The 56346-nt window shown below is 64.2% G+C and carries 56 protein-coding genes, 1 tRNA gene, 1 other RNA gene and 1 pseudogene (1 of these 59 only partly in view); 39 read left to right on the top strand and 20 right to left on the bottom strand.

Annotation, left to right across the window (positions count from 1 at the left end):
• From AC1ROC_RS10415 to AC1ROC_RS10430, 4 genes are all read left to right on the top strand, one after another.
• Nucleotides 1-903, top strand: a 903-nt coding sequence (locus tag AC1ROC_RS10415; protein WP_493000033.1) for a type IV secretory system conjugative DNA transfer family protein, incomplete at its 5' end; no start/stop codon positions are given.
• Nucleotides 903-1304, top strand: coding sequence for a hypothetical protein (locus tag AC1ROC_RS10420; protein ID WP_168688742.1), 402 nt, complete (start codon nt 903-905; stop codon nt 1302-1304). The genes AC1ROC_RS10415 and AC1ROC_RS10420, both read left to right, overlap by 1 nt.
• Nucleotides 1301-1771: a hypothetical protein gene (locus AC1ROC_RS10425; protein WP_168688743.1), complete on the top strand. Its 471-nt coding sequence runs from the start codon at nt 1301-1303 to the stop codon at nt 1769-1771. The genes AC1ROC_RS10420 and AC1ROC_RS10425 overlap by 4 nt, the downstream gene beginning before the upstream one ends.
• Before the next feature lie 111 nt (nt 1772-1882).
• Nucleotides 1883-2323, top strand: a complete 441-nt coding sequence (locus AC1ROC_RS10430; protein WP_168688744.1) for a single-stranded DNA-binding protein — start codon at nt 1883-1885, stop codon at nt 2321-2323.
• Nucleotides 2324-2469: 146 nt separating this feature from the next.
• Here the strand turns inward: AC1ROC_RS10430 and AC1ROC_RS10435 are convergent, their stop codons facing one another.
• Complete coding sequence (locus AC1ROC_RS10435; protein ID WP_168688745.1) at nt 2470-3336, bottom strand: DUF6338 family protein; 867 nt, start codon at nt 3334-3336, stop codon at nt 2470-2472.
• A gap of 448 nt (nt 3337-3784) precedes the next feature.
• Here AC1ROC_RS10435 and AC1ROC_RS10440 point away from each other — a divergent pair, with 448 nt between their 5' ends.
• Nucleotides 3785-4411, top strand: a complete 627-nt coding sequence (locus AC1ROC_RS10440; protein WP_168688746.1) for a hypothetical protein — start codon at nt 3785-3787, stop codon at nt 4409-4411.
• Between the two features lie 106 nt (nt 4412-4517).
• On the opposite strand, the gene AC1ROC_RS10445 is transcribed toward AC1ROC_RS10440, so the two are convergent.
• From AC1ROC_RS10445 to AC1ROC_RS10460, 4 genes are all read right to left on the bottom strand, one after another.
• Nucleotides 4518-4967, bottom strand: coding sequence for a hypothetical protein (locus AC1ROC_RS10445; protein ID WP_168688747.1), 450 nt, complete (start codon nt 4965-4967; stop codon nt 4518-4520).
• The gene (locus AC1ROC_RS10450; protein WP_210724021.1) at nt 4964-5914 is read right to left on the bottom strand and encodes a hypothetical protein; all 951 of its coding nucleotides are present in this window, start codon (nt 5912-5914) and stop codon (nt 4964-4966) included. The genes AC1ROC_RS10445 and AC1ROC_RS10450 overlap by 4 nt, the downstream gene beginning before the upstream one ends.
• 859 nt (nt 5915-6773) lie before the next feature.
• Entirely contained in the window at nt 6774-9443 is a 2670-nt protein-coding gene (locus AC1ROC_RS10455; RefSeq protein WP_493000037.1) for an AAA family ATPase, read from the bottom strand.
• A 587-nt stretch (nt 9444-10030) separates the two neighbouring features.
• A complete protein-coding gene (locus AC1ROC_RS10460) occupies nt 10031-10675 on the bottom strand; it encodes a TetR/AcrR family transcriptional regulator (RefSeq protein ID WP_168688750.1) in 645 nt (214 codons plus the stop codon).
• Between the two features lie 163 nt (nt 10676-10838).
• On the opposite strand from AC1ROC_RS10460, the gene AC1ROC_RS10465 reads away from it, so the two are divergent.
• The 7 genes from AC1ROC_RS10465 to AC1ROC_RS10495 all read left to right on the top strand — a co-directional run bounded on the left by AC1ROC_RS10465 (nt 10839) and on the right by AC1ROC_RS10495 (nt 16888).
• Complete coding sequence (locus AC1ROC_RS10465; protein ID WP_168688751.1) at nt 10839-11162, top strand: putative quinol monooxygenase; 324 nt, start codon at nt 10839-10841, stop codon at nt 11160-11162.
• Between the two features lie 37 nt (nt 11163-11199).
• Nucleotides 11200-11892: an SDR family NAD(P)-dependent oxidoreductase gene (locus tag AC1ROC_RS10470; protein ID WP_168688752.1), complete on the top strand. Its 693-nt coding sequence runs from the start codon at nt 11200-11202 to the stop codon at nt 11890-11892.
• Nucleotides 11889-12044, top strand: coding sequence for a hypothetical protein (locus tag AC1ROC_RS10475; protein ID WP_168688753.1), 156 nt, complete (start codon nt 11889-11891; stop codon nt 12042-12044). The genes AC1ROC_RS10470 and AC1ROC_RS10475 overlap by 4 nt, the downstream gene beginning before the upstream one ends.
• Before the next feature lie 67 nt (nt 12045-12111).
• Nucleotides 12112-13077: an alpha/beta hydrolase gene (locus AC1ROC_RS10480; protein ID WP_493000040.1), complete on the top strand. Its 966-nt coding sequence runs from the start codon at nt 12112-12114 to the stop codon at nt 13075-13077.
• Nucleotides 13078-13154: 77 nt separating this feature from the next.
• Nucleotides 13155-13349, top strand: a complete 195-nt coding sequence (locus AC1ROC_RS10485) for a hypothetical protein (protein WP_168688755.1) — start codon at nt 13155-13157, stop codon at nt 13347-13349.
• Nucleotides 13343-14557 (top strand): low temperature requirement protein A, encoded by a 1215-nt coding sequence (locus AC1ROC_RS10490; protein ID WP_210724022.1) that lies wholly within the window; start codon nt 13343-13345, stop codon nt 14555-14557. The genes AC1ROC_RS10485 and AC1ROC_RS10490 overlap by 7 nt, the downstream gene beginning before the upstream one ends.
• Nucleotides 14558-15715: 1158 nt before the next feature.
• Entirely contained in the window at nt 15716-16888 is a 1173-nt protein-coding gene (locus AC1ROC_RS10495) for a N(5)-(carboxyethyl)ornithine synthase (protein ID WP_168688756.1), read from the top strand.
• A 625-nt stretch (nt 16889-17513) separates the two neighbouring features.
• On the opposite strand, the gene AC1ROC_RS10500 is transcribed toward AC1ROC_RS10495, so the two are convergent.
• The 4 genes from AC1ROC_RS10500 to AC1ROC_RS10515 form a co-directional block, all read right to left on the bottom strand.
• Nucleotides 17514-18254 (bottom strand): GAF and ANTAR domain-containing protein, encoded by a 741-nt coding sequence (locus tag AC1ROC_RS10500; RefSeq protein ID WP_168688757.1) that lies wholly within the window; start codon nt 18252-18254, stop codon nt 17514-17516.
• A 9-nt stretch (nt 18255-18263) separates the two neighbouring features.
• Entirely contained in the window at nt 18264-18974 is a 711-nt protein-coding gene (locus AC1ROC_RS10505; RefSeq protein ID WP_168688758.1) for a GAF and ANTAR domain-containing protein, read from the bottom strand.
• A gap of 145 nt (nt 18975-19119) precedes the next feature.
• The gene (locus tag AC1ROC_RS10510; protein WP_168688227.1) at nt 19120-19296 is read right to left on the bottom strand and encodes a hypothetical protein; all 177 of its coding nucleotides are present in this window, start codon (nt 19294-19296) and stop codon (nt 19120-19122) included.
• A 195-nt stretch (nt 19297-19491) separates the two neighbouring features.
• The gene (locus tag AC1ROC_RS10515; protein ID WP_168688759.1) at nt 19492-20247 is read right to left on the bottom strand and encodes a diacylglycerol/lipid kinase family protein; all 756 of its coding nucleotides are present in this window, start codon (nt 20245-20247) and stop codon (nt 19492-19494) included.
• Nucleotides 20248-20455: 208 nt separating this feature from the next.
• On the opposite strand from AC1ROC_RS10515, the gene AC1ROC_RS10520 reads away from it, so the two are divergent.
• The 4 genes and pseudogenes from AC1ROC_RS10520 to AC1ROC_RS10535 all read left to right on the top strand — a co-directional run bounded on the left by AC1ROC_RS10520 (nt 20456) and on the right by AC1ROC_RS10535 (nt 24136).
• The gene (locus AC1ROC_RS10520) at nt 20456-21556 is read left to right on the top strand and encodes a fatty acid desaturase family protein (RefSeq protein ID WP_210724064.1); all 1101 of its coding nucleotides are present in this window, start codon (nt 20456-20458) and stop codon (nt 21554-21556) included.
• A gap of 58 nt (nt 21557-21614) precedes the next feature.
• Complete coding sequence (locus AC1ROC_RS10525) at nt 21615-21932, top strand: hypothetical protein (RefSeq protein ID WP_168688761.1); 318 nt, start codon at nt 21615-21617, stop codon at nt 21930-21932.
• A gap of 422 nt (nt 21933-22354) precedes the next feature.
• Nucleotides 22355-23400 (top strand): annotated as a pseudogene (locus tag AC1ROC_RS10530) (IS110 family RNA-guided transposase).
• Between the two features lie 433 nt (nt 23401-23833).
• Nucleotides 23834-24136, top strand: coding sequence for a hypothetical protein (locus tag AC1ROC_RS10535; RefSeq protein ID WP_168688762.1), 303 nt, complete (start codon nt 23834-23836; stop codon nt 24134-24136).
• A 53-nt stretch (nt 24137-24189) separates the two neighbouring features.
• Here AC1ROC_RS10535 and AC1ROC_RS10540 read toward each other — a convergent pair whose 3' ends face one another.
• Nucleotides 24190-25593, bottom strand: a complete 1404-nt coding sequence (locus AC1ROC_RS10540; RefSeq protein ID WP_493000045.1) for a ParB/RepB/Spo0J family partition protein — start codon at nt 25591-25593, stop codon at nt 24190-24192.
• Between the two features lie 258 nt (nt 25594-25851).
• On the opposite strand from AC1ROC_RS10540, the gene AC1ROC_RS10545 reads away from it, so the two are divergent.
• Nucleotides 25852-25998 carry a hypothetical protein gene (locus tag AC1ROC_RS10545; protein ID WP_168688764.1) on the top strand — a complete coding sequence of 49 codons (147 nt, stop codon included), beginning with the start codon at nt 25852-25854 and terminating at the stop codon, nt 25996-25998.
• Between the two features lie 249 nt (nt 25999-26247).
• The gene (locus AC1ROC_RS10550) at nt 26248-26877 is read left to right on the top strand and encodes an FAD-dependent oxidoreductase (RefSeq protein WP_168688765.1); all 630 of its coding nucleotides are present in this window, start codon (nt 26248-26250) and stop codon (nt 26875-26877) included.
• Here AC1ROC_RS10550 and AC1ROC_RS10555 read toward each other — a convergent pair.
• On the bottom strand, nt 26866-27192 hold the full coding sequence (locus tag AC1ROC_RS10555) for a TetR family transcriptional regulator (RefSeq protein WP_247597297.1): 327 nt from the start codon (nt 27190-27192) through the stop codon (nt 26866-26868). The genes AC1ROC_RS10550 and AC1ROC_RS10555 overlap by 12 nt on opposite strands.
• Nucleotides 27193-27737: 545 nt before the next feature.
• Here AC1ROC_RS10555 and AC1ROC_RS10560 point away from each other — a divergent pair.
• Nucleotides 27738-28775 carry an MIP/aquaporin family protein gene (locus AC1ROC_RS10560; RefSeq protein WP_168688766.1) on the top strand — a complete coding sequence of 346 codons (1038 nt, stop codon included), beginning with the start codon at nt 27738-27740 and terminating at the stop codon, nt 28773-28775.
• An 87-nt stretch (nt 28776-28862) separates the two neighbouring features.
• Nucleotides 28863-29732: an SDR family oxidoreductase gene (locus AC1ROC_RS10565; RefSeq protein WP_493000048.1), complete on the top strand. Its 870-nt coding sequence runs from the start codon at nt 28863-28865 to the stop codon at nt 29730-29732.
• 8 nt (nt 29733-29740) lie between these two features.
• On the opposite strand, the gene atpB is transcribed toward AC1ROC_RS10565, so the two are convergent.
• Nucleotides 29741-30520 carry a F0F1 ATP synthase subunit A gene (gene atpB / locus AC1ROC_RS10570; protein WP_247597298.1) on the bottom strand — a complete coding sequence of 260 codons (780 nt, stop codon included), beginning with the start codon at nt 30518-30520 and terminating at the stop codon, nt 29741-29743.
• A 174-nt stretch (nt 30521-30694) separates the two neighbouring features.
• Here atpB and AC1ROC_RS10575 point away from each other — a divergent pair, with 174 nt between their 5' ends.
• Nucleotides 30695-31234 carry an SRPBCC domain-containing protein gene (locus tag AC1ROC_RS10575; protein WP_493000050.1) on the top strand — a complete coding sequence of 180 codons (540 nt, stop codon included), beginning with the start codon at nt 30695-30697 and terminating at the stop codon, nt 31232-31234.
• Between the two features lie 90 nt (nt 31235-31324).
• On the opposite strand, the gene AC1ROC_RS10580 is transcribed toward AC1ROC_RS10575, so the two are convergent.
• Nucleotides 31325-31975, bottom strand: coding sequence for a TetR/AcrR family transcriptional regulator (locus AC1ROC_RS10580; RefSeq protein ID WP_168688769.1), 651 nt, complete (start codon nt 31973-31975; stop codon nt 31325-31327).
• Nucleotides 31976-32030: 55 nt separating this feature from the next.
• On the opposite strand from AC1ROC_RS10580, the gene AC1ROC_RS10585 reads away from it, so the two are divergent.
• Together AC1ROC_RS10585 and AC1ROC_RS10590 are read left to right on the top strand one after the other, a co-directional pair.
• Nucleotides 32031-32864 (top strand): oxidoreductase, encoded by an 834-nt coding sequence (locus AC1ROC_RS10585; protein WP_168688770.1) that lies wholly within the window; start codon nt 32031-32033, stop codon nt 32862-32864.
• Between the two features lie 27 nt (nt 32865-32891).
• Entirely contained in the window at nt 32892-33365 is a 474-nt protein-coding gene (locus AC1ROC_RS10590; RefSeq protein WP_493000053.1) for an anthrone oxygenase family protein, read from the top strand.
• Nucleotides 33366-33442: 77 nt separating this feature from the next.
• Here AC1ROC_RS10590 and AC1ROC_RS10595 read toward each other — a convergent pair whose 3' ends face one another.
• Both AC1ROC_RS10595 and AC1ROC_RS10600 read right to left on the bottom strand, forming a co-directional pair.
• Nucleotides 33443-34792 carry an NAD(P)/FAD-dependent oxidoreductase gene (locus tag AC1ROC_RS10595; protein WP_085369567.1) on the bottom strand — a complete coding sequence of 450 codons (1350 nt, stop codon included), beginning with the start codon at nt 34790-34792 and terminating at the stop codon, nt 33443-33445.
• On the bottom strand, nt 34789-35622 hold the full coding sequence (locus AC1ROC_RS10600; protein WP_493000055.1) for a glucose 1-dehydrogenase: 834 nt from the start codon (nt 35620-35622) through the stop codon (nt 34789-34791). The genes AC1ROC_RS10595 and AC1ROC_RS10600 overlap by 4 nt, the downstream gene beginning before the upstream one ends.
• A 161-nt stretch (nt 35623-35783) precedes the next feature.
• On the opposite strand from AC1ROC_RS10600, the gene AC1ROC_RS10605 reads away from it, so the two are divergent.
• From AC1ROC_RS10605 to AC1ROC_RS10635, 7 genes are all read left to right on the top strand, one after another.
• Nucleotides 35784-36017, top strand: coding sequence for a hypothetical protein (locus tag AC1ROC_RS10605; protein WP_085369565.1), 234 nt, complete (start codon nt 35784-35786; stop codon nt 36015-36017).
• A gap of 46 nt (nt 36018-36063) precedes the next feature.
• Complete coding sequence (locus AC1ROC_RS10610) at nt 36064-36849, top strand: alpha/beta fold hydrolase (RefSeq protein WP_143465795.1); 786 nt, start codon at nt 36064-36066, stop codon at nt 36847-36849.
• Nucleotides 36850-36954: 105 nt separating this feature from the next.
• The gene (locus AC1ROC_RS10615; protein ID WP_168688771.1) at nt 36955-37422 is read left to right on the top strand and encodes a hypothetical protein; all 468 of its coding nucleotides are present in this window, start codon (nt 36955-36957) and stop codon (nt 37420-37422) included.
• Complete coding sequence (locus tag AC1ROC_RS10620; RefSeq protein WP_168688772.1) at nt 37419-38063, top strand: gluconate 2-dehydrogenase subunit 3 family protein; 645 nt, start codon at nt 37419-37421, stop codon at nt 38061-38063. Before AC1ROC_RS10615 ends, AC1ROC_RS10620 begins: the two co-directional genes overlap by 4 nt.
• On the top strand, nt 38053-39705 hold the full coding sequence (locus tag AC1ROC_RS10625; protein ID WP_085369561.1) for a GMC family oxidoreductase: 1653 nt from the start codon (nt 38053-38055) through the stop codon (nt 39703-39705). The genes AC1ROC_RS10620 and AC1ROC_RS10625 overlap by 11 nt, the downstream gene beginning before the upstream one ends.
• Nucleotides 39702-41537 carry a thiamine pyrophosphate-requiring protein gene (locus AC1ROC_RS10630; protein WP_168688773.1) on the top strand — a complete coding sequence of 612 codons (1836 nt, stop codon included), beginning with the start codon at nt 39702-39704 and terminating at the stop codon, nt 41535-41537. Before AC1ROC_RS10625 ends, AC1ROC_RS10630 begins: the two co-directional genes overlap by 4 nt.
• Entirely contained in the window at nt 41538-42731 is a 1194-nt protein-coding gene (locus AC1ROC_RS10635; protein ID WP_168688774.1) for an enolase C-terminal domain-like protein, read from the top strand.
• Here the strand turns inward: AC1ROC_RS10635 and AC1ROC_RS10640 are convergent.
• The gene (locus AC1ROC_RS10640) at nt 42691-43173 is read right to left on the bottom strand and encodes a MarR family winged helix-turn-helix transcriptional regulator (RefSeq protein WP_085369558.1); all 483 of its coding nucleotides are present in this window, start codon (nt 43171-43173) and stop codon (nt 42691-42693) included. The two genes, AC1ROC_RS10635 and AC1ROC_RS10640, sit on opposite strands and share 41 nt — an antisense overlap.
• A 147-nt stretch (nt 43174-43320) precedes the next feature.
• On the opposite strand from AC1ROC_RS10640, the gene AC1ROC_RS10645 reads away from it, so the two are divergent.
• Genes AC1ROC_RS10645 through AC1ROC_RS10655 form a run of 3 tightly spaced genes read left to right on the top strand, consistent with a single transcriptional unit; the run spans nt 43321 to nt 45223 of the window.
• A complete protein-coding gene (locus tag AC1ROC_RS10645) occupies nt 43321-43965 on the top strand; it encodes a carbonic anhydrase (RefSeq protein WP_085369557.1) in 645 nt (214 codons plus the stop codon).
• Nucleotides 43962-44663: a flavin reductase family protein gene (locus tag AC1ROC_RS10650; RefSeq protein WP_085369556.1), complete on the top strand. Its 702-nt coding sequence runs from the start codon at nt 43962-43964 to the stop codon at nt 44661-44663. The genes AC1ROC_RS10645 and AC1ROC_RS10650 overlap by 4 nt, the downstream gene beginning before the upstream one ends.
• Entirely contained in the window at nt 44660-45223 is a 564-nt protein-coding gene (locus AC1ROC_RS10655; RefSeq protein WP_247597300.1) for a DUF488 domain-containing protein, read from the top strand. Before AC1ROC_RS10650 ends, AC1ROC_RS10655 begins: the two co-directional genes overlap by 4 nt.
• Here AC1ROC_RS10655 and AC1ROC_RS10660 read toward each other — a convergent pair.
• Nucleotides 45165-47015, bottom strand: coding sequence for a glycoside hydrolase family 15 protein (locus AC1ROC_RS10660; protein ID WP_256921978.1), 1851 nt, complete (start codon nt 47013-47015; stop codon nt 45165-45167). The genes AC1ROC_RS10655 and AC1ROC_RS10660 overlap by 59 nt on opposite strands.
• A 216-nt stretch (nt 47016-47231) precedes the next feature.
• On the opposite strand from AC1ROC_RS10660, the gene AC1ROC_RS10665 reads away from it, so the two are divergent.
• The gene (locus AC1ROC_RS10665; RefSeq protein ID WP_085369554.1) at nt 47232-48299 is read left to right on the top strand and encodes a sodium:calcium antiporter; all 1068 of its coding nucleotides are present in this window, start codon (nt 47232-47234) and stop codon (nt 48297-48299) included.
• 1001 nt (nt 48300-49300) lie between these two features.
• On the opposite strand, the gene AC1ROC_RS10670 is transcribed toward AC1ROC_RS10665, so the two are convergent.
• Nucleotides 49301-50287, bottom strand: coding sequence for a hypothetical protein (locus tag AC1ROC_RS10670; RefSeq protein WP_493000062.1), 987 nt, complete (start codon nt 50285-50287; stop codon nt 49301-49303).
• Nucleotides 50288-50556: 269 nt separating this feature from the next.
• Between AC1ROC_RS10670 and AC1ROC_RS10675 the strand changes: the two genes are divergently transcribed.
• On the top strand, nt 50557-51264 hold the full coding sequence (locus AC1ROC_RS10675) for a hypothetical protein (protein WP_493000064.1): 708 nt from the start codon (nt 50557-50559) through the stop codon (nt 51262-51264).
• A gap of 277 nt (nt 51265-51541) precedes the next feature.
• Here AC1ROC_RS10675 and AC1ROC_RS10680 read toward each other — a convergent pair whose 3' ends face one another.
• Nucleotides 51542-52216 carry a hypothetical protein gene (locus AC1ROC_RS10680; RefSeq protein WP_168688779.1) on the bottom strand — a complete coding sequence of 225 codons (675 nt, stop codon included), beginning with the start codon at nt 52214-52216 and terminating at the stop codon, nt 51542-51544.
• A 393-nt stretch (nt 52217-52609) separates the two neighbouring features.
• On the opposite strand from AC1ROC_RS10680, the gene AC1ROC_RS10685 reads away from it, so the two are divergent.
• Both AC1ROC_RS10685 and AC1ROC_RS10690 read left to right on the top strand, forming a co-directional pair.
• On the top strand, nt 52610-53548 hold the full coding sequence (locus AC1ROC_RS10685) for a toll/interleukin-1 receptor domain-containing protein (RefSeq protein WP_168688780.1): 939 nt from the start codon (nt 52610-52612) through the stop codon (nt 53546-53548).
• A 164-nt stretch (nt 53549-53712) separates the two neighbouring features.
• Nucleotides 53713-54900 carry a site-specific integrase gene (locus AC1ROC_RS10690; protein ID WP_168688781.1) on the top strand — a complete coding sequence of 396 codons (1188 nt, stop codon included), beginning with the start codon at nt 53713-53715 and terminating at the stop codon, nt 54898-54900.
• Nucleotides 54901-54968: 68 nt separating this feature from the next.
• On the opposite strand, the gene AC1ROC_RS10695 is transcribed toward AC1ROC_RS10690, so the two are convergent.
• Nucleotides 54969-55056 (bottom strand) — tRNA-Ser (locus AC1ROC_RS10695).
• Nucleotides 55057-55160: 104 nt separating this feature from the next.
• Here AC1ROC_RS10695 and ffs point away from each other — a divergent pair.
• Together ffs and AC1ROC_RS10705 are read left to right on the top strand one after the other, a co-directional pair.
• Nucleotides 55161-55257, top strand: an RNA gene (ffs, locus tag AC1ROC_RS10700) — signal recognition particle sRNA small type.
• 105 nt (nt 55258-55362) lie between these two features.
• Nucleotides 55363-56346, top strand: partial view of a DUF1254 domain-containing protein gene (locus AC1ROC_RS10705; RefSeq protein WP_085371061.1) — the 5' portion only. It continues 351 nt past the right edge of the window; only the first 984 of its 1335 coding nucleotides appear in the window; it begins with the start codon at nt 55363-55365; the stop codon falls past the right edge of the window.

Consider the following 56346-nt stretch of genomic DNA (forward strand, 5'->3'; position numbering starts at 1 on the left):
AACCCGCGCCTCGCGCTGGAAGCAGTTGGGGTGCTCGCAAATCAAGGATCGCCCGGTTGGTCCGAGGACTTGGACGCGATCATCAACGGCGACGAGAAGCTCCTCGCCAACTCCTGGTTCGGCGTGTTCGGCGCCCTCCGCCCGCTGTCGATCCCCGCGATCCGGAACGCGATGACGCCCGGACCGGGAGAGCAGTTCGATCTCGACCGGTTCCTCGCCGGATCCAACAGCCTCTATCTCGTTGGCACCGGTGCCGGCGCAGGGTCCGTTGGCGGCTTCCTCGGGGCGATCCTGGACGACATCGTCGAGACCGCCCGCCGCAAGGCACTCGCCTCACCCGGCTCTCGCCTCGACCTGCCGCTCGCACTGATCCTGGACGAGATCGCGAACATGTTCTCCTGGCCCGCACTGCCACGGATCATGGCCGACGGCGGCGGCATTGGCATTTCCACCGTCGTCGTCCTCCAAGCCCTCTCCCAGGCCGAAACCGCATGGTCCAGGTCCGAGGCAGACACAATCTGGTCCGCCGCCACCGCCAAGCTCCTCCTCGGCGGCGCGTCCGACGTCGACCACCTCCGCGACATCGAATCGCTCCTTGGCCTGCGCCGCATCCGGAACACGGGCCATTCGTACAACGAAACCGGATCCTCTACCAATGTCAACAACGAGAAGGTGCCGGTCATGACGATTGACGAGATTCGGCGAATGCCCGAGACCGTCGGGCTTCTCGCCTACAGGACGCGTCGCGGGATTCTTCTGGACCTGCGCGGTTGGACCGACCGCGACGACGCCCGCCAGGTCAGAACGGGCAAGCAGCTCACCGAGCTCGACCAGCAAGTCGTGTTTGCCGAACAGTATCAAGCCGCGCTGGACCGCCGAGGATCTGCCCGGGAGGAACACTGATGTCCAACCGTCGTCGTCCCACTAGGGACAACAACTACCGCACCCGCTACCTCCATTCGCCAGTTTGGTTCGGCCGCCGGGACCGTTGGTTCATCGAGGAAGCACGCCGTGCCATCACGATCCGCTGCGCTCTGTGCCTCGGCGCAGGCAGCGCCCGAAACCTCGAGCTGCACCACCTCGACTACCGCGGCGTCACCCAGACCCCGCATGGCTGGATCGCTCATGAGCGCCACGAAGATCTCACCGCCCTTCACCCGCGCTGCCACGAATACGTTCACCAGCTCATCGAACGCGACCGCGCCCTCTCTGGATTCGTCTCCCGCCGCACCGCATCCCTCCAAGCCATCACGCGCCTCCGCGCAAAGATCGGCCGCTACATCGAAGCCCTGGACCAGCAGTGACCGACGACATCCCACTCGATGAACTCGTGGCCTCGCTCCCCGATACCTGGGACGACCAGGCACCCCGACGAACCCCGGGGATGCTCGGCATCGCTGTCATCAACTGGCGAACCCTCGACGACGCCGACGCCCCACAGGTCTGGGCCGAACTGCGGGACTGGGTCACCTGGTTCACCCACCGCTACAACCTCCCGATCCGGAAGATCCCGCCCTGCTGGTACAAGCACGGCGCGCTCGTTGAAGAGCTCTCCGCCCTTCGCACGGCCTGGCTTGTCAGCTTCGACAGCCTCGATGCCGGCTACGGACCTATCGGCTGGCACGAACGCCTCGCCGTCGCTATACCGAGACTCGCGACTTGGTACAACGGCGAATGCCACAACGGCCACACCGAACTTCAACAGATCGGCCACGACGCAGTGCCGTCGGGCTGGGCGGACTGGATCAGTCAGAGCCATTCGCAGCCGTAGCCGTAGAACCCCGGGGTTGCGCGCCTCCAGCGCGCATTTTCCCAGGCCCGATCGGAACGTGTATGTGAACGCGACCCGACGAAAGGTCGCCCAATCGAAAGGAACAGAACGATGAGCACACGAGTCCCGATCAGTATCGAAGGCAACCTCGTCGCCGACCCCGACTACGGCGAATCACAGAACGGCACGAAGTTCGCAAAGTTCACTGTCGCAGTCACCGACCGCAAGCTGGAGGACGGCAAGTGGGTCGACGGCGACACCCAGTACCACCGCACCACCGTCTTCGGCCGCACCGCCGAGAACGTCCGAGCCAGCCTCGCCAAAGGCGACACCGTCATCGTCAACGGCAACCTCGAGTTCCGCCACTGGACCGACCAGGCCACCGGCGAACCCCGAGCCGCCACCGAAGTTGTCGCCGACAGCGTCGGCCCCTCACTCCGCTACACCACCGCGGAGGTCACACGCCGCGCCCCAAAAGCTGACGGCCCGGACGCAACCGCGACCGGGCCGATCGTGAGCGGGTCGACTTACGGGCAACCGACGCTTGCCTAAGCTCGACACAAGAGGGGCTGTCCAGGAGGCAGCCCCTCTTGTGCTTCAACAGCCTTCGAACCTATCGCCGACCCTCGTCAGGTCCGATTTCCAAGGACCACCCGAACCTTTGGACCTTGCTAGAGCTAGGCACTCGATACCGCGAATCATGCACGACCTCTTGCCGCGAAGATGCCAAACAGGACTGACGCTGCAAGGGCGACCACCGTAGCGAGTCGAATCCACACCGACGGGCTCGGACTCAGCACAGCCACAAGCCCGGCTGCCGCCCCGACGACCAGCGCGGCCAAGGCAATACGCTTCCACCTTCGCGACTTAGGCCTGCCCGCATCTCGCGTACCGAGGTCGCCCTCTTCCGCCGGCTCGTAGTAGGAGGCCTGGAGCAATTCGATGTCGCCAGCTTCGACTACCACCCAATCCGTCTCTGACAAAGGCACAGGTTCCTCGGAGCCGCTAGATCGGGCGGAGAGGTCGCCCGACAGGGTGATTGTGCGGTGCGGGCTGTTGTCCGCATCATTGTCAAAATCCCAGAGCGTACCTGAGACCCATGCCCCGGACTTCAACGTAAGCCCCACTTTTACTTCGACACGTTCGTCCGGATAGAGAACCTTCTGCCAAGCCGAAACGTCCCTTGGGATGGCCGCTGACCACAGGAGCTTCATGCCGTGGTCGTGGGCCCATTTCGAACCAAGGAAGAAGCCCAAAAATGTTGCTGCCGCGAGTGCTAGCAGCGCCAACACCAGCGCCCATCCAAAGTTTGAGCGTGCCCACGAGAGGTCGCCATCAAGCATCGCTGTAATCGTGTTTGCTATCTCGGGAACTGATAGAGCGATAGCAACCACTACTAGGGCAACGACCGCGTCACAAACAGCGCTAACGAACACGACGCTGGCCGTCTCGCGAAACGCCGACCGCTTGCTCGATGCGTGATGCCCCTCGCGGGCGAAGACGAACGCTACGCCAGGGAACAGTGCGAATACATAGAAGGCGACGCCCCAGATGGAAGTTGGCACAGTTCTCCTCTCAAAAGGAGATAATGGCAGAGGGAGGAACTCATGGCTGAAAAGGCAAACGGTGAGTGGCGAACAACTGGCGACTCACAACGACTGGTTGAGAAGGGCCTTCAGCCCGCGCGGGTGCAATACCAGCCACCTGTTCGGCAGCCTTCCTCTCAGGCGATCCAGCCACCCCCTGCGCCGAAGAAGTGAACAAACCCGAGCCGCCGGCGCGGCACGAGGAATTTGGCCTGCAACCGGCGAGGGTCCAAGTGAGACCTCAGGCGCGGTCTTCGAGTTCTAAGCCGATCGTGCCCCCGGCAGCTCCGCAGCAAGCGGCCCAGACGACGCAGGCTCGAAAGAGCGACTGAGCGCAAGCCGTCGAAGTGCTCTGGGTTTCGCGCGTCCGTCCCCGGTCAAGCCGCTGGCGCTGTGCTCGCGTTCCGAGTTCTCATACGCTTGCATAGTGCTAGTCGAGGTGAACGTCCGCGTTTGTAGGTTTGAGAGTCCCGAGAAGATTGTCCGCTTCTACGCCGACGACCAAGCCGACTTTGCCACCATCATTTGGGCGGAATACTCCAAGGTTCTGGGAAAGCCCGTTACCGCAACGATCGAGCACACGCGGTGGTGGTGGGGGCCAGCCGACGACAGGACAGATCAATGGATGTTGGTGCCGACCGCAGGCTTAACCGTGGCCGATGTGGCTGGATTGCTCGGCGAGGACTTGCGTGCCGATCCTCCAAGACTCCTCGTTGGATGGGGCGGTCTCGGCGACGCCGGCTTGATTGCGCAACTCGTTGTTGATCTCCTGGCCGTGGCCGGAAATGTGCAACTCGTCTATTCCGGAGTATCTCGCGCTACTGGGGTGCTTTCGCGCCGCAGACAGATCGGGTCACGGCTCGCGGCTGCAGATTGGATTGAAACCGAACGGCTTTCCTCAGAACTGATCGAACCCGTGAACGCTCAAGCAGAGTGGCGGTTCTCTGAACTCGCGCTGCGGTTCGGGGTAGATCGGCGCGATGCAAGCCGTCTAATGGACGAATGCGGATTCGTACGAACGGGAACGGGGCAGTGGCGGGATTCGAAGGAGTAGGGCAACGATGTCACCCCCCCTCTTTCACTCGCCCTAGGCGGCTGAATATCGAAAGGCCAAGACCCTGCCGGGCGCATCCCGCAGCAGCAACGGCCGTCGTTGGTGCTCACGTGGCGTCCCACTCGCCTCTCGTTCGCGATAGGAACACTTCGCGCGTGAATGACTCAACTTTGAGTTCTCGGGCCCTCGCGCGAACAGCGTTATCGTTCGAGACGACGATCCAAGTTGGACCAAAGAGGAGTGCTGCCGCTTCCCGCGTTGCGTCCAGCGCGCAGGCAATGATCATCGGGTCTGCTGCGCCCTTGTTCGCGTAAAGATTCAGGAGCGCCGTATCGCCCTCGCGTTCGGTCTCCATGACTACGCGAAGGAACTCGAGCACGCTGGAGGTTGTGGTGTATTCCACCGCCTCAAAGGCTTCGGCGTCTGGATAACCCGTCGCCTCTCGGAGTACCTCAGAAGGGAGTCGGCACCGCTCGCGGAAATAGGCGCTCGACCTCTGAGCTCGGGTGAGGTGCGACAGTGCGTTGTTGTCTAAGAGGTACATCTCCTCGTTCATTGGACTGCGGCTTTCAGTTCGCTGATCTTTGACGGGCCGATCCTGTTCAAGCACACGACGCGGCAGAACTCGCGTTCGGATAGGCGCCCTTCATCAACCGCGCGCAGCATGCGGCTCGTTAGTTCTTTGCCGCTGTACTTTCGAATTGCATTTACAGGCTTTGGCTGTCGCGGACGTGGCTTTGGCCTGCCACGAAACTCCGCCTCGAGTTCAGCGAGGTATCCAATGGCTTGTTCGGCGCTGAGCCGGGCAAGGCGCATAGCTCTTACAGTGATGGCGCTCGGAGTGACTTTGAATCGATCGGCGGCGATTTTCACTTCTTCCAGGCTTGCGAACTTGACGTGTTCTAGTTCGTCAGAGGGCATCAGGATCTCGCCAACGATGTCGTATTCGCGCCCTGCGTCGACTGCTGTGCTACTTGCGTTATAGCTCACCGGCGCGAAGACTCCGCGAGCCACAAGCACCGCCATAAGCACAAGAGTGAAGATCTGTCTCCCAACCGGCTCCTGGAAATCTCCGTGATCGCCACCCGCTAGGAAGATGTAGGGAACCTTCGAGTCACGCACCGTCATTCCGCTGAAGCGAACCTCGATGAGCTGGGGCATAAACCCTCGTACGCTCCTTGAGATAAGCACCTGATTGGCTTCAAGCCGCGCAATGATCAGTTCGAGTGCGGCATCCTTGGTCCGTGCGGCGCGGATCGAATCCATGTCGAGATGGAGGGCGTCGAGTAGCAGCTGAGCGTCTTCGTTCGCACTCGTTCCGGGTCGCTTGAGAAGCCCAACTATTTGGTTTTTGGTCAACGTCGGGTCGTGCTTCTTCGCCAAAGACTGCTTGCGCAGCAGGTCCTTGATGATCAGCTCCACGTCACGAAGCTGGACTTGTGCCCGCGTGTTGATCGTAAATGTGTCGGGTACGACGCCTTGAAGCAGCTTCTCGTTCTTCAAGCGGAGCTGAGCTTGAACAACAGGAACGGGCGCGAAGAACAGAGGGTGCGGGACCTCAGCCTTCCGAGAAAGCGCTAGGAGGTCTGAGTACGTGATCTCCGATGTTTCGAGAGCTCGCCGGTAGGGTGCTCTCCCATTGACGACCGAGTTCTCGAGTAGGTCGAAGAAAATCGCCTTCTCAATTGTCACCCGATCGCTGCCAATAATCACGTCCACTTGAAGGCCCCCGGTGATGTGCGCGAAGGTGACTCACCGACGAGAACTGGCTGGTGAGTACGCACGCGGCGCGAAACGACCGCCGTTGTCATTAAGGCCGGTGAGGACACGAAGTCAGCATTGCAGAGTTGGGCAAGATTCCTCGGCCCCCAAAAACGGGTATGCCGCCAACTGGCGTCCGAAGGTGGGTGATTCGAGTCCAAGTGTGTGCGGCCTGATAGACACTAGGCATATGGGAACGAAAGCGCCTCCGCCTCCGCGGCCTTTGGGGGTATCCAACGATGAAGCAGTTGAGCTGTGTCGGCAGTGGATGGTGTACCTAGGCGCGGCTGATTCGATTGCGACGGAGGGGGACTCCCGACAGGCCTGTGACCTCTACAGTTCTCGTTTCTTGGGTTGGGTAAACAATCGAGGTGGAAACCTCGATATCGAACTAGTCAAGCGTGCCGCTTTAGTATCTGCTGCGGATGGACGCAGGGCGCTGATCTTCGTCGCCGGCGGAGTCTATCCAGATGCCCAGGACGGTGCGGATGGTTTGGGCATTGGGATCCTGCGATTTGACCCATTCAGCGGTGATCTCGACGGCGCGAATCTGGTGGGCCGCCGGCTGCGAGACAGTGGTCTCTCGTCCAACTAGTTCGGGTCAGTTTCGGGTGACGTCTGCAGCGTGATGTGGAGTTGGTACGGGAGTCGTTACGGACTGAGCGGCGCGGTTGAGTTCTACGCGTGCGGCCGCGCGCGACTTCTCGATCGTCTCCTCGACAGAAACTCTCTCCATCGTTTCGACAAGTTGGGTTACCGCGGAGGATCCGTTTCGAGCAACGACGACGGCTTCGTTGTCCTGCTTGCCTCGAGTCATGCCGACGTACAAGCCAGCAGCATCGACGCCTGGCCCGACAACGGCAACATCCGTCGTCTCGCCTTGCACTCCGTAGACCGTGGTTGCGTACGCGAGGTGTAGGTGAGATATCGCGTACTCGTGAGTGATCTTGCGGAGGTCCGTTGAGTCGTTGGCTGACGCAAGCATCACATGTTGCGCAGAAACACTCCGAACTACCCAGTTTTGGCGATTCTGCACGTCGCTGGCGTTGTCATTGCGACGCGTCTGGACGACGTCGCCGACGAAGATCGGCTGCGCGGACTGTCCATACACAGCTTCGCGCGTGTCGACGGTGCCGGCGACTATGCGTCGGGCTTGGATATCCTCGCTCACGGCTTGAGCCTCCGCGTGCGTAGCGGCCACCAATGCGACGCTGAGTCCTTCGCGACTTGCCCTGAACCAGGCAGCGGTCATTGCCTCCCGGGCTTCCGTTTCGTCGTTTGCAAGCACGACGTGGCCAGTGTTGATCAGCTCCTCGGCAACCCTTCTCGCGTCTTCTGGCCCTTGCGGCTTGCGCAGTCTGAGGCTCAGATCCCCCCACGCAGGATCCTTGAATCGATGGATGCTGAGGAGCTCGATCTGCCGCGATGCCCGACGCCAGAAGAGCGCCATGGCGCCGGAGTGTCCTACCGGCAGGGCTTGGTGCTGGTCTCCTACGAGAGCGACGGACGCTCCGGTCCTGTGGACTACGTCAAGGAGAGCAGCTGCTGCCTCGAGGTCGAGCATTCCCGCCTCGTCCACGACGATGCGATCGCCCGGTCGGATACCGATACGCGGCCCGCAGTACTGCGTTCCGGTCGCGGGGTCTTCATCACCGATTCCTAGACAGGACCAAACGATCGCGCCCGCAGGACTGCTAGTCCATCGCCATCCGTAATCGTGCAACAGCTGGTGAAGGGACGATGAGGCGCTCTCCGCTTCGCGGCCTGCGACGGCGGAGGCCTTCTTCGTCGGCGCCACGATGATCATGCTGCGGCCTCGGCGGCGGAGAGCGGCGCCGGCTACCTTGAGCATTGTCGTTTTTCCCGTTCCTGCCGCCCCCGCAATAGCGACGATTCTGTCTGTTCCCGCGATCGAGGAGGCGCCTTTGAGTTGGCCCTCGTCGAGCGTCCGCTCTGGTTCGATCGCGCTCGCAACAGCGGTGATTTCAGCGAACGGGACCACCTCGCCAGGTGCGGCCAATGCGTCGGTTCGCTGAGCCACACTGGCCTTGAGCGCTGCGGTCGACGTTGCCATTCGGCGTTTGATATGGGCAGGTATGTTGGGCTCTGTGAGCAGCGTCACGGTATGAGTACGGGTGGCACAGGAGACTATTTCGTCGAGGACCTTCGCGAGCTGAGCATGCTCGGCTGTCACCCCGGAGGCGGCGACCGCTCGGGCTGCTCCGGCTCGGACATCCATGTCGCTGAACCGGCCTCCAGTCCCGGTTGACCGAGCGTCCGCATCCACGATCGCCTTCGCCGCTAGGAGTTCGACGTCAAGGTTGTCGATGGCTACCGATTTCGGCACGACCGCAGATCGTGGCCCGCCGAGCTCTGGATCGGCGTGCAGAAGTTCGGCCATCACAACGGACGCCCAGTCCTCTTCGTCCAGTTGCCCCGGTTTGTTCGGCCGGCCAGCCGCCCATGCCCACTGATCGATCTGGGTCCGGACGGTGGCGGAAGGCTCCACGCCCGGGTGTTGTTCCGTCCACGCGCGGAAATGAGCTGCCTTGTTGGCTTCGATCTGTGCGGAGCGCTTCGAAAGCGGTCGCACCAGATGCTGCAACTGCGCGATCTCCCCATCCGCATTCAGCGTGAAGCCCTTGGCAGCCAGCGCCGCGACCCACGCGGGGTCCGTTCGAGAGGCAAGGTCACCTTCGGCGTTCACGACGTTCTGGAGCCGCAGCGCGACTCGCGTGTCGACGTTCGACCATTTGCCGTCGAGGCCTCGGACTTTGACGTTCAGCCACAGGTGGCGGTGCTTGTGCGGGTCTAACGAACGGGACCGTTCGTGCCGCAGCTCGACGACTTCGATCCGGGCGAGGTCCTCCCGAATGGCGCCCTGCTTCCCGCGACGGGCGTTGAGCTCCGACTGCCACAACTTGATGATCCGATCCCGCAACCGGTCCTGCAGATCCTCATACGCGGCCGCCAACTCCGGGTCCAGCATCGCCGCGATCGAGAACGACTTCGGCGCGTTGATCGTCGCATCCAGAATCAAATCCGCAACCGGAGACTCCAGATCCCGACCCCGCCGCTCCCCGGTCAGCGGATCGACACCGTCGACCCAATCCCTTAACTGGGTCCGGGTGAGCAGGTCGTCACGGATGGCGCCGTGCTCCACGATGTACCGGGTCATCACCGCATCCGCATACCCGGCCGCAGCCAGCGCACCGTCCGCGGTCCTGGCAGTCAGGGTCGCATCGCAAACGCCGCCGAAGGCGTAGCGCACCGCCTGCTTGACCCCCTGGGCCGCTTGCCCGCGCTTCCAACGCGCAACTCCACCTCTCACACTTACACGTTCCGGTTGCGCGCTCATTTTGGCGCGCAAATCGCACATTCATCTCAAAGAGTGCCTACGTGCATTGGCTTTTGTTGTTTCGTTTCTTTTGCCGCGGTGTCTCCTTCGTTCTTGGTGTCTTTGGCCTCCCTGGGTCCTCGTCCTTGTCCTCGTCGTGTGTTCTTCGTCTTTGCTCTCTGTTCTTTGCTTCCTCGCCAGCTACTTCGAGATTTTCGACTTCACCGTTCTCTACATCGACGCCCAGCCGACGTATGGCGCGCCTTTGGTGGCGGTGAGGACTTGGCTGTGAACGAGACGCTGATGTGCCGGATGGGGCTGGCTCCGCCTGTAGCGTTTGAGGCGCCATTGCCGGGCTTTTTCGCGGGCGGGTCTTACGGGAATCTTCCTTCCATCTCGCGCTGGGGGTCCTGCTGGCCTCGCTCCAATCGAGTCACGTGTCCCGTAGACCGACCGTTCACCGGTCAGTGGGGTCTGGCGGACTATGTGGGGTGACGCACGCGGCGCGGCTCGTTTCCGGCTCACGCTAACGGTGACGCGTCGCCCCCAGCGATAGCGGGCCACAGCGTGGCCACAACGCGCTCAGCGAAGTCGACTGGCACTTCACGTCCGTACCGATTGAAGTCGGCGAAGTAGCTGCCGAATGACAGACTGACGATCACGTCCACGTCCACGTCCTCGCGCACGTGGCCTCGTCGTTGAAGCTCAGTGATCACGTCAGCGAGTTCCTGGCATCTAGGTTGGTTCGCGTGCTCTCTCATCTGCGCAAGCAGGCCTGGCTCGCGCTCCGCCTCGGCCATGAAGTTGCCGTGCAGAGTCATCGCCCGCGGATTGTGGAAGCGTGGGTTGATCCGACGTACCGCCTCGACCATCGCTTCTCGTGGAGTGAGGGCATCGAGGTCTAGGGGCGGGTACGCCTCGCGCTGCTTGCGCAACCCGTACTGTATGGCTTCGACGACCAGCTCGTACTTGTTTGGCCACCGCCGATACAGCGTCGGTCGTGTCACACCGGCGTCGGCCACGATGTCACCGATCGTCGTCGACGAGTAACCCTTCGTCGCGAGCAGCTTGCGCGTCGAATCGATGATGGCCTCTTCAATTGCCGGGTCGCGGGGTCGACCGCTGGCGTTCGCCTGCGCCCCCGCTTTCATGTTCTTGCCGGACATCCGGATCCCTTCCTGATCGCGCCGCGTGGCACTGCGTGGCTCGCGTTCCGTTACACAACTTGACTGTAACGGACGAGCGCCGCTACTGTGCAGATAAGGAGTTTCGTTACAGCAAATGGTTGTAACGAATCCCGTTTGTATCCCACTAACGAAAGGAACTCGCATGACAGCGAACCCTGATGGCTACGTGACCGTCCTCTGGGACGCGAGGGCCAAGCCCGGCAAGGAGGACGACCTCAAGGCGTTCATCGCTGCCGCCGTAACGCCGTCCCGTAACGATCCCGGCAACATCGATTACGAGGCCCACGAGGTCGAAGGCCAGCCCGGCTCGTTCGTAATCTACGAGCGTTGGGAGAGGCGCGCTAGCCTCGACGCCCACCTCAGCGCGCCTCGGATGGTGGCACTCGTGCCGGAGATGCTCGAGCTGATCGACGGATCCATCGAGGACGGCATCCGTTTGCTGCGTCCCTTCCGGCCCGCGGCCTGACCCGAGAGAAACAAGAAGCTGGAAAGGCAAGAAACACATGACAACAACTCTGATTACTGGCGGTAACCGCGGACTCGGCTACGAGGTCGCCCGTCGTCTGATCGACGCAGGCCAGAACGTCTGGATCGGTGGCCGCGACGCGGCCAGCGGACAGGAAGCGGCCGACCGCCTCGGCGCCCACTTCGTGCAGTTGGACGTGACGGACGATGCGTCCGTCGCAGCTGCTGTTGCCAACGTGCGAGCGCAGGTGGGGCACTTGGATGTCCTCATCAACAACGCAGGCATCCTCGGTGAGGTGGCAGCACCCGAGGACATGACTGCAGATCAGCTGCGCGATGTGTACGAAACGAACGTGTTCGGACTCGTACGAGTCACACGCGCGTTCCTTCCGCTGCTCCGAAAGGGCACCGACCCCTCGGTGATCAACGTGACCAGCGGTATGGGATCCTTCGCTCTGACGCAGGACCCCGCCCGGGTGGAATCGCAGTACACCCTCGCGGCGTACGGCTCTTCCAAGAGCGCGGTCACGATGCTCACCACGCAATACGCGAAGACCATCCCGGACGTCCGGTTCAACGCAGTCGATCCGGGGCAGACGGCCACGGCGTTCACCGGCAACGTCGGCCAGAGCGTCGCAGAAGGAGCCGAGGCAGCGGTTCGCATGGCCACCCTCGGCCCGGCCACGCCCACCGGAACCGCGACCGACCGCGACGGCATCCTCCCCTGGTGAGCTACCGGCCGCTACAGGCGCGGCGTCATCACCGACGCGACCCCGCTGATGGAGGTCTGACCGACCTCACTGTGCGGGCCCATCCGCAGAACATCGTCGACGCGATCCAAGACCCAGCCGACGCCACGATCGCCGCCGTCACCGCGCGCTGACTCGCTGTCGTCCCGCTGACCCCTGTCCAACCGACTCCCCTGTTCCACCAACGCTCAAGGAGACCGCATGCCCACCGGCAACCCCAAGAACCTCGCCCTCGAACCCGCCGCCCAGGCGTTCGTCGACGCCACCGCGAACCCGCCGTACCTCTACCAGCTCGCCCCCGAGGACGGACGCAAGGCCGTCGACGGCGTGCAGGACGAGGAGATCTGGAAGCCAGAGGTCGACGAGGAGTGGATCACCGTCCAGGGCGGTCCCACCGGCAGTGTCCCCGTCCGCATCGTGAAGCCGAAGGGCGCCACCGGCGTCCTACCCGTCGTGCTCTACACGCACGGCGCGGGCTGGGTGTTCGGCGACGCGCACACCCACGACCGCCTGGTGCGCGACCTCGCCGTCGGCACCGGCGCGGCCCGCGTGTTCCCCGAATACGACCGTGCGCCCGAGCACCAGTACCCGGTCCAGAACGAGCAGTCCTACGCCGTCGCCAAGTGGGTCGTGCAGCACGGCGCCGACAAGGGCCTCGATGGATCCAACGTCGCGATCGCGGGTGACTCCGTCGGCGGCAACATGGCCATTGCGCTGAACCTCATGGGCGACGCGCGCGGCGACGTGACGTTCAAGGGCGCCGTTCTGTTCTACCCGGTCACCGATGCGAAGTTCGACACCGCGTCGTACGACGAGTTCGCGGAGGGATACTTCTTGGCTCGCGACGGCATGAGGTGGTTCTGGGACCAGTACGCGAAGAGCGAGACCGAGCGCGCCGAGATCACCGCTTCTCCGCTCCGAGCAACCGAGGAACAGCTCGCGTTCTTCCCGCCGACGCTCGTGATCAACGGCGAGGCTGACGTGCTCCGCGATGAGGGCGAGGCGTTCGCCGCGAAGCTCCGCCGTGCCGGCGTTGAGGTCACCCAGGTTCGCTACGCCGGGATCGTCCACGACTTCGTGATGGTCAACAGCCTGCACGACACCAGCGCCGCGAAGGCAGCCGTGGCCCAGGCCGTCTCGCACCTGAAGGCAGCACTGTCGGCCTAACCGGCCCTCGCAGGCGCGGTTCGCGACCCAAACCGCGGACCGCGCCTGCACCTTTCCCTGTTGCGATTGGAGATTCCGTGACCGCCCAGCCCGACCCGAAGCAAGCCCTCAAGCTGCGGACGGCGAACGCCACCGCTCAGGTCTGCCCTGACGGGGCCACGCTGACCAAGCGCGTTGTGACTCGGCCGGCCCGCATATTCGAGGCAGCGCTGCACATCGCCACCTCTGGCCTGGCTACACCGGCCGACCGCGACGGCGTCGTGCCGTGGTGAACGGTCAGCTTCGACGTCGAGACGACGCCGAGGCCCAGCGAGCCGCGACGCTGGAGCTGTTCTACGACCTCGTGTTCGTGTTCGCAATCACGCAGGTCTCGCATCTGCTCCTTGATCACCTCACTTGGGTGGGAGCTGGCCAGGCAGCGATCGTCCTGCTCGCAGTGTGGTGGTCGTGGAACTACACGACATGGGCCACGAACGAACTCAATCCGGAGACCAATCCCGTCCGCCTCCTGCTGATCGCGCTCATGCTTGGGAGCCTGCTCATGGCGATCGCTGTCCCGCACGCCTTCGGCAAGTACGGCCTTCTCTTCGCTGTTGCCTACCTCGCCATTCAAGTCGGCCGGCACGCCTTCCTCACGTTCGTAGCGGCAGACCGAGGCAGCGTCGGACGGGAGCAGGCCGGGCGCATTCTCGTCTGGTTCCTGATCGCCGGTGTGTTCTGGATCTCTGGTGGTATGGCCGAGGGCGGCTTGAGAGCAGGGCTGTGGTTGCTTGCGCTTGCCCTCGACTACATCGCTCCACGCATTCTCTTTCCGCTCCCCGGCCGACCGCGGCTTGCGGCGGGCTCCTGGCGGCTCGCTACCGGCCACTTCACCGAGCGATTCGGGTTGTTCGTGATCGCTGCAATCGGCGAGACGATCATCCTAACCGGGGCCACGACCGCCGGACAGGAACTAGACCCAGGGACCGTGGCTGCTTTCATCAGCGCCTTCGCCGGATCGGCAGCACTGTGGTGGCTCTACTTCAGGTCCACCCGCGAACTCAGCGAACGTTCCCTCGACCGTGAGGCCAGCCGAACCGGTCGTGCGCGGGACATTTACACGTACGGCCACGTGTTAGTCGTCGCCGGGATCATTTTGGCGGCCGTGGGCGACGAACTCGTGATCGCACACCCGTTGGAACCTTTGGGCGGTGCTGAGCTGATCGCAGTCGTCGCGGGTCCGGTCCTCTTCCTTCTTGCACAAGTCGCTCTGCAATTGCGGGCGATGCGTCGCTTGGGATACAGCCGGTTGGCAGCGATCACCGCGTGTGCGGCGCTGGGTTTGCTTGGCTGCGCTCTCCCGGCACTGCTGATAAGTGCAGCGCTTGTTGCGGTGCTCATCGCCGTGGCGCTGCTCGATCAGTTCAGCCGAGACAGCACACACGGGGTATACGGCGAAGGAGGAGCATCCAGAACCAAGCCTCAGCAGGATCGTGCATGACGGGAACCTGCCCATTCAAATCGTCGCCGCGGCCAGCTATGCACGGAGTGACCCGACGTCCTCGCAACTGGTCCGGGCTGACGCTCACAACCGGATCCAACGTTGTACGTTTCGGGGCGCGGGAAGCGCGACGTTCACGGTTGAAGGCCGGGACCGGGAATCGTCAGAACTCACGTCACCGAAGGCGGCGACGACCCTCGTCGCGATGAACATGCTTCCCCTGTCGGCTTCAGGTGTGACGACGTTCCCGCAAGGGGATCTTGGGTTCAGCTGGTCGTTGCAACACCACCGTGGTCAGGAGTGTTGCAGATGGGATCGAGGCTGGAACACCGCGTTCGGGAGGCGCGGTTCTGGGAGCTATTGAGACAGGGGCTCGGGCGGACGGCGGCCTGTGATGCTGTCGGCGTGGACCGATCTCAGACCTCGGTGACGAGTTCGAATTCGGGCTTGTCATGATTCTCGACGGGCTCGCGGCGTTGATCCCCAGCCTCGACACCAGACGCGCGTCGGACGACTAAGACAGCCGCAGCTCAGGTCACTGCATCGGTCTCCTCCCGCAGCTGATTGGGCATGCCGGCCACCGACCGGGGGGCTGGAACGTGAGAGATTGGCTGCCCTCAGCTCGCCAGTTGTGGTCAGGTAGGCACCGGCGGTCGCGGGCTCACCGTCTGAGAGGCCGCATCCAACGAGGCCGACAGCGATCCCGAGGCGACGCCCTGCTGATGCGCGTTGCAGGATGGGACGTCGGCCCGGGCAACGGTCTCCCGTATCGATAGACAGAACCGTTCGGAAGCGCAGCTGGAGACATCCCGCTGATCGAATTCGGCAATCGTCCCGTGAAGGCGCGGGAGGCCAGGGCCGTGTCCGGGTCGGAGTATCGACCCACGACGAGAAGCAGTTGGGGTGTCGTCCTTTCTGGGCATGTGCCTCCTCGCTCTCAGGGATGCGCAGGTGCGCTGGCATGGTGTGGTGGGGCGGCGGAGGGTGGATTGACAACGCGGTGCGGAGGGCGCGGTGGGAGATCGACATCGTGCCGTGGATCGCCGTCTCGCGTGACTCGGTCGTGTCTTCCCGATAGGACCTGCGAATGCGCTCTACGCAATGTGCGGGCTTAGGCTGGGACAACGGAGCCACCGCGGCGCCCATGAGGGAGCCAACATGTCGGCCGATTCCCGTTCTTCTGTTCCGTTGACGCTCGGCGTCCTCGCGGCCTCGGCGAAGCCGGATGAGCGCCGCCTGCCGCTGCATCCGGCTCGTCTCGACCGCATCCCGGCCGAGCTGCGGGAGCGCATCGTGCTCGAGACCGGGTACGGCGCTCGGTTCGGTGCGACCGACGAGGTGTTGCGTCCCTTGGTCGGACGCATCGCCTCCCGCGCCGACGTGATCGCGTCGAGCGATGTCGTGCTGCTCCCCAAACCGCAGCCGTCCGACCTGGACGACCTCCGCGACGGCCAAGTGCTCTGGGGCTGGCCGCACTGCGTGCAGGACAGAGAGATCACGCAGCGCGCAATCGACAAGCGCCTGACCCTGATCGCCTTCGAGGCCATGAACCACTGGACGAGCAGTGGCAACTTCGCCTTGCACGTCTTCCACGTCAACAACGAGCTCGCCGGGTACAGCTCAGTGGTCCATGCTCTCGGGCTGGTCGGCCGCACAGGCGACTACGGCCGGCGGCTCAACGCCGTCGTCATCGGGTTCGGAGCGACCGCGCGTGGTGCGGTGACCGCACTGAATGCCCACGGCATCCACGACGTGCAGGTCCTCACCAACCGGGAGGTCGCCGCGGTCGGCTCTCCGATCCACTCGGTGCGCATCGTGCAGTTCGATCACGATGACGACGCCCCGTTCCTCAGTCACGTCATCACCGACGCCGGGAGGGTGCCGCTCGCCCCCTTTCTCGCGCAGGCGGACATTGTCGTGAATTGCACCCTGCAGGATCCGAACGCGCCTCTCACCTACCTCACGGAGGACGATCTCTCGGCTTTCGCCCCGGGAAGCCTGATCGTCGACGTCTCGTGCGACGAGGGCATGGGATTCAGCTGGGCGCGCTCGACCAGCTTCGACGCCCCGATCATCGAGGTCGGCGATCATGTGCAGTACTACGCCGTCGACCACAGTCCGTCCTACCTCTGGGACTCCGCGACCTGGGAGATCGGGGAGGCGCTGACGCCGTTCCTCGAGGTCGTGATGGCTGGCCCCGACGCCTGGCAGGCCGACCCGACCATCCGGCGCGCGATCGAGATCCAGGACGGTTCGATCGTGAACCCGGCGATTCTCACCTTCCAGAACCGCGAGCCGCGGCCGCCGTACCGGGAAGTCCGCCGTCGCTGATACCGTCGCGCCAGGTACTCACTCAGCGCGCTACGTCGTCTTTCTCGCGGCCGCGGGAGTGACGCCGGACGTCGTGCCGGGCGCACCATGGGGAAGTCCGCGCTCGGGGTGAACAGGTCGCCCTTTCACCGCGAATTCGAATTCGTCGCCCGCCACGTCGGTGCTGTTCTGGCGGTATAAGGTACCGCCTGAGCGACATCGCGCGGACGCGGCCCAGGCGGTGGATGTAACTTTTCGGCGGAGACAGACGCGGGCTGGCTGGCAGCCCGTTGCTGAGTTTGTGGATGATTACGACGTGGATGTGCGCGAGGGTGCGGTCGTCGAGTTCGGTCTCGTAGCCGTCAAGGCTCAGATAGCCCATGAGGATGCGCTTCTTGATCTGTTCGGAAGTGCAGTAGACCGTCGGCTGATCAGGTGGCGGGTGTTTGCGGCAGCTTCAGATTCAGAAGGCGATGGGGCGACCGCGCAAAGTGTCCTGTTCCGGGGCGGCGTGGTCGTGAGAAACGCGGGAAGCGTGTCAGTGGGCGCCGCCAAACGCGGTTCACCGGGGGTTTGGCCGATCGGTGCCCTTATGTTGGATGCTACGGGCGCAACCTGTCTGCGGGCACAGGTTCCGTCGAATGGGTTAGTGCTGCGACCTCGGCGCCGCGGCGGCGGTGTCGAACGGGTGCTCGACGATTTGGCGGGCGACCTCGGAGAGACGGGTGCGGGTGTTGCGGGCGCGGGCGCGGATTAGCTGGAAGGCGTCGTCCATGTCCACATTCTGTGTGTGCGCGATCACGCCTTTGGCTTGTTCGATGATGACTCTGCTGTCGAGCGCGTGTTGCAGCTGGCTGCGGGCGATGTCCGATTCACGCAGGGAGCGTTCATGCAGAATGCCGATTGTTGCTCCATCGGCGAGTGCTCGGGCGGTGACGGCGTCATCGGCCGAGAATCCGCCGGTGCGGTCCCGGAACAGGTTGAGTGAGCCGATGGTCTCTTTTCGCAGTCGCAGCGGGATGGCGTGCATGGAGGCGTACCCGGATTCGGCGGCGGCGATCGCGAAGGACGGCCAACGTGCGTATGTGGCGGCGATGTTGTCGACGGTGACGAGGTCGCCTGTTCGGTATGCGTCAACGCAGGGCCCTTCGCCCTCGCCGAGCTGCAGCAGTCCGATGAGGCGGCTGCGCTCGCTGCTGGACGCGGCGACTTCGAGGTCGCCTGCCGTGTTGGGGAGCAGGATGCCGGCGTCGGTGGCGTCGAGCAGGGAGGAGCAGAGTTCGACGACGGTGTGCAGGAGGTCGACGACGTCGTATTCGTCGACCATGGTGTCGGCGAGGGTGACGAACGCTTCGGCGAGCTGTCGCTCCTTGCTTTGGGCCCTCATGTCCTCACCTTAGTCGCGGTCCGCAGTGTCGTCTCGGGTGAACTTGATCCGCCGGGCCACGACGTCCGCCGCGACTTCGCGCACGGGGCGGCCGAGGGTGAACGCGTGCGCGTGGAGGAGGGCTTGTGCGTCTGCTGCGTTCACACGCATCTGGGCGATGATCATGCCGGTTGCCTGGTGGATCTCGCGTCTGGAGTACGCGGCGGGGTCGGTGTCGTCGCGGTCGACGGGTGGTAGGCGGCGGATCACCTGCCGGGCCACGTGGGTTGCGGCGAGGTCGGCTAGTGCGGATGCGCGGGCGATCAGCGTCGGGTTCAGGGCCGCGGGTGTGGTGGCGTAGAGGTCGACAGCGCCCACATTCAGTTCCCCGATTACCAGGGGGAAGGCGTACAGGGAGCGGATCCCGGTGTCGCGGATCGCGTCGCGCAGCACGGGCCATCCCGATTCCTTCGGCGCGTTCAGGTCAGCGTCCACGACGGGGGTCCTTGTTTGCAGCGCGACCCAGCAGGGTCCAGCACCGAAGTCGATCTGCAGTTCGTCCAGGCGAGCCGCCTGGCTGTCCGATGCGCAGATCGTCTCAGAGCCGAAGGGTGCGCCGAGTGTCGAGATGGCGGCATGGGTCACGGGCAGCGCGTTCAGGAACGAAAGGCAGAGACTGGATCCGTTCTCGGCCGCCACCGTGAGGGCGAGTGCCGCGTCGGTGTAGGCATCGTCAGACATGGGCGGTCCATGGCGGAAGCGTCGAAACTCGAGTGACTCTGATGGTGTCCTCCTGACCGGCATCGGCAGAGGTCTTTGCCGATAGAGCGGTCTGGGTCCAGGACGCTGTAGTTCGGAGTGTACGCCTGGGCGTTGACGCAGGAAGTCAGGCGGACTTCTTCTTGCGGGCGCTGCGCCGAACGATACCGAAGATCAAGGTTCCGATAAAGAGGATGATGCCGATGATGCCCAGCCAGAGCAGGCCCTGGATCGCAAACCCGACGACAGCCAGGATCGCCCAGACGACCAAGAGGATCACGATTACTGTCAGCATGCCGGTCACGGTACCCGCGTATGGGCGGGGAAACGATGGGTGCGGGATGCTTCGTTCAGCGGGGGACGCGAAGGGGGAGACCGCGATGATGAACCGTGAGCTTGACCGCGGTTACTAGGCCGACGGGGTCGCCGTCGAGTTCGAGTTCTTGGGGAGAGTCGAAGTGGGCGTCGAAGCGGCCGGCCTGCACGTAGTCGAGAGCATTCAGGTCGGGGTCTTGCGCATCAGCCAGCGGCCTGGGCGGCTTCGGGCGAGGAGGCCGTTTGTTGCCAGTCGTGTTCCGATTTCCGCCCAACCGGCGGGGCCTCGGGGTCGAAAGACGACAACGTCGAGTAGCCCGTCGTCAGCGATGGTGTCGGGCAGGAGCGGGATGTTCGCGGTGATGGTGGCGCAGTTGCCGACGATCACTGTGTGTGCGTTGAGCGTGTGGGCGTGACCGCCGTCGATCCCCGGCCGGAGGCGGATGCGTTTGCCTTTGAGCACGGAGTGGGCGATGGGGTCCGCGTAGGCGGCCCACCCGATCCGCTTTTTCAACGCGCTGTTGGAGTTCGAGGCCGTATGCGCGTCGAAGCTGATGCCGGCCATCACGACGAACGCCCGCTGCTGGAGCGCACCATCGGGCGTTCGGTAGGACGCAGTGGCGATATTGACTAGGCGCTCGGTTCCGGTGAACGCGGTTTCGACCGTTCGAGGCAGGTCGTCCGGAGTGAGGTGAAGGTTGCGGGCGAGAAGGTTGCCGGTGCCGGAGGGCAGGAGGGCCAGCGGAATGCCTGTCGGGTGGATTTCCTCAGCGACTGCGCGCACGGTTCCGTCTCCGCCGGCGGCGAGGATGACATCCGGTGACGCGGCGATGGCGGCCCGGGCTGCAGCGGTACCCGAGTCCTCCCGTCCCGTCTCGAACCAGAGCGACGTCGCCCAACCGTGCTCCGCCTCTGCACCGGCGACCTCGCTGCGAAGCACGTCGGCGGGAACGTTGACGGGTTGTAGATAACCGCCATCACCTGTCGGGGGATATCCGCTCGTGTTGGCTCGCTGCTCATGGGATGACCATACGGCCCCGCTGCGAAGTCGGCGAAGATTCACGGGTAGCGCGGAACTGCACGCGCGTACGATGGTGGTACGCGGCGGCCTTGACCTTGACGCCATGAGCAACAGATCGGGCGTTGCCATGTCTGAGGTTTCTGTCAGTCAGCCGAAACTGCTACCGCCTTCCGGTGGTGAGTTCACGGCACTCGCCTCCATCATCCGGGACTCTGGTCTGCTGCGACGCCGGTACGGGTACTACTGGAGCAAGCTGGTCTTGGTTCCGCTGCTCACCGGCGCGCTGGTGGTCGTCTTCGTGCTCGTCGGCGACAGCTGGTGGCAGATGCTCACGGCGGCGGTGTTCGCTTTCCTGTTCACGCAGATCGCCTTCCTGGGGCACGACGCCGCGCACCGGCAGATCTTCCGCTCCGGCCGGTGGAATGACTGGGTGAGCCTGATCATCGGCGACTTGTTCGTCGGGATGAGCTATGGCTGGTGGCAGCACAAGCACACCCGGCACCACGCCAATCCGAACAGGGAGGGTGCCGACCCGGACATTGACTTGCCGGTGATCGCGTTCACCCCTCGGCAAGCGACACAACGCCCTGCGGCGCTGCGCTGGCTGATCGGCCATCAGGGGTGGTTCTTCTTCCCGATCCTGCTTCTGGAAGGGCTTTCGTTGCACGCCTCGAGTGTGAGGCGGGTTTTCGCCCGGGAGCCGGTCAAGCGCAGGCCGGTGGAGATCGCGTTCCTCGTGGTCCGCATCGTCGGTTATCTTGCCCTGGTGTTCCTGGTGCTATCGCCGGGTAAGGCGGCGGTGTTCTTAGCGGTGCAGCTGGGTCTGTTTGGTTTCTACATGGGGATGTCGTTTGCACCTAACCACAAGGGAATGCCGCTGGTGCCACACGATGTGAAGCTCGACTTCCTGCGCCGGCAGGTGCTGATGAGCCGCAACATCCGCGGCAACCGGGTGTTGGATTTCATGATGGGCGGCCTGAACTACCAGATCGAACATCACCTGTTCCCGTCTATGCCGCGGCCACACCTGCGGCGCGCGGCGCCCACTATTCGTGCGTATTGCGAAGACCACGGCGTGCCTTACACCCAGACTGGGCTTCTGCGCTCGTACGCCATCGTGACAAGGCACATCAACCGCGTCGGCCTGGGAGACAAGGATCCGTTCAGCTGCCCGCTGCTTGAGTTGCGGCAGACGCCGGCTCTGCCCGTACCGCCACCGAAGGCCTAGACCCAATTCAGCTGGGTGCAATCCCTGGTCGCGCCGTTGCGTAGACGACCGTCCTGTCATGCGCAAAATCGCTTATGCCGGTGCCACCTTCTATACGGGCGACAAAATTCCGGCTGCCCTGCTCGAGTACGCGGTCGCCTTGGCCAGGGTGGGCAGCGCGGCGACGGCGAGCTTTCCTGCCTGCACGTCGGCCGGGACGCTCGCTCGGCTGGACGTCGTGTTCGGGGCCGCTAGTCAGGTTGTCAGCGAACCCATTGAACTCTATGGAGCGTTCCGCTCGTCCGTCATGTGGGCGAGCGTCTGCGCGCATCGGAGGACGCGTGCTGCGGTCTCGCGAATTAAATCAAGGTCTTCGTTTGCCCATCCGCTGATGTAGCCGATGCTGTACGCGCTGGAGCTCCGTTCCTTCCACTCGCTTTTTGCAGACTCCACTCGCTGCGCTCCCTGCGCTTAGCAACCGCTCCCTCCGGGCACTGCGCTGCCTCCGCCCGCTCTCGATCTTTGTGCCGGAACGGCAAGAAAAACTCTAATGATCAGTGGTTGGTCTGAGGCTGGCTGACAGACTGACCTTCGGCCCTGGTGCTGCGTGACTCCAAGAAAAACTGGCCCGCCGTGAGGCGGTGCCTTCCGATCGACCCGTCCGCGCGCTGGGGGCTGAATGTCGGTTTGTCTGTTCCGATGGCTTGATAGAAGGTCGTCCGCTCCGGGCGTTCTGGGTTGCGTGACTCGTTAGAGATGCGCCTCGCAACACCCTTGACCGACGTGATGAACGTCCGTTGAGAAAGGGAGGAGTGCTCGGTGACGGCTGTGACCGACGAATACGACTACGTGGTCGGGGTGGATACTCACGCCAAGACCCACACTTACGCGGTGCTAGCTGCGGACACTGGCCGGGTGATCGACTCGGCGATGTTCCCCACCTCGCCCACCGGAATCAGCCGGGCGTTGGCCTGGATGCATCGCCGCGGTGATGGTCGCTTGCTAATCGCGATCGAGGGGCTGGCTCCTATGGCGCTGTCATTGCCCGGGTCTTCCAGGACGCGGGCCTGGCCGTTTGCGATGTCCGGCCCCCGAAACGGGCAGCGCGTGCTGCGCGCGGCAAGTGCGATGAGATCGACGCCGTTGCCGCGGCACGCACCGCCATCGCCACCGACGTCGAGCGGCTCGCGGCCCCACGTTCGGACGGGATCCGCGCCGCCTTGCGGGTCCTGCTGATGGCGCGGCAAGCTATGGATGGGCGACGCACCGCGGACCGTAACGCCCTCACCGCACTGATGCGCAGCTTCCAGCTGGGGATGGACGTCCGCAAGCCGCTCACGGACGGCCAGGTCCGCGAGATCGTCGGCTGGCGGCATCGTCCTGTCGAAGACGCCCCGATGACCACGATCCGGCAGGAAGCCCGCCGGCTCGCGCTTTCGGTGCTCGAGCTCACCGCGCAGCTCGATCTGAACCGGGAGGTGCTAGCCGACTACGTCGAGCAACTCGCTCCCGGCTTGCAGAGCATCCGCGGAGTCGGCCCGGTCACCGGCGCTCAGCTCGTCGCTGCCTACTCACACAAGGGCCGGATTCGCAGCGAAGCCGCGTTCGCCAACCTCGCCGGCGCCGCCCCGCTGCAAGCCTCAAGCGGCAACACAACCCGGCACCGGTTGAACCGGCAAGGCGATCGGCAACTGAACCGGGCACTGGACACCATCATCCGGGTCCGACTTACCTGCGACCGCGCCACTCAGGACTACATGGCGCGTCGAACCGCGGAAGGCAAAAGCCGCCGCGAGGTCCGCCGCAGCCTGAAACGCTACCTGGCTCGTCAACTCTTCCGGCAGCTGAACGCCGTCATGGCCTAACACCCAGTCGGGTTAGCCACCACAGCCAAGCGGAGCCGCACGGAGGCGGCGCAGATCTCGCTGTTCGGAACGCCTGCGGCGTGCTGTTTCTGCCACCGTATTTTCGCCATTCCGGCCGGCCGATCATAGCTTCCTCCGTCATCTCCGTTCCCTCCGGTCGCTATTTGCAGACTCCACTCGCTGCGCTCCCTCCACTTAGCAACCGCTCCCGCCGGGCACTGCGCTGCCTCCACGCGCTCTCGATCTCTCTGCCGGAACGGCAAAAAAACTGATCGGCGGGACAACCACGCAACACCCGCTGATTTGACACAGACCCATAGAAGGTTCGATCAGGAGCAGGACAGCACAACCGCCTCCACCTGGTCACGCCGGCCCGGCAGACCAATTTGACACCGACCCATAGAAGGGTCGATCGACCAGGGGAGTGATCAGGATGCGGGTATTCGTCATCGATACGAGAGACATGGGACCGGAACTGCAGGGCGGACTGATCGGGGTAGTCGGCTCGACAAACCCGACCGCCGCGGAGAAGCAAGAGTGCGTGGACACGGTGAGCCGGTACGCCGTGGACGGGTGGGCGATCGCCGCTGACCCGCGCACACCGATCGGCCGGCTTGCCGCGCTGACGGCCGAGACAGCGTGTGTGCCGTTCCTGGCCTTCAACCGGGTAGCCCAGCGAGGAGGTCCGGTCGTCGTGCCATCGATGGTCGGCGCTACGACTCGCGGGCTCTCCTGACCGCGCAAAACGGAAGCGGGCTCGGTGCGCGGGTCCGCTTCCGTCCAGGGTGATCAGTCGCCTTCGCCAGGCCGCCCACTGACCTGAGCGGCGTCTGGTTCCGCCTCGGCTGCCGTGTGGGCGGTGACGATCTGTTCGACGTCGCTGAGGCTGTACCCCCAACTGGCGAGCTGGGTGAAGTAGTCGGCGTCGGTGGACGACGGGTGCCGCCAGGTCTGCTTGCTGGTGACGGATTCGCACGCTCCGAGCACGACCGCGAGAGTCACATGCTGAGCTTTCGCCGGGGTCCGCTCGACCAGCGCGGCCAGCCTGTCGTTCTCGAAGTAGCCGGACGGCTCCAGGCCGAGCAGCTGGTGGGCGAGCTCGTTGCCCTCGCGGGCGGCGGTGCTGACCGCCTGCCGGTGGATGGTCAGACCCTTCGCGATCACCACCGCTACGTCCTTGGGAAGGGTCTTGCGGGAGAGGAGGTTGGTGAGCCATTCGCGGCGGACGGTCTCGGCGGATGCCCACGCCTTGTTGTTGGCGATCAGGATGCGCCGCTCGGCCTTCTCGTCGTCGGTCATCGGGCCGGACGTGGACTGGGTGCCGCCGTAGCTGTGGAACCCAGCCGCTTTCGCATCGTGGAGGAAGTAGCTGATGTTGGCATCACCGTCCGCGTAGACGCGCACGAAGGCTGCTCGCCCCTCCTGGTTCTCGATCTGCTCGACGGTGACCCGTTGGTCGTCGGCGGTGAGCAGTTCGCTGATCCGTGTGTACTCGGTGTCGTAGTAACCGGGATCGCTGGCGAGGATCAGGTAGCCGCGTCCGGCCAGATCGGCTACCGCGTCGTTCTTTGTCTTGGCGCGGGCTTTGTCGTCGCGTGCCCGCTGGGCCGCGTGCGCGAACTGCGCCGGGTCCGTGGTCGCGACCTGGATGAGGTCGGCGCGGAGCTCGTCGTCGCCGTCGAACTCGATCAGGACGGCCGCCTGATCCAGGGTCAGCGGGTGCTCCTGGATTGCGCTCGCCGCAGCCTTGTTCTCGACCACGGCTAACGCGGTCCGGACCTCCTTCTGCTTGGTCCCGGTGCGTCGTGCGATTGCGGTGACGCTGAGTCCTTCGAACGCGAGTTGCTGGAACGCGGCGGCACGGTCGCCGTCGCTGACGGCTTCGCGCTGGTCGTTCTCGACTATCTGCTGCACGATCCGCTCCGCAGCCACCTCGTCTGCCTCCACCAGGTAGACGGGGATGGTGGCCAGCCCTGCTTCGCGGGCGGCGAACACCCTGCGCTGTCCTGCCCGGACGGTCACCTGGCCGCCGTCTGTGCGGTGGGCGAGGACGGGGGTGAGCACCCCGTTCTCTTTGATGGACTGCACGAAGGCGGGGGTGATGGGTGCGGAGGGTCGCACGTTGTCCTCGATGATGAGGGTGTGCGGGTCGAGGTGTTCGATGGTGCCCGCCGCGGTGGTGGTGTCGCTCATTTTTCTGTTTCCCTTCAACTGTTTTTGTTCGCCTGTCTGGCAAGGGGATCGAGGGTGAGCGGGAGCGGAGCGCAGTGCCGGGTCGTGGAATACCGCAGGGAGCGCAGCGAGTGAGGATATGCCGCGAAAGCCCGGAATGCAGCTCGCGGCAGCGAACTACGATCGACGGTCAGGCAGACGGGCAACCCGACGACAGCGTGCGCCTATGCCAGCAAAACCTGCGCACGTGGCGTGCTGTCCGCTGGGAAAGCGATCGCTATGATCTCCGGAGAACTCGATAAGAAGGAGCAACCGCTGATGGTCGTCCTGGAGGCGCATCCCGCTCGTGCGCTCACAGTGAGGGGTGCCAGAGTCGATGACATCTCGATGATCTATGTCGCCGAACAGGCCAATGGCGGAATTTGAACTCGACCGGCTCGAACAGTGGACGCCCGCGCTCGATCGGAATCTCGACCTCTGGACCCGGAATTTCGAGCGATCGACTGTGGTCGAGGCCGGAGACGATAGAGCCGGATTCGCTCTCGGGGCGGACGAGGGAGCAGCGTCGACCCTCATAACCATCCAGGTGCTTCCGGCGTTTCGGAGGGTGGTTGGGAAGAGTGCTCCTCGAGAAGTTCGTGAACGACGCACGGCGCGCTCGGTGGCGAGGGCGGCTTGGTTCTCGCCGGCGACGAGGGCGATCCCGACCTGCGCAGGCTGCGGGCGTTCGCCGAGCGCAACGGGATTCCCTACCGCACCGTGCTGCGCGGCGACGGTGCGGCGTGGGGCGCCCTGGCGGCGGGGTGCGAGCTGCCGGAGAACGGTGCATGCGTGGTGACCGGTCGGCAACGCGTCCTCTCGAGTCCCACCAACCGGAAGTCCGCCGCCGCATTCGGACTCGACCTTAGGGAAGCGCATGGGCTGGAGCGGTGCGGCATGCTCGTCGTCGGGGCTGGACCGGCTGGTCTGGCAGCCGCGGTGTATGGCGCCTCTGACGGTCTTGACGTGCTGCTTGTCGAAGAGCTTGGCGTTGGTGGCAAAGCGGGGACATCGTCGCGCATCAAGAACTACTTGGGTTTCCCGCACGGCGTCTCCAGCCGTGAATTGACTCGAGCGGGGACACTGCAAGCTGTGAAGATCGGCGCCCGGATCATCGCCCCGCGTTCGGCGACCGCGCTGGCCTGGACCTCCGCTGGATTTCGTGTAGGCGTGGACGACGAGACGGATATGTTCGCCCGCGGTGTCGTGATCGCAACGGGCGTGCAGTATCGGCGGTCGCCGCCGCACCCTGGACTATTTTCTTGACCACCGCCCCATCAAGGCCGCCTTGTCGACGAAGTGATGCGAGATCATGCGGGTGCTGCTGAGGCCCGCGACTTCGCGGATGCGCGCGAAGGATGTCGCAGCGAAGCCGTGCTCAGCGATCACCCCGGATGTAGCGTCGATCATCTGCCGTCGGCGCTCCTCGGTTGACTGGTAACCGCGGGTGGTCGCGATGGGCACGTCTCCATAAGTGATTCGCGCGATGGCTGCCTGCCCGTCGTTGGGCGGTTCGGAGCCGTTGACCGATTGTGCGATTGAGCAGCGGGAGCGCGACCACCATTCGCTCGGTTCTGTCACACGAGGACCGTGAGCCGTTGCATGGCATGTCTCGCGACGTGCTTCTATCGGATGGGTGGTCGTCAGGGCGTAGAGGCTGCTTTCCGCGTCTGACGCGGTTCAGCCTGCGATTTCTGATCGGTGAGTCCCGCATCGAGGGCATCGTGTGTCACGCTCCTCGAGTACTGCACCGCATTCGTTGCACAGTCGATGCAACCAGCAGGACGGATCGCCGACGTCATCCGCTGACTCTTCGAATGGGGCGGTGAGGGAAGCGCCTCGGTGTCGGCGCTTCCCTCCTGCTCCCGGGCGATCCGTGGACCGATCGCTCTGTTCCGGGGCAGCCCTGGTGGGGTTCGTGTCGGGGGCGTTGTTCGACGTTGTCGCCTTCCTTGTTGTTGAGGGTGTGGTGGGCGCGTCTGTCATGGGATGACGATACCGTTGCTTTTGCGTATTCGCAAAGGTTGCGCTAGACCTTGTATTTTTCTGAAGGTCGTCCTAGCATTCGATTGCAAAGGACACGCTGGTGGTGCGTGCCCGTACCTGTTCGATGGTGGAGGTGCGGCATGACTGACGAATCGATCCCGGTCCTGTTCCGAGGTTCCGGACTGAAGCGACGAGGTGGCCTCTGGGGTGAGTGTTTGGCCGAGTTTCTTGGCACGTTCGTGCTGATCAGCTTTGGTGACGGGGTGGTTGCGATGGCGGTGGCGGCGCTGCCGGGCTCGGGGCGCACGGAAGGGCCGACGACGTTCTTCCTCGGAACGGGCGACTGGCTGCTGATCACCTGGGGGTGGGCGTTCGCGGTGGTGTTTGGCGTGTACATCGCCGGCGGTGTCAGCGGGGCCCACCTGAATCCGGCAATCACGTTAGCGTTTGCGATCCGGCGGAAGTTCGCCTGGGTGAAAGTGCTGCCCTATATGGCCTCGCAGCTTGTGGGTGCGTTCGTCGGAGCCGCGCTGGTGCTGCTCGTATACGTCAGTGCGATCAATGCGTTCGACGCGGCGAGCAAGGGAACGAAGGTCAATGGGCATACGTTGGCGTCGTTCTCGATCTTCGCCACTTTCCCCGCGCCGTATTTTCACGGGAACATGTGGTGGCCGCTGATCGATCAGATCGTTGGCACCATGTTCCTGGTGCTGATTGTGGTCGCGGTGATCGATCTGAGGAACACGGCGGTGCAGTCGAATCTTGGTCCGCTGATCATCGGGTTCGCCGTGGCGGCGATCGGGATCTCGTTCGGCGCGAACGCCGGGTACGCCATCAACCCGGCCCGTGACCTTGGGCCGCGGCTCCTCGCCTGGGCGGCAGGATGGGGGAACCTCGCTGTGCCGGGAGATGGCGACTGGTTCAGCGGCTACATGTGGGTGCCGATCTTGGGTCCGTTGATCGGCGGCATCGTCGGTGTCCTCGTCTACGACCTGTTCATCGGCGACGTGCTGAACGCCCGCAAGATGCGGCTCGCGGTAGAGCGGGGTGGCCACCGGGTGGAGCGTGTGACCACAAATGGTCGGCCTCCTGGGCCCGACACGTTGGAGGCTGACGGGTACGGCGCACGCGCTGGGCGGCCTCCGGGACCGGATACGCCGGAGACGGGCGGCAGATAGAGGCACACTCGTGGAATGTGAGCTGCGAGTGGCGGCGACTGGTGCGAGGACACGTTCACTCCCGGGTCCTCGCACCAGCACGCTGACATGACTGGCGATGCCTTTGGACGGGTCCTCGTCGCGGGCTCGACCGGACACCTCGGCGGGTGCATCGTGGCGGAGCTCCGGCGCCGTCGGGTGTGGACGCGGGCTCTCGTCAGGCGGGAGGAGCAACGGACGACCGTGACCGCTGATGACGTGTTCGTCGGGCAAGTCACCGACCCGCACTCGCTGCGCCATGTAGCCGACGATGTCGACACGGTCATCTCCACAATCGGCGTTACCCGGCAGCGGGACGGTGTCGGGTATGAGAAGGTCGACTACGCCGGGAACCTCGCGCTGCTGCGGGAGGCGGAAGCGGCCGGGGCGCGCCGGTTCGTGTACGTGTCGGTGCTGCGCGGGGAGACCTTGCGCGGTCGTGTTCGTCTGGTCGCGGCGAAGGAACGATTCGTCGACGAGCTGACAGCGTCGCCGCTGCGGTCGACCGTGATTCGGCCGACCGGGTTCTTCTCCGACATGGGAGAGTTCCTGCGCATGGCGCAACACGGTCGGGCATTCCTGATCGGTGACGGCCGCAATTTCATCAACCCCATCTCCGGCCCGGACCTCGCCACGGCCTGTCTCGAAGCCGCCGCCGCCGGTGTCGCCGAGCGGGCGGTGGGCGGCCCGGACGTGTACTCCTACGAGGATGTTGCCAAGCTCGCGTTCTACGTCGCCGACCGGCGGCCGCGGATCGTTCACGTTCCGCGTCGTCTCGCGCGAGCAGCAATCGCGGCGGCGTCCGCCGTCACCCCACAGCGAGTGTACGGGCCGGCGCAGTTTCTGGTCGCGGCGCTGACGGAAAATATGGTGGCGTCCCCGTTCGGCGACGACCACCTGGAGGACTACTTCCGCACCCAACTTCGGCCGCGCGGTTGAGGGTCAGGTCAGTGGGTGTCGGCGACCGCGAGCTGGATGTAAACCCCCGTCAGCAAGGTGAAGATGTATGCCTGCAGCACCCCGACGAGGATCTCCATCAGTGTGAACGCGAATGCGAACACTAGCGTGCCGACACCGAACAGTTTGAACAACCCGGGTGCTTCGAAGATAAACCATTCGGTCCCGGAGAAGAACAGCACCAGCAGCAGGTGCCCGACGACCATGTTCATCATCAACCGCAGAATGAGCGTCACCGGTCGCACCAGGAACGTTGAGATCAGTTCGATCGGGGTGACGATGATGTACAGCGGCCACGGCACGCCCGGTGGGAACAACGCGTTGCGGAAGAAGCCGCCCGGTGAGTGTCGGATGCCAGCGTAGACGAACGTGCCGTAGGTGACGATGGCGAGCACTAACGGCACTCCGATTACCGCAGATCCCGCCATGTTCAGTCCGGGGATGATGCTGGTGAGGTTGAAGAAGAGCACCATGAAGAAGATCGTCGTCAAGAGCGGCAGGAACCGTCTGCCGTCCTTCTTTCCTAACAGGTCCTCAGCGATGTTGACGCGGACGAAGTCCAAGCCGAGTTCGATAACGCTCTGCCAGCGACCGGGCACGACCTTCAGTCGTCTTGTTCCCAGCCCGAAGACGAGAACGATCGCAAGCGTGGCGATGAGGCGAATGATGGTGACCCTGTTGACTTCGAACGGGGTCCCTGCGAACAACAGGGCGGGTGGGAAGAAGTCGTTGATGGACGGCCCGGTGAATCCGGAGTCGGCGAGGAGCAAAGGGGGCGTCTACTTTCGGGGCGATCGGGCGCGTAGCCCGCTGGTCGTCGAGGTGGCGGGCCGGCGGCAGTATCCCCACCGCCAACCCATCTCATCGTAGTAGTATTCATTGCGAAATCGCAACGGTTGCGAAGGAGCACGAACTCGTGCTCTCCTGGACGCGAGGAGGTCTTCATGGCCGCGCCAACTGGTCGCCTGATTCGGAGAGACGACGGTGTCTACGTCGTCCTCGACCGCATCTTCCACGCCTCGATCGAAGAGGTGTGGTCCTATCTGAGCCGGTCCCCGCGACTGGCCAGCTGGGTGGGAGAATTCACGGGGTCGCCGGCAACCGGGCCGCTCCGCTTCCGGCTGAACGGGGACGACGCCGCCTGGGAGGATGTGTCAGTACTCGAGTGTGAGGCGCCACATCGGTTCGCTGCCGACATCGGGCGCGCGGGAGACTCGTGGCGGGTCTACTGGCATGTCGTCCAATCCGGTGGCCACACCACGCTCACGTTCGGCCGTCGCCTTGGTGTGCTGACGGACAGTTCGGAAGGGGCACGCTGGGACTACTACCTCGACCGGCTCGTCGCGGTGCACGACCGGACGGCTCTGCCGGGGTGGGAGCAGTACGTCCCAGCAATGAGTCGCTACTATCAGATGCTGGCCACGCTTCCTCTGCAGGAACGGGGAACCAGGCAGAACACTGCCCCTGCTGCCGGGCAGGGCTGACGTTTCGCCGCACTGTCGTCCAGAGTAGGCAAGGCCCCGTCGGCGTGCACAGTCCGTTCACGCTCGTGCAGCCCTCGACCGAGATGCGCGTCATCGCACGCCGCGGAGTACGGTATCCACAGCAAATTCGAGCTCGAGGCGAGCGTCCGAGACGTCCTGGTCGGCTGCAATCGCCAGCCGCGGATAGCGGGCAGAGACAATGTCGGCGAGCCACGGCGTCGGGGTTGCGCGACGCAGGCTCATCTCGAGTGAGGCGTAGGTGCGGACGAGATTGTCCAAGAGAAGCGCTAGCCGCAGCGCGTCGACGTCGGTCTGATCTGTGATCGCGCCGACGAGGGCGTCGATCCAGGCGTACGCGCGCGGCTGCGTCGGCATCCTCGTCGGCGTGACTTCGCACAGCCAGGTGTGTTCGGCGTAGCGGTCGGCGAGCTGCGACGCCCACGCCCGGCACCGTTGCTGCCAGTCATCGCCCTGGATCGGAGGGGGGTCGCCGATTGCAGCATCCACCATCAACTCGACAAGCTCTGCCTTTGAGTCGACGTAGCGGTAGATGGCCGTGGTTGTCATGCCGAGCCGTTCGGCGACTTTCCCGAGCGAGATGCCACCAAGACCGACTTCGTCCGCGAGATCGACGGACGCTCCCGCGAGTTCGGCCGCACTCCACCGCGACTTCGGGCCTCGACCCGCAGGGGCGCCGAGACCCCAGAGTTGCCGAATCGCGCGATCCTCTTGACTGTGCATGGCGTTCACTGTAGCGTCCCTATCTGTGAATCACATTCACAGATAGGAGCTGTTCATGACTACGATTCTGATCACTGGTGCGTCCGCGGGCATCGGCGCTCGCACAGCTCGCCTGCTCGCCGCGGGCGGAGCGACAGTCTTTGGCGCTGCCCGCACGACGGGGGCGATCGCCGAGATCCCAGGCGTCACCCCTGTCGCTCTCGACCTCACCCACGAGGAATCGATCCTGGCGGCGGTGGACACGGTAAACCGTCTCGCAGGCAGTGTGGATGTGCTCATCAACTGCGCCGGATACGGAGAATTCGGCAGCGTCGAAGAAACGCTGCTCGCCGACGCCCGCCGGCAACTCGAGGTCAACGTCTTAGGGGCGATCGGGCTGATACAAGCCGTCCTGCCAGGGATGCGAGCCGCACGTCGGGGAAGGATCGTCAACGTGTCCTCGCTGGCTGGGGAGTTCGCTGCCCCAATGGGAGGTTGGTATCACGCCTCCAAGTTCGCACTTGAGGCGTTGTCGGATTCGCTCCGCGGCGAAGTCGCGCAGTTCGGAATCGACGTCACAGTTGTTCAGCCGAGCTACGTTGCAACGGACTGGCACGACAACGCGATGGAACGCGTGGAGCGGGCTTCCGCGCGCGGACCATACTCGGCGATGGCCTCCGCGATGCGCACCTATTTCGCCAACCCAGCGCTCACCAGGCAATTCTCAAGCCCCGATGCAGTGGCGGCCATTATCGCTAAAGCGGCATTGACCCGACGGCCGCGAACTCGCTACCGGATCGGCCCTGGCGCAAACATCGCCGTCGCCCTCGCCACCATCCTTCCGGACCGCACATTCGACGCGCTGACTCGTAAGCAGTTCGGCTATCCCCAACTCACGCCCCAGCCGTAGACAGACCCAGCCTAGAAGGGACCCCGCATGGACGTCATCGTTTCGATCACCACCACAGTCGCCATCCTTGGAGTAGCCGTGATTTTCGGCGCCGACGTGCTCGCCGCGGTCGTACTCCGCCCGGTCTACACCGGTGTGGATGCGCGCACGCTCGTGCAGGCCGTCGGGCGCGGTCACCATTTTGGAGACCGTCGCCTCCCGATCGCCGGCATCCTTGGCGTCGTGTTCACCGCGGCCACGGCGATCATCGCCTTCATCGGGCGGATGCCAGCGCCCGGTTTCCTCGCGGGAGCGGCACTACTGCTGCTGCTTACCTGGCTGGTTCTCTTCACGCGAATCTCGAAGCCGATCAATGCGCGACTCAGCGCCGCCGCATTGGCGGGTGAGGTGCCGGAAAATGCGCGGGAGCTGCAGGATCGATGGGAATCGATCATCACGCTGCGCGCCGTCATACAAGGCGTGTCCGTATTGCTGCTCTGCTCGGTACTCATCGTCGCGTGAACGAGAAGACGAGCTTCCGAACGATCGCCCCGCCTGGCTCAGCTCGTCAACCGCACAAGTAGGGCCTGGCGGTGGACCTACGGCGCGTGATTCTTCTCCTCCGTCTGCCCGGCGATCGCCCGCTCGAAAGTCCTGCGCGGATGTTGGACGGCGGACGTGGATGTCAGGTCCCGGATTGCGAGGACGTTTGCGGCCCAGTTCGCCGCGAGTCGTATCCGTCTGGACATGCTGGGAAGAGCTGCACCGTGGTAGGCCTTGTCGATGACCCAGGCGAGCTGGCCTCGAACCGGCACGCCCTTGACGACGCCGGCGCCGCGCCGTGCGCCGAAGCTCGCGAGGGTGCCGAGCGACGTGTGCCGGTACGCGAACGGTTCGGTGCCATCCAGGACCCGGAGGATGTTGTCTGCGACGAGTTGGGCTTGTCGGAGAGCGTGTTGGGCAGTTGGCGGGCAGAATGCGGGTTGTGAGGGCGCGGTGAGGTTGGGGATTTCGGCGTTGTCGCCGATCGCCCACGCACCAGGTAGTGGTGTGCCGTCGTTGTCGATCACTTGGAGGCGCGCGTTGGCTTGAACGTGACCTTTGCTACCTCGGGGAGCGTTCGTCCGGTCCAGCTCCGGGTTGGGGGTGACGCCGGCCGCCCACACGATCGTGTCCGCGCCGAGCTGGGTGCCGTCCGTGAGGTGGACGATACCGTTCTCGCAGGAGCGCATTTCCGTGTTCGTTTTCACGGTGATCCCGCGCCGCCGGAGGAGGCGGAGGGTCCAGTCGGAGAGCGAAGGGGGTAGCTCCGTAGCGATCCGACCAGCTGCTTCCACAAGAATCCAGTGCTGCGCTGCCTGGTCCAAAGTGGGGTAGCTTGCATGGGCGCGGCTGGCGAGATCCTGGAGCTCGGCCATCGCTTCAACCCCGGTGTAACCGCCGCCGACGAAGACGAAGGAGAGGGCGCGGTTGCGAACGGCGGCGTCTGTCGTGCTCGCCGCAGATTGGATGCGGTCCAGGACATGGTTGCGGAGGAACACGGCCTCCTCAAGTGATTCGAATCCGACGGCATGTTCGGCCAGACCGGATATTGGCGCTGCTTTCGTGACGGCGCCGAGGGCGAAGACAACGTGGTCGTATCGGGTCGCTCGTTCGGTTCCGTCGAGGGTGCGTATCACGGCGGTCTTCGACCGGCAGTCGACGGATTCGATCGTCCCGCCGACGACGGTGGCGAAGGAGAGCGGCCGGGAAAGGTCGACGGTGACATCACGAGGTTGGGTGTGGCCCCCAGCGACTTCGGGCAGCAGGGGTTTGTATGTCATGTACGGTCGCGGTTCGACCACCGTCACGCGCACGCGTCCGGACAGTGCGGCGCGGCGAAGTCCTCGAGCAGCGTGGAAGCCTGCATACCCGCCACCGAGAATGAGGATGTGCGGCGCCGCGGTCACAGCCCGACGCTTCCCTGCATGATCCCACCGTCGACGAAAACGGTGGTCGCTGTCAGGTAACGGCCCTGGTTGGACGCCACGAAGATCACCGTGTCGGCGATCGCCGACGGATCGGCGACCGTTCGGAGCGGGATGCTTTGCTCGAGTTTTCGGCGACTGTCCGGGTCGGTCATCGTCGCCGCATTGATCGGAGTGTTCACCGCTCCGGGGGCCACGTTGACGACGCGCACCCCGTGCGGGCCGAGCTCGACCCCGGCCGTTCGGGTGAGCATCCGCATGGCACCTTTGGAGACGCAGTAGGCGATATTGCCGGGCATCGGCCAGTCCTCATGAACCGAGGACATGTTCACGACCACACCTCCCTCGGGGCCTTGCTGGATGAATTGCTCGGCCGCGAATTTCGTTCCGAAGAACGCACTGCGAACGTTCACCGCGATAACTTCGTCGAAGGTGTCCTCGTCGATCTCGAGCAGGGACATGCGTTTTTCGATTCCGGCGTTGTTCACGAACACGTCCAGCCGTCCAAACTCGTCGACCGCGGCTCGGATCAGCTTCTGGATGCCGTCGGGTTGGGAAGCATCTGCCTCGACGCCGATTGCTTCGCCTCCGGTGGAAACGATCTGTTGCACGAGGTCGGCAGTGTCGTCGGGATGGGCGACGTAGTCGATCACGACGCGTGCACCCTCCGCTGCTGCTGCGATCGCGGTGGCGGCACCTATGCCGCTGTTACCGCCGGTGACCACGATGGTCTTGCCATCTAATTGCATGCGTTCTCCCCTCGGGATGGATTGTCCGCAATTGTAAGCAAGCAATTGCGATGCCGCAATCATTGCGAATGACCTCGATATCCAATCAGGGAAGTGGTAGGGCTCTCCGGTCGCGTGCCCACGAGCTCGGGTCGATTCCCGGGCAATTCATCGTTAGCAGCATCTTCACTAAGGCTGGCGTTGGTGCAATAATTGCGCTGTAGCAACTAATCGAGGTGAGAAGGATGGACAAAGCAAGAGACGAGTTCGCAACCGAACGGGATTCTCTAGAGGGGCAGTACACCCAGCACGGGGACACCGCGCCACGCACGGTGCACGGTCAATACACCGAGACCGAGGCGGAGGCACCCGACCCGCACGTCGAGGGAGAGTACACCGGCGCCTCCCACCACGGTGAAGCACCAGAGGTGACGAGCACGGAGAAGCGTCACGGCAACTACCCGAAGGCGGAGCACTGACGTGGCAGGACGCCAATTCCGGTTCCTCAACGATCGCACGGTCGGCATGTCCGGCCTCGGCGATCCGATGGCGAACCGGTTGGTCCTGCTGTGCCATCCGACCGCGGGTGCGGCCGGATTCGATCCTGACCCGGTTCTGACCTCCACCTGGGGTGTGCATCTGGTGTCCTTCGACCGTCCGGGGTACGGCTCATCCGATCCCTATCCGGACGGCACAACTCCGTCCGCGGCGGCATGGGCAGATGACGTGGCCCACTATTTCACCCGGGCCGAAGCCACCGCGTCGTCCGTCGCGCACACCGATTTCGGGCGCATCGGCGTCATCGGATGGCGAGAGGGCGGCCTGTTCGCTGCGACCCTCGCCGCCCGTCACCCAGACCTCGTCGACCGTTTGGCGCTGGTCGGCTGCCCGGCTTGGCCGACGCTGGCGGACGCCCGCGAATCTGACGCGGAATCATGGTTCGATCCGAACCGACTGATCCCGCGGTTCTCCGAACGGGACACGAGTTCGTACGAGCGGCGTGTGAACCGGATGCTCGCCGACGCTCGGCTGCAGGGCAGCGTCGGCGTCGACACCGACGTGGCCTGCTTTGAGGCCGACCCGCCATCGCTCGAACGGGTCTCTGCCGACACTCTGATCGCGATCGGCAAACGAGACGACTACGCCACCCCCGTAGACGGGCGCTGGTTCAGCAAGCAACTTCCGCTGTCGCAGACTTTCGTGTCCGAGCGCGGCGGCCGCGACCTCATCGCCAGCGCCTGGCAACGCATCCTCGAACACGTCGCACCCGGCCACGGACACGTCGACGCGATCATCGCTCGCACCCACTGACCGTGCGTTCTGCGATGGCGTACATCCCCCTTCACCCCATCAGCCAACCGGAGTACCAGTGACAACGAGGTCCACTTCCGACGCCCGTCCGACGAAAGGCCACCGATGACACTTCGTGCCAGCAGAAAATCCGCACGCACAGCGGTGCGCGGCATCGATCGCATGGTGAAGAACGTGGAAACCGGACGCTTCGAACGATCCCTGTCCACGCTGACAGCCGTCGGTGCGCTCGTCACCGCGGGCGAGATCTTCTTCGAGCACGACAAGGCCAGTTTCGGCAACAAATGGATGTGGGTGCCGGTGGTCCTCGGACCGGTCGGCGCGGCAGCCGGCATCGCTGGCCTGCTCAGTCATCGAATGGCGAAAACCGTCTTGCCCGTAGCGTCGGCGACGATCATCGCGAATGGGCTCCAGGGCACCTACCTGCACGCCCGCGGCGTCGCCCAGAAACCTGGCGGGTGGCAAAACCTGCGCTACAACCTCGAAATGGGCCCCCCGCTCCTGGCGCCTCTGTTGGTGACGATGGTCGGCGGGATGGGACTGCTCGCCGCGATCCTGAGGCGCGAGAAATGACAACCCTGCCGCTCTCGCCAAGCAACGGCGGCGACCGTTTCCCCGGCTTCGATGTCCTCAGCCAACGTGAGCACTGGGATGCGGCCACCGAGGCCGTCGTCGAGTCACGGCTCGGGCTGCTGCCGCAGATGCGATTCTTCGACGTCGTCGAGGAAGCGTGCGCCACCGCACTCTTCGACCAGCTCCTCGATCAGCGCGATGAACCCCGGGTGCCCGTCACCCGGATGGTGGACTCCCGGCTGGCGGAGAAGGAGACCGACGGGTGGCACTACGACTCGATGCCGGCCGACCCGGACGCCTGGCGGCGTTCGTTGGCCGCCCTCGACGACGACGCGAACGCCACGTATGGTGCCGTGTTTGCTGACTGCACCTGGAACGACCAGCATGCACTACTAGCCGACATTCAGCGCCTCGGATCCGCCGACTGGCATGGCATGCCAGCGTCGGCCGTGTGGGGGTTGTGGACCCGGTACGCGTGCACCGCGTTCTATTCACACCCGTCGGCGTGGAACGAGATCGGCTTCGCCGGCCCCGCCTACCCGCGCGGCTACAAGAACCTCGGCATCGACCGGCGTGAACCGTTCGAAGTCGCCGACGCGAACCCCGACGACGACCCCACCAGGACATCCGATGCCCGATAAGGTGCGGGAACGCAACGAGTCCGCATGGCTGCTCACGCCGAACGGCGCCGCGCCAGAACACCGCCTCCGCGACGACATGCGCCGCTTCGACGACAACGACGACGTGGACCTGGTCATCGTCGGGTGTGGTGCAGGCGGATCGACGCTCCTGCAACGGGCTGCGCGATCCGGCTGGACGGTCGTCGCCTTGGACGCCGGCCCGTTCTGGAACCCCGAAACCGACTGGGTGAGCGACGAAGCCGGCTCCCATCAGCTTTATTGGACAGAACCACGCCAGATCGGCGGCGGCGACCCCGTCCCGCTCGGATCCAACAACTCCGGCCGCGGAGTCGGCGGGTCGATGGTGCACTACGCCGGATACACCCCCCGGTTCCACCCCAGTGACTTCCACACCCGGACGGCGGATGGTGTCGGCGCTGACTGGCCGATCGCTTACGACGACCTCCGTCCCTATTACTCCGCCATCGAGGGCGAACTGCCGGTGGCGGGGGAGGACTGGCCGTGGGGCGACCCGCACTCGTACCCGCACCGCCCGCATCCCGTCTCCGGGAACGGGGAGGTGTTCCAACGCGGTGCCCTGGCGTGCGGGATCACGGCGAAGGTAGGACCGGTCGCGATCGCGAACGGCCGGTTCGGCAACCGGCCGCACTGCATCTACCGCGGCTTCTGCCTGCAGGGCTGCAAGGTCAACGCGAAGGCGTCACCGCTGATCACCCACATCCCGGACGCGCTCGCGCACGGCGCAGAAGTACGCGCGGACAGCATGGTGACCTCCATCGGCATCGACCAGCGCACCGGGCTAGCAAACGGCGTGCACTACGTGAAAGACGGCCGGCCACGGTTCCAGCACGCACGAATGGTCGCGATCGCCGGATACTCCATCGAGACACCCCGCCTGCTGCTGAACTCGACCTCCGCCCGCTTCCCGAATGGGCTCTGCAACGACTTCGACCAGGTCGGCCGCTTCCTGATGGTGCAGGGCGCACCGCAAACCGCCGGACGATTCGACGCAGAGATCCGAATGTGGAAAGGACCGCCACCGGAAGTCAGCACCGAACAGTTCTACGAAACCGACCCGACCAAACCGTACAAGCGCGGCTTCTCCATCCAGACCGTCTCCCCGCTACCGATCACCTGGGCGGAACACGTCATGGCAGAAGGCCGCTGGGGAGCGGACCTGCGCAACTACATGTCCGACTACGTGCACTGGGCCTGCTTCGGAGCGCTCTGCGAGTTCCTGCCCCAACCCGATAACCGGGTCACCCTCAGCGCGGAGAAGGACCGGTACGGGCTGCCGATCGCCCACTTCTCCTACACCCAATGCGACAACGACCGAGCGCTGGCCCATGCGGCGCAAAAGGTGATGGAGCGAATCCTCACCGCAGCCGGCGCCCGCGAGACCATCACCATCCAACGCTACGCACACCTCGTCGGCGGGGCCAGAATGGCCGCGCGTGAGGAAGACGGCGTGGTGGACGCTGACTGCCGCAGCTTCGCCGTTCCCAACCTGCTCATCACCGACGGCAGTGTCCTACCGACCCAGGGCAGCGCCAATCCGGCCCTGACCATCATGGCGATCGCCGCCCGCGCAGCCGACCGACTGCTGAAACACCCGAACAGAATCGAAAGAGGAATCACATGACAACGGTCAGCGAGTTTGTGATCGAGCGTATCAAAGCGTGGGGAGTCACTCGGGTGTTCGGGTTCCCCGGCGACGGCATCGGCGAGTTCGACGGTGCACTCGGGAAGGCCGAACGGGACGGTGTCGGCGTCGAATACATCCGACCCACCCACGAAGAGGTCTGCGCACTGATGGCGACAGCGCACGCCAAATTCACCGGCGAAACCGGCGTGTGCACCGCGACCTCGAGCCCGGGAGCGTTCCACCTGATCAACGGCCTCTACGACGCGAGGATGGACAACCAGCCCGTCGTCGCGATCGTCGGCCAGCAGGGCTTGAACTCCCTCGGAACCTTCAATCAGCAGGAGAACAACCTCGAACGGGTGTTCGCCGATGTCGCCTGCTACGTGCAGACCATCGTCTCGCCCGAACAGGCGCAGGCCGTGATCGACACCGCGTTCCGCACCGCCCGGGTGCGTCTGCAAGCCGCGGTCGTCATCTTGCCTCACGACGTTCAAGGGATGAAGATGACGCCTCCCTCGCCTGAGATGTGGGTGTCACGGTCGAGCGCTGTCGCCCCGTCCACCTCTGTCGTCCCGCCGCGCAGCGAACTCGTGAAGGCGGCCGCGATCATCAACGCCGGGCGTAAAGTCACCTTCCTTGTCGGGCACGGCGCCAATGGGGCGACCGACGAGGTCCTCGAAGCGGCACGGCTCTCCGGCGCCGGAATCATCACGGCTCTACGCGGCAAGCAGGTGATCCCGGCCGAGATTCCCTATCACTCACAGCAGCTCGGACTGCTCGGGTCGCTGCCCAGCCTGCACCAGATCAAGGACTGCGACACGCTGGTGATGCTCGGCACCGACTACCCGTACGGTCAATTCCTGCCCGCTACCGGGCAGGCGCGGGCCATTCAGGTCGATCTCAAGCCTGAACAGCTGGGTTTGCGCTATCCCACCGAGCTGAACCTCTGGGGTGACGTGAAGGCCACGCTGGCAGAGCTCATCCCGCTCCTTGACGAAACGACCGACCTCGACTGGCAACAGAAGGTCGCCGACGAGATGGTCGAGTGGGAGTCGGAGATGGAAGCGCAGGCGCTGTTGCACTATGACGACGGTGTGAACCCGCGACGTGTGTATCACGAGCTCAACAAACGCCTGCCGCCGCAGGCCATCGTCACCGCCGACGCCGGGACAACAGCCGACTGGTACGGACACCACATCCGGCTGCGTCGCGGGATGCTCGGCGACCTCTCCGGTCGGCTCGCGACGATGCTCGCCGCGATGCCGTACGCGGTCGCTGCAAAGTTCGCATACTCGGACAGGACTGTCATCTGCACCATCGGTGACGGTGCGTTCCAGATGCTCGGCATGAACGAGCTCATCACGGTGAAGAAGTACATTGACCGGTGGGACAACCCGCAACTAATCGTCCTTGTCCTGCACAACAACGACCTCACCCAGGTGTCCTGGGAAATGCGGACTGAAGACGCGAACCCCGTGTGGAACACCGCCCAGGTGGTCGAGAGCGTCGACTACGCCGGCTGGGCGGAACTGCTCGGATTCCGCAGCATCACGGTCACCGATGACGACCAGGTCGTTGCAGCCTGGGACGACGCGTTCGCCCACCGGGGTGTGACGCTCATCGACGCACACACCAGCAAGAACGTGCCACCTCTGCCCCCGCACATCACTGCCGAATACGCGAAGAATACCGCGACAGCGTTGCTGAAAGGCGACCCGAGCGATATGGCGGTGATCCGCGACTCCGCAGCGGCACTGTTCGCCGAAGGGGTCGAGCGTGTCAAAGACCGACTGCACCTCGGTGACACAACTGACGAGAAGAGCGAATAGATGCGCTCGGCCGACTGGATCGACCAGCTCACGGTCAGCGCGTACACCGTGCCGACGACGACGGCTGGCGTCCCCCAACAGGAATCGGACGGCACCGCCGTGTGGGACTCGACCGGCGTGCTCGTCGTCGAGGCGGCGTCGGACGGGTTGGTCGGCCTGGGGTACGCATACACGTCCTCGGCGGCGGTCCGCGTCGTTCGAGATCAGCTCGCACCGATCGTGCTCGGTTCGAACAGGATGGACATCGAATCGACGTTCTGGTCGATGGCTGAAACCATGCGCAACCTCGGCTGGGAAGGAGTGTGCGCAAGCGCGATCTCCGCCGTCGACATCGCGATCCATGACCTCCGAGCCAAGCGACTCGACACCGCTCTGGTCCGCCTCCTCGGTCGTGCCAGATCGAAGGTCATGGCGTACGGAAGCGGCGGATTCACCAGTTACTCTGCCGCTCAGCTTCACGGGCAGTTCAGCGCCTGGGCAGATGACGGCTTTCGCGCCGTGAAGATGAAGGTCGGATCGTCCCCGGCCGACGATGTGCAACGCGTGGCCGCGGCGCGGGCAGCGATCGGAACGCGAGTCGCCCTGTTCGTCGACGCGAACGGCGCATACGATCGCAAACAAGCGCTCGGGTTCTCGGAACGATTCCACGAGCAGGACGTCACCTGGTTCGAAGAACCCGTGTCCAGCGACGATCTGGCGGGACTCCGTTTTCTCCGCGACCGAGGTCCCGCGGGAATGCAGATCGCTGCGGGGGAGTACGGGTACACCCCGGCCTACTTCCTTCGCATGCTCAACGCCGGCGCCGTCGACACGATCCAGGCCGACGCAACCCGGTGCGGCGGAATCACGGGATTCACCCGAGCAGCTGCCATCGCGCAAGCCGCTGGTGTCCCGATCAGCGCGCACACGGCGCCGTCCATTCACGCAACCCTCGGCGCTGCCCTCTCCAATGTCGTGCATGTCGAGTATTTTCACGATCACGCGCACATCGAATCGCTCTTCTTCGACGGGCGTCCGGCGTTGACCGATGGAGACCTCGTACCCGACGCGAGTTCGCCGGGCCACGGTCTCACCCTGCGCAGGTCAGACAGCGAGCCTTATCTCGTCGACCAGCTGGTCATGACCCTCGACGAAGAGGGCCGGCGCTCGTCGCCTACGATTGCAGCGAAAAGGCGAAACGGCCGTCGTGGATAGGCTCGCCGCCCGCCGCACTGGCGAAGACTTCGAACGCGGCGGCCACTCGCTTCTGTTCCTCATCTGGAAGGCTCTCCAGCACCTGGGTCATGGCAGTGCGGCGCTGATCCAGAACGTGGTTCACCAGATCAGAGCCGGCGTCGGTCAATTCGAGCCGGATGTAGCGGCGATCGCTCGGGTGGTCTGAGCGAGTGATGTATCCGGCTTGCACCAATTTCTCGCACGCTCGCGTCGCATTCGAAGGATGGACACCCAACTCGGATGCGACGGCGCCGAGGTTCTGCGGGCCCGTTGCGGCGATCATCATCAGCACGCGAAGCTGCGGCGTCGTGACCCGGTCCTCGACCTCGAAGACGGATCGCGCGGCAACGCGCATCATGACATTCGCTGCCGACAGCGCTGCGTCTACGGCGCGTATAGCCGCCGGTCTCGAACTCGTCATGCTTTAAGTATTGCTCCAATCGTTGCGGACACGCAAACCTTGCGCGTTCTGGCGCTACTGTGGAAGAGGCTCGGGTGCACGGGACCCAGGGGAGATCCGCCACCGCTCAGGCCGAATTGTTTCCAATCGTCCCGCCGAGGAGAGACTGTGACCCAATCTGCAACCGTCCTTCGAGAACTGCTTGTCGGCAACGCCCGATTCGTGGCCGGTACGCCACTGCATCCGCATCAGGACGTCGACCGGCGTGCGCACCTGTCGGCATCGCAGGCGCCGATTGTCGCGATCTTCGGGTGTTCGGATTCACGTCTCGCCGCAGAGATCATCTTCGACCTCGGGCTCGGCGACGCGTTCGTGATCCGCAACGCAGGACAGGTCGTCTCCGAATCGGTTCTCGGTTCGCTGGAATACGCGGTCGCAGTCCTGCACGTCCCTCTCGTCGTCGTCCTCGGTCACGACTCCTGCGGAGCGGTCGCTGCGGCTATCGACGCCCAGTCCGCTCACCCGCCGCTTCTGCCTGACCACATCAGGACGCTGATTGCTCCGATCGGCAGCGCTGTGCGCAGGGTCGCCGCGTCGACCGTCGACATCGATCCCGCCGAGGTCGGACGAGAGCACCTCCGCGACACCGTCACCGAGATCATCGAACGTTCCACCGTGATCCAGGCTGCTGTGGGCGCAGGCGAGCTCGCCGTGGTCGGCGCCAATTACAAGCTCGCCGAAGGCGCAGTTGCGCCCGATCGGGTCGTCGGACTGCTGGACGTCGACGCGCCACGGAACCACGGAGCGGCATGAAGGCCGTCCGGCCTCTGGCCGAGGAGCGCTTGTCTCCGGCGAACGGCGTGACGCATGTGGCCGTGCGACCGAAGGTGCTGTACACGGGTACGCCCGTATTCCTCGTCGCGACCGAGAACGATGAGGGCACGTTCAATCTCGCGCCCGCATCCTCCTATTGGGCACTCGGTCAGATGATGGTCCTCGGGATCGAGAGCGACGGTCAGACGATCGAGAACCTGACGCGCCGCGCAGACCTTACCGTCAATTTCGCATCACCGGAACTCTGGTCTGCCGTGGAGGTGCTGGCTGAGGTCACAGGGCGCAACGTCGTCCCCGATGCGAAAGCGGACCGCTACCGGTATGTGCGCGACAAGTTCGCTCTCGCCGGCCTGCATCCAGAAGCCTCGGACCTCGTCGTGCCACCGCGCGTTGCCGAATGCGCTCTCCAGCTCGAAGCGCGGGCCCGGCGGCTGACCACCGGTATCGAACCCGGCTACGTCATCGTCGAGGCGGAGGTCGTGCGCGTTCACGCCGACCCGCGCCTTCTCGTCGACGGCACCGATCGGATCGACCCGCAGCAGTGGAATCCGATCATCTTCAGCTTTCGGCAGTACTTTCAGCTCGGAGCGTCGCTCGGGGCGCGCGGGTCGGGCGAGGTGGACACGGTCGAGTCGGACGGCCCGGAAGCCGCGACGACGCCTGGGGGAGCGCAGTGAGCGGCACCCGGATCTTCACGATCGGCCACTCCACGCACCCGCTTCTGGATTTCGTGGGGATGGTGAGAGCGCACGGCGTGGAGACGATCGTTGATGTGCGGAGCATCCCGAAATCGCGACACAACCCACAGTACGGAATCAGCGTGCTGCCCCAGGAGCTCGCCGCGACCGACCTCGGATACCATCTCATTGAGAAACTCGGTGGTCTCCGCCATGGCAATCGCACGGACCTGAACGGCGGGTGGCGCAACGCATCGTTCCGGGCGTACGCCGACTACATGCAATCGCCTGCCTTCTCGGCAGGCCTGGACGAACTCATCTCCATCGCCGCCGACACAGTCGTCGCGATAATGTGCGCCGAGGCGGTTCCTTGGCGGTGTCACCGCTCACTGATCGCGGATGCGCTGCTCATCCGCCGCTTCGACATCATCGACATCTTCTCCAGAACCAATGCGAAACCGCACGGGCTCACCTCCTTCGCTCGCGTCGACGGGGAACGGATCACATACCCCGGCGATGACGCGGATCAGCCTGACCAACGCGCCCATCATCGCGGTTGATGGGAATGCGATCCTCTGTGGTGCTCGCACCGCCGGCCAACAGATGGAACGCGCTCCGCACGAGAGCGGTGTGACTGTACGCCTGCGGCGTGTTGCCCAGTTGACGGTGCGAGTGCGGGTCCCACTCCTCGCTCAATAGCCCGACGTCGTTGCGAAGCTCGAGGAGACGACCGAAGAGTTTGGCCGCCTCGGCAGAACGACCGGCGCCGTTCAAAGCGTCGACAAGCCAGAATGAGCACGCGATGAAGACGCCCTCCGTGCCGGGCAGCCCATCGTCGCTTTGTTCGGGGCGGTATCGCAGGACGAGTCCGTCCTCGGTCAGGTCTTTCCGAATAGCGTCGATCGTTCCGACCACCCGAGGGTCGTCGCCCGGCAGGAACCCGACCCGCGGGATGAGTAACAGGGATGCATCGAGTTCATTGCTTCCGTATGCCTGCACGAACGTGTTGCGTGATCGGTCGAAACCGTGCTCGAGAATGTCACGCCGAATCTCGGCTCGCATCTGCTCCCACTGTCGAACAGGGCCAGGCAGATCGAATCGGCGGGCGCCGTGGATCATCCTGTCGGCGGCCACCCAGCTCATGACCTTCGAGTATGTGAAGTGCTGCCGCGGACCGCGCATCTCCCACAGACCGTTGTCCGGGTCGCGCCAGGTACCCGCCACGTGTTCGAGGAGCGCGCATTGAAGGTCCCATGCGTCCTTTTCGTCGGCGCCGATCGACGTTCGAGCAAGCGCGAGGCCGCCCAGTACCTCTCCCCAGACATCGAGTTGGAACTGATCGGCGGCCGCATTTCCGATGCGTACTGGCGCCGAATCGGCGAAACCGGTCAGCCAGTCCAGTCTCTCCTCCGGGAATCGGCGGCGACCATCCAGCCCGTACATGATCTGCAACTCCGCAGGGTCCCCGGCAACTGCCCGGAGAAGCCAATCTCGCCAGGAGCGGGCTTCGTCCGTGTATCCGGCGGTGAGCAGCGCCTGAAGAGTGAATGTGGCGTCGCGCAACCAGCAGAATCGGTAGTCCCAGTTGCGTGGCCCACCGAGTTGTTCTGGCAATGACGTGGTCGCCGCGGCGACGATACCGCCGGTGGGTGCATACGTGAGCGCTTTCAGGGTGATGAGGGACCGTTGGATAGCGTCTCTGTTCGGTCCGGAGGCGGTGCTCTGCGCGCTCCACGTTCTCCAATACCCCTCGGTCGCTGCGAGCGCAGCGTCAGGGTCGGCGGGTTGAGGTCGAGGCAGGTGGCTAGGAGTCCACGTAAGCGAGAAGCGTACTCGGTCGCCGGCGCTCACGGTGAATTCTGCTGCCGTGCGCATATCGCGACCGGTGAGCGGAATGTCGGAGGTGATCTGGACGGAGTCAGGTCCTGCGACGGCGAGGATTCCCCGGTCGGTGCGCGTCACCCAAGGAACCACATGGCCGTAGTCGAAGCGCAGTACGAGTTCCAGCTGCATCGGCACGGAGCCGGAGAGGCCTTCGACGATCCGCACCAATTCAGCGCTCTCGCCTCGGAGGGGCATGAAATCGGTTACTCTCACATGACCATCGCTGGTCTCCCATTCTGTGTCGAGAATGAGCGTATCGCCGCGGTAGCTACGGCGCGTGCAGCGAGATGAGCCAGCGGGTGTCACGATCCAGCGTCCAGCAGATTCCTCATCCAGCAGGGCTGCGAAACACGCCGGAGAGTCGAAACGCGGCAGGCAGAGCCAATCGATCGAGCCGTCAGCGGCCACCAGCGCGGCGGTGTGGAGGTCGCCGATAATCGCGTGGTCCTCGATACGTGATCCATTCACCGGTCGGCACTGCCATGCGTGACGCGTGCGACGCCACGGAGGATGCCGCCGGGGACTACCGCGGAGTTCTCGTACATATCCATTGCGACACCTTTCGTCAGAACTGCGATCCATGCAACCACATACTTGCGCAAATGCAATAGTTGCCCTTACGCGGGTATGCTCGACGAGTGAGACGCGCGCATAGGTTCGCGCGCCAGAGAGGACGGTGCAGGCATGGGAGCTCTTCCGCTGTGGCTCCTTGTCCTGATCTTCGTCGGTGGAGCAGCAGTGATCTGGGTCGCCGGGATTCAGCTGTCCAAGACCACCGACGTACTGGACACCCGGCTGCATCTCGGAGACGCGCTCGGTGGCTTGATCGTGCTGGCGGTCGCTACGAACCTTCCGGAAATCGCGATCACGGTCAGCGCCGCGCTCTCCGGCTCGATCGATGTCGCGGTGGGGAACATCCTCGGCGGCATCGCGATCCAGACGGTGGTGATCGTCGTCCTCGACACCTTCGGCAAGCGCGGTAAAGACGTGAAACCGATCACCTATCGCGCGGCTTCGCTCGGCCTCGTTCTGGAAGCGGTCGTAGTGATCGCCGTCCTCGCTGTTGTCATCGCGGGTAGTCAGCTTCCGCCCGGCCTGCTCTTTGCTCGCGTCACACCTGACGTGTTGTTGATCGCGGCGATCTGGGTCATCGGACTGTTCCTCGTGCACCGGGCAGGGAAGGGCCTGCCATGGCACCAAAACGGCGCCGCGCCGGACACGACCACGCCGCATCCGAGCGGACACCGCACTCGAACGAGGAAGAACTCGACACAGATGAGCACGGCACGCGCGGCCGTGATCTTCGGCGTGTCGGCCGTCGCAACCCTTATCGCCGGAGTCGCGCTCGAACAGGCCGGCGATGCAGCCGCGAGCAGAATCGGTCTCTCTGGTGTGCTGTTCGGGGCGACTTGGCTCGCGCTGGCCACGAGCCTTCCCGAGATCTCCACGGGTTTGCAAGCCGTAAAACAGGGCGACGACAACCTCGCCATCAGCGACATCTTCGGCGGGAACGCGTTCCTGCCCGTCCTCTTTCTCGTCGCCTCGCTCATCAGTGGCAAAGCGGTTCTTCCGCAAGCCCACTCGAGCGACATCTACCTGACAGCGCTCGCGGCGCTCCTGACCGTCGTCTATGCGATCGGACTGGTGTTCCGGCCCCGCAGACATGTCGCCGGGATGGGTCTCGATTCCCTCATCGTCCTATTGCTTTACATCATCGGAATCGGTGGCCTCGTTGCCATCACGATCAGCTGATGTCCGATCGAGTACCGTTCATCGCTGCTCTCGATGCCGAGGCTGTGGTCGACGGCCGCTGCCGGAGACCCTGGCCCCGCATCCCCTCGATCCACTTCGCGCGTTGTTCCGCGATTGCGAAGATGGTCCAGGGGCGCAATCCACGACCTGCGCCGCGCCGCATCCACGGAAGGCGGCGGCGCCTCCGCCCTCGACGTCGAATCCCACGCGCCGCGCCAAACAAGAGACGTCGATCCGGTGGCCGACGTCGGCTCCCGCGCTCACGTCGACGCTGGCTGCTGCGCGGCGCAGGTCGTGGACGGTCGCAGGTCGAGCTCGGTGCTGCGAGCGTGCCCCGATTGCGCCGGTCTCCCCGTCGTAACTACGGGCCTAGACGGTTCGTGCTGCGGTGTCGACGCTATACAGGCCGGCGACTAGGCGATGAAGGCAACGTCGCCCTAATCCCGGCTCCCTTCGTGGCTTCTCGCGAGGTGTAGACGTCGGCCGACCGCTTAGAACCATCTCACCGGACAACCGTCGTTCCTGGTTTGACCGTTGCGGAAGGGCGGGAGGCATGGACGAAAGCGGCGTCAGATTCGCGTGCGGAAATGGCTCCAGTTCTCGAACGGGTCGGCGAGAGCGGAACTGATGTCGCGGGCGCTGGCGCGAGGTCCTTGAGCCCGTGCCGGAACTAGTTCCTTCCACCATAGCGTCGGCGTCTGAGGCACGACTGCTGGATGAATGTGATTCATCGGCAGGGGAGTGAGACTCGTGAGCCCCATGCGCGTGTTGCACCACCATTTGAGTGCGTTCGCCGTTGGCAGCTCACGGATCAGCGTTCGTGACAACATTTTGACAACACTCGGGTGAAACAGAGGAGCATCGCGTGATAGCGAGGAACGTCTCACCTGCCCGATATTCCGCGGATGTCCGCTAGGTGTCTGAGGTGAGCTGGGACCGCGCTAGAGTTCGAATCCCACGCCCTCCTCCGCAATGGCGCCACCGTCCGCGTGGCCCGGTACTCAGCCGGTGGGCTTGTCGTTTGAGGGACGGCGGTAACGGGCCTCGTACGCGTCGTCGCCCTGCACCAGCATGTCCAGCACCTCATTCAGCCTCCGTTCCTCATAGGAATTCCGCGGGGCTGGGAGGTGGAGCTGCTCGTAGAGTTTGAATCTGTTGAGGTAGAGCCACGCCTCGAATGCTTGACCGTATGCGTGCGCGGCGGACAAGGCGCCGCGATAGGAGATCCACGCCGCCGCGAATGGCAGCACGGCGAGCAGAAGCCAGAGGCCGTGCGGCCAGAGGGCAATTGTCGAGACCGTGGCGCAGAAAAGGCTGACCGCTGTCATCCGCACAGCCAAGTCCATCTCCTGCCGCTGGTCTTGGACATAGGCGGTGTGGCCAGGATCGGCGACCATACCGATGTACGTGGCCCAGTCCAGAATGGGCAGATCGATCGCCTTGCCGCCGCGCGTCTCGTAGCGGCGAAGTACATTGCCCAGGCGGGTCGGGAGGATGTGGTCTGGGTTGGCCGGATAGGAGCCGATGACCGTTGTGCTCGCAGTGAACGTGAGGGCTCGCATCAGGGTTGACCACGGGTGGCCGCGTCGATCTGTCGGAGGGATCGCCGCGAGCGCCTGCTCCTGAAGCGCCACTGACGTCTCACGGCGCCTTGCCTGCGTCAGAGCTCGTCTGTATGCGAGCGCCAGGCCGACGTGACTCGATCCCCAGTACCCTTCCATGGCCTGGGTGATGATGAACTGGATCGGGTGCGTGACGACGGCGATCGTGATCGCCACCGCGATGAGCGCCAGGCCCTGAAGGGGTTGGGCGATCGGGTTGTTCGTGGCGAGCGCGGACCAGTCGAGGGGCGATTGCCAGGGACGGAGCACGAAGAGCAGATACAACCACGTGGTACCGATCAGCGAGGGGACGGTCGAGACGACGCCGAAATACCTGCCGATGGTCGATGTCGTCCCGAGGCTTGGATCGGAGGTGAGGTCAGCCATTTCTGCCTAGGAGCGGTCGGTCCAGTGCCCAGCGACGCAACACTGCCTCGACTTACGGACATTCACGATCGGCTTCCCGCAGAGCGGGCACACGGCGCCTCCAAGCCCTTCCCGCAGCGGCCCCTGACCGGGCGGGGTGTGCGGAGCACTATTGTTGCCCATGGCTTCCTCCGATCCACCCTGCGCGTAGCCTACTCCGCGCAGTATTTCAAGTGAATGCCCCGGTGTGTCACCTCTCCGAACGATGGGCCGCCTGCGAGGATGCTCGCATGACGGGAGAGAACGCTCCCTCCGAGGGCGAACAGTCGTCACTGAGTGAAGCTGCCGCGCCGGCATCAGGCGTGGTGGCCGAGACTGCGGCTCCTCCCGAGAAGGCCCCTCCGCTCGGCAAGTGGCTGTGGGTGTTGCCTCCCGTACTGACGGCGCTGCTCGCGTTCGGGGTCGCCATCTGGGGCCCCGGCTTCGGTGCCGGTGCGATCGCGGCGGTCGGGGCGTGGATCGTCTGGGCGATCGCACGCGAGGCAGGCACGCGCCGGGCGCCTGTCTTCGCGCTCGCGTTGGGTGCCGCCGCGGGCGTCCTGCTCTTTCTGCTCTGCACCCAACAGAGCGCCCATGTCTTCGGGTCGCCGGCTCCCGCGGTGGCCTCCCATGCTGCTACGCCGACGCCGACGCCGACGCCGACGCCGACTTCGACGCAGGGCGCCAGCGCGATCACCTGCAGCGCCGAGATCGAGCGGAGTGCCTCGGACGCCTCGACTGTCTCGGTGACCGGGAGCGTCGCGCAGCTGCCTGACGCCGCGAAGGCGACCACGGTCGCGACGTCCGACGGTCGCGTGCTGGCCACCGAGGACTCCTACCCTGACGACAAGGGCGTCGCGACGATCCGGCTCTCGTTGACATCGGCGCCGGGCGAGGCCGTGCAAATCCGCACGGAGGTCCGTGTCGGCGCTCAGATTCTGCAGTCGTGCGGGTGGTGAATTCGGGATGTTTGGCGCTTCATCATCGCGCAAGTCCCTTGCGAGCCATTGAGAATCTCGCTCGTTTGTTGGATCGTGTGATGCGACGTCAATCAGCCATCCAACGCCGGGGTCGAGGGAGTTCGCCTATATCGGAAATGACATTGCATTCCGCGATCTGCTCCGTGCTGAGACCAACGTCGACGGCAGCGACGCGCTCAATGGTCACACCCTGGAGGCTCGCGCCCGCGAACATGATCGAGCCTTTTGTGCCCATGCGAGTCGCGCGTACTCGTGGCTAGGAAGTAAAGGACCATCCGGTCCTGCGGATCGGTAACTTTTCCCTTCGGAATTCCTCGTTCCCGCTCCGGTTGGCGATGAGGTTCAAATGCGTGACCCGGGCGAGCATCGCAGCATCGAGTGCCATTGCAGTCACCGAAGGTTTCGTCGTCAGCCAGGCACGGTTGTCGCCGTCGGATGCGATCTTTTCGACGTCGCTCGCATAGAGCATCCTCCTGAATGATGAGTGGCTTAGACCGCTGAGAAACCCCCAAGCGCCCCGCGCGGCGCTTGCTCCAGGGCCCAAGGTCGGGCCGATGTCGCTAAGGATGGGGCCGAAGCCAGGGTGACCGGACGAAATCTCGTCGAACGCGATGCCGGGCGCCTCACCCACTTCGCGAACCGAGTGTTTCTTCGGTATCTCGGCGCGCACAAAGGCCCGCAGTTTTCGCTGCTTTGCGATCGTCTCCGCCTTCCCGTCGGGGGTTTCAGCATTCGTGAAGACGCGGACAAGCCTGCCATCTTCTTTCAGGTCAGAAATTCTGACCTGAAGTACCCGCTTGACACGCTCACGACGCTCCTCGGGTGCGACGGCCCAGACGCCGAGAGAGGCCGACTCGATCGCTGTTCGGAGGACGGGGTAGTGAGCTGCGAGCGGTAACTGGATGCGGCCGTCCTTTGGCGCTGTAAGCATCTTGCGCGCAGCTCGTGGGTTCGAGTCCCATCGCGCAGCCTCGTTATACGACCGCCCGCTATGCCGCCGTGGGCAACTACTCGCGAACACACTTCGACGCGACCCGGACTTCCGTGATCCTGGTCACTCGTTACACCGACCCGTAGTGAAACGAAGTCGAGACATGCCCGACTTCGAACACTGACTTGGTGCTCGCGTTCCTCGGAGTGATTCGACCAAAACCGGCGGCTGCGGGGGCGCAGCCGACTGGAAGTCGTAGACCTCCCTGATCTACACCCGCAAATACGGCGATGATCGGGCGCCATGTCTCGATGCTAGATGGCGCGTTAAGGGGTGATCCGGCCGCAGTGAGGCGCAGCATGACTTGCCGCTCGCTTCGGGCAAGATGCAACTATGACTGATCTGCGCGCGAGTTCACCCGACTACCACCCGCGGGTGTTCGTCTCTTACGCCTCCGAGCCAGCAATTGACACGTGGGTCTTGCAGCTCTGCACACGCCTTATGGCTAATGGCGTAGATGTCATCTACGACCGTTGGGATGTGGCGGCGGGCGATGACCTTCCGCACTTCATGGAGTCTGGCCTCCGTGATTCGGACCGAGTCCTTCTAATCAGCTCGGACGAGTACATCCGAAAGGCAAATGCGGGTCGAAACGGTGCCGGGTACGAGAAGAAGATCATGACCGCAGCGATGATGACTGATCCCATTTCGAATCGCATTGTTCCCGTCATTCGAAACGCAGCTGTTGAGCCCCCGGTGCCGACCTTTCTAAGCGGGAGCAGGTACGTGGACTTTCGCGAGGATCAAGCGTTCGAGTCGAAATACGTAGAGCTGATCCACGAGCTTTACGGTCGACGAATCGTTTCCAGACCGCCTCTAGGACCGAATCCGTTTGCAGAGGCAAGCGAAACGTTGGCTGCAATCCAAATCGGCCACGATCCGCTCGAGTACCGCACCGATGCGCTTGTTGGCGAGATCGAGTTTCCGTACGAAAACAACAACGGCCGCTTCACGATCGGCACTGGAGCTCAACAATTCACTGTCGCCACGTCGGGCGCAGGGTCCGGGTCGGCGTATTTCTATAGCGATCCCGCAGATATTCATTCGATTGCGATCGCGCCGGAGACACCGCTGTCCGAAGTTGGGCCGATCGCCGCATACGACTTTTCGTCGCGCAGTAGGCATGCTCGCGTGGGAGATGCGGTGATTTTGATCAACACGTCGGGTCGAGTGGCCGCGTTGGAAGTCAAACGCGTGACCATTCGTGAAACTTCGCCAGACAGAGTTCCGCGTCTTTCGTTCAAGTTTGTGGTTCTGGCGGAGCCGGAATGACGCTACAGGCGGTCAGCCTCGGGCGGTACGGGGCGCGCTTGTGATCGGTACCGGTGGCCACCCGTCAATGCAATTCTTTGAAGATTTCTCCCGCTGAGAGCTCTTCCGCGAGCGTGCGCGCCGATCCAAGGCGAACTCCGGAACGTGTACGTGAGGAGGTCGTCATGGGAACGGTTACTCCATACGAGACAAGCGCTGGTCGTCGTTGGCGCGTCAGATATCGCACACCAGAACATCGCCAAACGGACAAGCGCGGCTTTCGGACCAAGCGCGACGCAGAGCTCTATTTGGCGAATGTGGAAGTGTCCAAGGCAGCCGGCTCGTTCGTAGACCCGCAGGCATCGAGGGTGACGGTCGGCGAGCTGGCTTCAGCCTGGCTCGCAAACAAGCGTCAGGCGATGAAGCCCTCGAGCTTCCATTCCATCGAGACGTCGTGGCGCGTATACGTCCAGCCGCGGTGGGCTACCACGGCTGTCGGTGCAATTCGGCCGAGTGCCGTTGCGCAATGGATCCGTGAGCTGGGAGAGGGGTCGGCCGCCTCGAACCCACGCGCAGCATGGACCGCCGACGCGTCAAGGCCGCGTTCGGCGACGGTCGTATTGCGCGCGCTCGGGGTTCTGGCCGGCATCCTCGATGTAGCGCTGAAGGACGGCCGTATCCCCAAGAACGTTGCCCGCGGGGCCGATGGTGTGCCACGCAAGCACTCAAGCAAGGCGCGCAGATACCTGAGTCACGAGGAGGTCATTCTTTTCGCCGAAGCGGCTGAAACTGACATGCAGGCGACGCTCCTGATGGTTCTCGCCTACTGTGGACTCCGCTGGGCCGAAGCCACCGGACTTCGCGTCCGAGACGTCTCCATGAGGCGGCGCCGATTGGAGATTAACCACACCGCCACCGAGGTCGACGGCAACGTGGTCGAGGGCGTTCCCAAGTCGTGGGAGCGACGATCCGTCCCGTTTCCGGACTTCCTGAAGGAACCGCTTACTCGTCTCTGTGCCGGGAAGGGCCTTGATGATCTGGTGTTCGCCGATCGGTTCGGCGGCTTCCTCCGCCGCCCGAGCGCCAGCAAGAACAAGCGGTCCTGGTTCCTGACCGCGCTCGCCGGAGCCGGCCTCGAGCGGCTCACGCCGCACGACCTCCGACACACGGCCGCAAGCCTGGCGGTCAGCTCGGGGGCCAATGTCAAAGCCGTCCAGCGGATGCTCGGGCACAAGTCGGCTGCGATGACCCTCGACACCTACGCCGACCTCTTCGACGACGACCTCGATGAGGTCGCGATGCGCCTGAATGAGGGGGGTCATCAGAAAAATGTGGGCAAAGTGTGGGCACGGAGAGCCGAATCGGCCGAGTGAGGAAAGGGCAAAGGCCCCGACTTCCGCGTAATCACGCGGATCTCGGGGCCTTCAATCACTTGGAGAAATGGCGGAGAATGGGGGATTCGAACCCCCGAGGGCTTGCACCCAACACGCTTTCCAAGCGTGCGCCATAGGCCACTAGGCGAATTCTCCTGAGGCGGTGTCACTCCCGAAGGAGCAACGGCCACGAAGTATCCTACCGGGTCCGCGGGGGTGCTCGGTGCCAACACCTCTCAGTCTGACCCGCTACACTGGTTCCCGGCTCCTCACGTGGCGCCATCCAGGCCAACTCCCCCAGGGCGGAAACGCAGCAAGGGTAACCGGGCTCTGGCGGGTGCGTGAGGGGTCTTTTTCTTTGCCGTCGGTCAGGTTGTTCCGCGTACAGTTGAGCAGAGCACAGGCGCTCTTCTACACTCTGTAGAAGAGCGGTCGAGATCCGCCGATTGAGTGAGGTGCTGGATGACCGGGCCATTGAGCGAGTTGGCGTCCGAAGCGTATGTCTTCGGTTTTCCGCTGGTCTTCAACGGGGAGCAGATCCTCCGCCTCACGACCACGGGGATCGGATCGCTTCCCCCAGCGTCGTTCAACTCGTTCAGTCACGCGCGTTCGCTGGCGGATCCGCGTGACACCTTCGTCTCCATCAACAACGACACCGTCTACTCGATCGCCCCCGTCGATCTGAGTGTCGGGCCGATCCTGCTGAGCGTTCCGGATGCGGGCGACCGCTACTACGTGCTGCAGTTCGTGGATGCGTGGACCAACAACTTCGCATACGTCGGCACCAGGGCGACCGGCAACGGCCGGGGCGACTTCCTGCTCGTGCCGCCGGAGTGGGAGGGCGGCCCGGAGGGCGACGGTGTCACCGTCATCCGCTTCCCGACCCGCATCGCCACGATCGTCGGCCGGTGGGCCTGCGACGGCGAGGAAGACCTGGCGGCCGTCGAGGAGTTGCAGAACTCGCTCGCGCTGACGCCCATCCGGAAGTCGCTCACGCCTCCGCAGGGCATGCCGGTCGTCGCCGGCGGTCTGGGCGAGGCGCTCGACTTCTTCGAGCGGTTCCGGACCTGGGCCATCGCCTTCCCGCCCGCCGAGCGCGACAGGGCGGCTCTGGATTCGTACAGCGTGCTCGGGCTGACCAGTGCGTACACGCTGGCCGAAGCGCCGGAGGAGGTGCGCCAGGCGTTGGAGGCCGGGTACGCCGCCGGCAAGCAGGCCCTCGAGATGGCTGTGCGGACCGGCGACGGTCCCGTCGTCAACAACTGGCAGGTCAACCTGCACATCTTCGACTACAACATCGACTTCTTCGAGGTCGGGGCGCTCGACGATCCTGCCTGGAAGCACACGGATGCGAAGACCAGGTATGCGACGCGGGCCGCAGCAGCGCTCGGCGGGCTCTGGGGCAACCACGGCTACGAGGCCGCGTACTTCTTCACCTATCTCGAT

It is taken from the genome of Leifsonia sp. GW821-FHT13C05 (genome assembly GCF_058806515.1).

Coding starts and splice junctions, on each gene's coding strand:
- AC1ROC_RS10420 (WP_168688742.1), top strand. CDS start 903: ATGTCCAACCGTCGTCGTCCCACTAGGGACAACAACTACCGCACCCGC.
- AC1ROC_RS10430 (WP_168688744.1), top strand. CDS start 1,883: ATGAGCACACGAGTCCCGATCAGTATCGAAGGCAACCTCGTCGCCGAC.
- AC1ROC_RS10445 (WP_168688747.1), bottom strand. CDS start 4,967: ATGAACGAGGAGATGTACCTCTTAGACAACAACGCACTGTCGCACCTC.
- AC1ROC_RS10460 (WP_168688750.1), bottom strand. CDS start 10,675: ATGTCCGGCAAGAACATGAAAGCGGGGGCGCAGGCGAACGCCAGCGGT.
- AC1ROC_RS10465 (WP_168688751.1), top strand. CDS start 10,839: ATGACAGCGAACCCTGATGGCTACGTGACCGTCCTCTGGGACGCGAGG.
- AC1ROC_RS10470 (WP_168688752.1), top strand. CDS start 11,200: ATGACAACAACTCTGATTACTGGCGGTAACCGCGGACTCGGCTACGAG.
- AC1ROC_RS10480 (WP_493000040.1), top strand. CDS start 12,112: ATGCCCACCGGCAACCCCAAGAACCTCGCCCTCGAACCCGCCGCCCAG.
- AC1ROC_RS10495 (WP_168688756.1), top strand. CDS start 15,716: ATGTCGGCCGATTCCCGTTCTTCTGTTCCGTTGACGCTCGGCGTCCTC.
- AC1ROC_RS10500 (WP_168688757.1), bottom strand. CDS start 18,254: ATGAGGGCCCAAAGCAAGGAGCGACAGCTCGCCGAAGCGTTCGTCACC.
- AC1ROC_RS10505 (WP_168688758.1), bottom strand. CDS start 18,974: ATGTCTGACGATGCCTACACCGACGCGGCACTCGCCCTCACGGTGGCG.
- AC1ROC_RS10520 (WP_210724064.1), top strand. CDS start 20,456: ATGTCTGAGGTTTCTGTCAGTCAGCCGAAACTGCTACCGCCTTCCGGT.
- AC1ROC_RS10525 (WP_168688761.1), top strand. CDS start 21,615: ATGCGCAAAATCGCTTATGCCGGTGCCACCTTCTATACGGGCGACAAA.
- AC1ROC_RS10535 (WP_168688762.1), top strand. CDS start 23,834: ATGCGGGTATTCGTCATCGATACGAGAGACATGGGACCGGAACTGCAG.
- AC1ROC_RS10540 (WP_493000045.1), bottom strand. CDS start 25,593: ATGAGCGACACCACCACCGCGGCGGGCACCATCGAACACCTCGACCCG.
- AC1ROC_RS10545 (WP_168688764.1), top strand. CDS start 25,852: ATGATCTCCGGAGAACTCGATAAGAAGGAGCAACCGCTGATGGTCGTC.
- AC1ROC_RS10560 (WP_168688766.1), top strand. CDS start 27,738: ATGACTGACGAATCGATCCCGGTCCTGTTCCGAGGTTCCGGACTGAAG.
- AC1ROC_RS10565 (WP_493000048.1), top strand. CDS start 28,863: ATGACTGGCGATGCCTTTGGACGGGTCCTCGTCGCGGGCTCGACCGGA.
- AC1ROC_RS10575 (WP_493000050.1), top strand. CDS start 30,695: ATGGCCGCGCCAACTGGTCGCCTGATTCGGAGAGACGACGGTGTCTAC.
- AC1ROC_RS10580 (WP_168688769.1), bottom strand. CDS start 31,975: ATGCACAGTCAAGAGGATCGCGCGATTCGGCAACTCTGGGGTCTCGGC.
- AC1ROC_RS10585 (WP_168688770.1), top strand. CDS start 32,031: ATGACTACGATTCTGATCACTGGTGCGTCCGCGGGCATCGGCGCTCGC.
- AC1ROC_RS10590 (WP_493000053.1), top strand. CDS start 32,892: ATGGACGTCATCGTTTCGATCACCACCACAGTCGCCATCCTTGGAGTA.
- AC1ROC_RS10600 (WP_493000055.1), bottom strand. CDS start 35,622: ATGATTGCGGCATCGCAATTGCTTGCTTACAATTGCGGACAATCCATC.
- AC1ROC_RS10605 (WP_085369565.1), top strand. CDS start 35,784: ATGGACAAAGCAAGAGACGAGTTCGCAACCGAACGGGATTCTCTAGAG.
- AC1ROC_RS10610 (WP_143465795.1), top strand. CDS start 36,064: ATGTCCGGCCTCGGCGATCCGATGGCGAACCGGTTGGTCCTGCTGTGC.
- AC1ROC_RS10615 (WP_168688771.1), top strand. CDS start 36,955: ATGACACTTCGTGCCAGCAGAAAATCCGCACGCACAGCGGTGCGCGGC.
- AC1ROC_RS10620 (WP_168688772.1), top strand. CDS start 37,419: ATGACAACCCTGCCGCTCTCGCCAAGCAACGGCGGCGACCGTTTCCCC.
- AC1ROC_RS10625 (WP_085369561.1), top strand. CDS start 38,053: ATGCCCGATAAGGTGCGGGAACGCAACGAGTCCGCATGGCTGCTCACG.
- AC1ROC_RS10630 (WP_168688773.1), top strand. CDS start 39,702: ATGACAACGGTCAGCGAGTTTGTGATCGAGCGTATCAAAGCGTGGGGA.
- AC1ROC_RS10635 (WP_168688774.1), top strand. CDS start 41,538: ATGCGCTCGGCCGACTGGATCGACCAGCTCACGGTCAGCGCGTACACC.
- AC1ROC_RS10640 (WP_085369558.1), bottom strand. CDS start 43,173: ATGACGAGTTCGAGACCGGCGGCTATACGCGCCGTAGACGCAGCGCTG.
- AC1ROC_RS10650 (WP_085369556.1), top strand. CDS start 43,962: ATGAAGGCCGTCCGGCCTCTGGCCGAGGAGCGCTTGTCTCCGGCGAAC.
- AC1ROC_RS10665 (WP_085369554.1), top strand. CDS start 47,232: ATGGGAGCTCTTCCGCTGTGGCTCCTTGTCCTGATCTTCGTCGGTGGA.
- AC1ROC_RS10670 (WP_493000062.1), bottom strand. CDS start 50,287: ATGGCTGACCTCACCTCCGATCCAAGCCTCGGGACGACATCGACCATC.
- AC1ROC_RS10675 (WP_493000064.1), top strand. CDS start 50,557: ATGACGGGAGAGAACGCTCCCTCCGAGGGCGAACAGTCGTCACTGAGT.
- AC1ROC_RS10680 (WP_168688779.1), bottom strand. CDS start 52,216: ATGCTTACAGCGCCAAAGGACGGCCGCATCCAGTTACCGCTCGCAGCT.
- AC1ROC_RS10685 (WP_168688780.1), top strand. CDS start 52,610: ATGACTGATCTGCGCGCGAGTTCACCCGACTACCACCCGCGGGTGTTC.
- AC1ROC_RS10690 (WP_168688781.1), top strand. CDS start 53,713: ATGGGAACGGTTACTCCATACGAGACAAGCGCTGGTCGTCGTTGGCGC.